Raw genomic sequence first — 57,671 nt, 5'->3', positions numbered from 1 at the left:
CCACGTTATTCAATTGAAGAATGTATGGAGCGTGGTTTAACCTATGCCGTTCCATTAAAAGCTAAACTGCGGTTAAGTTGTAATGATGAAGAACATGTGGATTTTCAAACCATTGTTCAAGATGTGTTTTTAGGAAATATTCCTTATATGACACCTCGCGGCACATTTGTGGTAAATGGTGCTGAACGCGTTGTTGTATCTCAATTACATCGCTCCCCGGGTGTATTCTTTGGCCAGTCTGTACACCCTAACGGTACTAAAATTTATTCTGCCCGTGTAATTCCTTTTAAAGGTGCATGGATGGAATTTGCCACCGATATTAACAATGTAATGTATGCGTATATTGATCGTAAGAAAAAATTCCCGGTAACCACCCTCTTACGTTCCATAGGCTATGAAACAGATAAAGATATTCTTGAATTATTCGGAATGGCCGATGAAGTTAAAACCGATAAGAAGGAATTATCCAAATTCATTGGAAAAAAATTAGCTGCCCGTGTACTAAGAACCTGGGTTGAAGATTTTGTAGATGAAGATTCGGGTGAAGTGGTATCGATTGAGCGTAATGAAATTGTAATGGAACGCGATACCATTTTAGATGAAGATGCCATTGATACAATTATTGAATTAGGCATTAAAAGCGTATTCATTCAAAAAGAAGATGTAGGCGGTGATTACGCAATTATTTACAATACTTTAAATAAAGATACCTCAAACAGTGAATTAGAAGCTGTTCAGCACATTTATCGTCAGTTACGTGGTGCTGATGCCCCTGATAATGAAACAGCACGTGGTATTATCGATAAATTATTTTTCTCAGACAAACGTTACGATTTAGGTGAAGTTGGCCGTTATAAAATTAACCGCAAATTGAACCTTGATTTATCCATCGAGAAAAAAGTATTAACAAGATTAGATATTATTGAAATTATCAAATATCTGGTTCGTTTAACCAATGGTAAAGCCGAAGTAGATGATATTGATCATTTAAGCAATCGCCGTGTTAGAACAGTGGGCGAACAATTGTATGCACAATTTGGCGTAGGTTTAGCTCGTATGGCTCGTACCATTCGTGAAAGAATGAATGTACGCGACAATGAAGTATTTACGCCTGTTGATTTAATCAATGCTCGTACTTTATCTTCCGTTATTAATTCATTTTTTGGTACTTCCCAATTATCTCAATTTTTAGACCAAACCAACCCCTTATCTGAAATTACACATAAACGTAGGATTTCAGCCTTAGGACCCGGTGGTTTAAGCAGAGAAAGAGCCGGATTTGAGGTGCGCGACGTTCACTATTCGCATTACGGTCGTTTATGTACCATTGAAACACCCGAAGGCCCGAATATAGGATTGATTTCTACCCTTTGTGTACATGCAACCATTAATGATATGGGCTTTATAGAAACCCCTTATCGTAAAGTAGAAAATGGGAAAGTTAATTTGAAAGAATTAACCTATTTAAGTGCAGAAGAAGAAGATACCGCAAAAATTGCACAAAGTAATACACCACTTACCTCTAATGGTGAATTCGCTGTTGATCAGGTAATTTCCCGTGAAACAGGCGATTTTCCCATTTTAGATAAAGAGGAAGTTGAATATATGGATGTGGCGCCCAACCAAATTGTAGGATTAAGTGCCTCATTAATTCCTTTCTTAGAGCATGATGATGCCAACCGTGCATTGATGGGTTCTAACATGCAACGTCAGGCCGTACCATTAATCAGATTAGAATCTCCGATTGTAGGTACAGGTTTGGAAGGTAAAGCAGCCCGTGATGCCAGAATTCAAATTCATGCAGAAGGAGATGGTGTGATAGAATTTGTAGATGCCAATGAAATACATGTGCGTTATGAAAGAAGCGAGATTGATAAACTCATTTCATTCGATGATGATTTGCGTGTTTATAAATTAACCAAATTTATCAAAACCAATCAGGCTACCTCTATCAATCTTCGTCCGGCTGTTAAAAAAGGACAAATTGTTAAAAAAGGTGATTTTTTAACCGAAGGTTATGCCACTCAAAATGGAGAATTGGCTTTGGGAAGAAACTTGCAAGTAGCTTTCATGCCATGGAAAGGTTACAATTTTGAAGATGCTATTGTAATTAATGAGAAAGTAGTTCGTGAAGATTTATTTACTTCTATTCACATTGATGAATATGAATTAGAAGTACGCGATACCAAACTGGGTGAAGAAGAATTAACGCCCGATATACCAAATGTTTCTGAAGAAGCCACCAAAGATTTGGATGAAAATGGTATCATCAGAATTGGGGCATCCATTAAAGAGGGTGATATATTAATTGGTAAAATAACGCCCAAAGGTGAATCTGATCCTACACCGGAAGAAAAATTATTAAGAGCCATATTTGGTGATAAAGCCGGTGACGCAAAAGATGCTTCTTTAAAAGCACCTAACGGAACAGAAGGCGTTGTGATTGATAAAAAATTGTTTCAGCGTGCTAAGAAAGATAAGAACAGTAAACAAAAAGAAAAATCACAATTAGAAAAAGTAGAAAAAATACATCAGCAAAATGTTGAAGTTTTAAAAGAACAATTGCATAGTAAACTGCAGGTTTTATTAAAAGATAAAACATCTGCCGGTGTTACCAATACTTTTGGTGAGGTATTAATTGGGAAAGGCGCAAAATTCAATGCCAAAAATATTGCTTCTATTGAGTATCAAAGCGTTAATCCGTTAGGCTGGACAGGTGAAGCCGAAACTGATCATTATATTAATACAATGTTGCATAATTACAGTATTAAATATAATGAAGAACTGGGCAGATACAAAAGAGAGAAATTCAATATTTCAATTGGTGATGAATTGCCAGCAGGTGTTTTAAAATTGGCTAAGGTTTATCTGGCTGTTAAGCGTAAATTGAAAGTTGGTGATAAAATGGCCGGACGACATGGAAATAAAGGTATTGTTGCAAAAATTGTACGTGCAGAAGATATGCCTTTTATGGAAGATGGCACACCGGTGGATATTGTATTAAATCCATTAGGGGTGCCCTCCCGTATGAATCTGGGCCAGATTTATGAAACCATTTTAGGATGGGCCGGAAAAAAATTAGGGTTGAAATTTGCTACGCCAATTTTTGATGGTGCTACTACAACAGAAATTGAAAAATACTGTGAAGAAGCGAATATTCCATTAAACGGTCATACTTATTTGTATGATGGTGAAACCGGTGAACGTTTTGATCAAAAAGCCACTGTGGGTGTTATTTACATGATTAAACTGCACCACATGGTTGATGATAAAATGCATGCTCGTTCAATTGGACCTTACAGCTTAATTACCCAACAACCTTTGGGTGGTAAAGCACAATTTGGTGGTCAGCGTTTTGGTGAAATGGAAGTTTGGGCATTAGAAGCTTATGGCGCAGCTAATATATTACAGGAATTATTAACATTAAAATCTGATGATATTATTGGCCGTGCAAAAACATATGAAGCCATTGTAAAAGGTGAAAACATACCAAAGGCAGGTGTGCCGGAGTCTTTCAATGTATTGGTTCATGAATTAAGAGGTTTAGGGCTCGATTTGAAATTTGAGTAATCTGCCTGAATATTTCTTTCATACAAAGCCGTTTGATTTTTTCAAACGGTTTTTTTATTTTGTACATTCTACTTAACAAAAATCAAATTCTGCTCCTTAGTATTTTTTTAAGTAATGCTTTCATTTTAAAATATTTACCTTGTACTTAAAATTAATTTTTATGCGTTTATTGCTTGCGCTGTGCTGTTCAGTTTTTTCTTTATTAGGAATCAGTCAGCCCCATGAATATTATATGATGGTAGGTAGTTATACCAATCATATTGAAGTGTATAAGTTTAATACGAATACCGGTTCTGCTAATTTGGTGAGTACATTTACTGGAACATCCAATCCTTCTTATCTTACTGTTTCAGATAATGGCAAATTTGTTTATGCTGTGAATGAAAATCACAAAGAAATTCCGGGGGCCGTAAGTGCCTTTTCCTTCAATAAAAAAAATGGAACACTACAATTGTTAAATACCACGCCAAGTGGGGGAGATGATCCCTGCTATATTGATGTAGATGCTACCCATACATGGGCTGCTGTGGCTAATTATAGCAGCGGTAGCTTGTCTATGTTAAAGATTAATGCAGATGGTTCTTTGCAACCACTGGCACAAAATATAGAGCATCACGGATATAGTGTAAATGTTACCCGACAGGAACAGGCACATGTGCATTGTACCATTTTTTCTCCTGGCAATAAATATTTATTTGTGGATGATTTAGGAACAGATAAAGTGTATCAATATCATTTTAATCCTACCAATGAAACAGCGCCTTTATCAGAAACAGATACCGCATTATTTGATGTTCCTGACGGATATGGCCCAAGGCATTTAACATTTAGTCCCAACAAAAAATTTGCATACTTAATTACAGAATTGGCCGGTAAAGTAATTTGTTTTAATTATGATAGCAATACCGGGCGGCTGCAAGCCATACAAACCATTGCATCATGTACTGTTGGTGATCCCAATGAGCGGGGAAGTGCAGACATTCATATTACTCCTGATGGGAAATATTTATATACTTCAAATCGGGGTAAGGCAAACGATATTACCATTTACCGAATTGCTGCCAATGGTACTTTAACGGAATTGGGGCATCAATCAACATTGGGTATACATCCCAGAAATTTTACCATTGATCCTACCGGAAAATTTTTATTGGTGGCCAATAGAGATACCAATAATATTGTGGTATTTACCATATATAAGAGTACCGGTATGTTAGTACCCACCGGTGTACAAATAAAAACGGAAAAGCCGGTTTGTTTAAAAATGTTTCCTGTTCAATAACCATTCTTTCAATGCATTAAAGTTTGCAGGCATATTCATACTTGTTTTTTCTTTAGTGAACAGTTCCTCAATAGCTTCCGGAATGGGTACCTCATAACCTGTGGCAGTTTTAACTACATCAGGAAATTTTACCGGGTGTGCAGTTGCAGCTATATAACCTTGCAAATTTGGAAATTGTTGTAAATAGCGTGATAATGCCGCAAAAGCAACTGCTCCATGCGGGTCTAACAAATAATTATATTGTTGATATACTGTTTGAATGGTTTGTATTGTAGTTGCATCATCAATACTAAAACTGCTTATTTTATTTTTTAATGATTGAAATGAGTGTTGAAATATTTCAAGAATTCTTATGAAATTACTTGGATTGCCCACGTCCATTGCATTGGAAAAGGTTGGAACAGAATGTTGCGCCTGATAAGTGCCGGTACTTAAATAGTTGGTTACTACTTTATTGGCATTACAAGCTGCAATAAAATGCTGAACAGGCAGGCCCGAATGGTGTGCCAGTATTGCTGCACCGATATTACCAAAATTACCGCTTGGTACAGATATAACGGGAGGGGTTTGCTGTTGCCATTGCTGGTATGCAAAAAAATAATACAATTGTTGTGGCAGCCATCTGGCTACATTGATAGAGTTGGCAGAAGTAAGCGTTAATTTCCTGTTTAAATCTTTATCCATAAATGCTTCCTTCACCATTGCCTGGCAATCATCAAAATTACCTTCAATTTCAAGTGCTGTAATATTATTACCCGGTGTTGTTAATTGCAATTCCTGTACTTTACTTACTTTATTTTTGGGATATAAAATAATTACTTCAACACCTTTCACACCTAAAAATCCATGAGCAACAGCACCGCCGGTATCGCCGGAAGTAGCTACCAGCACAGTTACCGGCTGGGTATTATTCCGGTTAAAATAAGCCAGACATCTGCTCATAAATCTTGCGCCTACATCTTTAAAAGCTAAGGTTGGACCATGAAATAACTCCAATGCAGCGATGGAGGGTGTGATGGTTACTAAAGGAAATGGGAAGCCAACCGTTTCCTCAATAATTTTTTCAAGAATGGATAGTGGCATTGCATTACCCACATAAGGTTGCATTACGGTTACCCCAATCTCTGTTTTTGTGTAGTTTTGAATATTTTCAATAAATCCTTTGGGTAAAGCAGGTATGTTTTCCGGAAAATACAACCCTTTATCCGGTGCCTGTCCCTGAATGGCGGCTACTGAAAAATCTACAACAGGAGCTTTATGGTTTAAACTAAAATATTTCATGATTATAAAATAAATGGATGTTGATGTGATGTTTTAAAATGAAATGTGTAGCCAATACTTATTTGTTATAAATAAATTATATATACATATCTTAATTGATGATTTTTACACCTTGCTGATTAATAGTGGTTACATGGGTATAGTAATCTAAACCAATAGCATTGTATACCTCTTTCATAATATTTTCAACTGCAATGGCTATGTCTTTGGTTTTGCTTAGCATAAAAATAGAAGGACCTGAACCTGAAATACCGCCACCTAAAGCACCCACTTCTTTACATTTGTTCTTTATTTCATAAAATCCTGGAATTAATATGCTTCTTACCGGTTCAATGATTACATCTTCTAAGCTTCTTGAAATTAATTCATAATCGTGTTGAATAAAACCTGCTACCAAACCTGCAATGTTACCCCACTGTTTGATAGCATCTTTTAGTAAAACATTTTGTTTTAAAATTTGACGGGCATCGGCTGTTCTCACCTCAATTTGAGGATGAACAACGGTTACATATAAATCGGGAGCTGCTATGGGAATAATATCTAATGGAAAAATAGAACGGATGAGTGTAACGCCACCATAAATTGCCGGTGCAATATTATCGGCATGTTTTACTCCACTGGCCACTTTTTCACCAAACATGGCAAAACGAACCAGGTCTAATTGGTTAAAATAATTATTTAATAAAAAGTTGGCTGCAACCACTACACCTGCTGCACTGGCTGCGCTGGAACCTATTCCACTGCCGGGTTTAATTTGTTTTTTACTGATCAGTGTAAATCCATTTATTTCAGGTACTGCTTCTAAAAATGCTAAAAGTGCAGCTCCGGCAACATTTTCTTCCGCTTTAAGTGGTAGGTTAAAATTATCTTCATTTATTATTGTAACACCTTTGGTATCGCTAATAGTTAAGGTATAGAAATCCTCAGGTTGATTGATTGCAAAACCCAGAATATCAAAACCGCATACTATATTGGCAACAGTTGCAGGACTACTAACGGTAATGCTTTGTTGTTTTATTTGCACAATTTCTTTTTTGCTTTTTAAAAATATTGCTATAAGTGAACAGAAAGCTTATGTACACTTTATAGGTATTCATCATTAATGAGCCACCCGAATAATATCCGCAAAAACTCCTGATGCAGTTACATCGGCACCTGCACCGGCCCCTTTTATTACAAGGGGTTGTTCCGGATATCTCTGTGTATAAAACAATACAATATTATCTTTTCCGTATAAATGATAAAAATCAGAATCAGCAGGTATATGCTTTAATCCTACCTCGGCTTTTCCATTTACATACTCAGCTACAAATTTTAGCTTACAGTTGTTTGCGCTAGCCTTTAAGTATAATTCTTTAAAATGTGCTTCATGTTTTTCTAATTCCACATAAAAATCGTCTACGGTTCCCTGCATACAAGATGGCGGTAAAAAAGAATGATTGGTTACATCTTCCATTTCTATAGCAGTTCCCGCTTCTCTGGCCAATATCATTATTTTACGCATTACATCTGTACCACCTAAATCTAACCTTGGATCGGGTTCAGTATAACCTTCTTTTTGTGCTTGTTTTACAACTGTTGCAAACGTTTCAGTAGCATTATAATTGTTAAAAACATAATTTAAGGTACCTGACAATACAGCCTGAATTTTATGAACACTATCGCCGCTTCTAATTAAATCATTTAATGTTCCTATCACTGGCAATCCTGCACCTACGTTGGTTTCAAAGAAGTAGGGAACATTAAACTCCTTGGCTAATTGTTTCAACTTTATATAATTTTTATAGGCAGAAGAGGCTGCAATTTTATTGCATGCAACAATAGCTATAGAGTGGGATAATAATTCGGCATAGGTATCTGCCACCTGATGATTGGCAGTAACATCTACAACAACACTGTTACGTAAGTTCTTTAACAAAATGGTTTCAATAAACCCACTCAATTTCATGGGTGGCGCTTCTTGTAATAATTGATTCCAATTGTTGAGTTGAAGGCCATCATCATTAAAAAGCATGTGCCTGCTATTGCCAATACCGGTAATTCTGATTTGCAAATTCAAATGATGCAGTAAATATTCTTGTTGTTGTTTAATTTGTTCCAATAATTTACTACCTACATTTCCGGAACCTATAATAAAAAGGTTCAGTTGTTTGTAACTCGATTCGAAAAATGCCTCATGTAAAACATTGACTGCTTTTTTTACATCTTTAAAAGCAACTACAGCAGAAATATTTCTTTCTGATGAGCCTTGCGCAATTGCCCTGATGTTTACACCATTTCTGCCCAGTGCTGCAAACATTTTTCCTGCAATTCCCGGGTGGCTTTTCATTTTATCGCCAACTAAAGCAATAATCGATAATTCATGTTCAACTTTCAAAGGATCTACTTTTCCCGAAGCAATTTCATTGGCAAAATGCTCATCTACAAAGTGTTTAGCCATATTTGCATCTGCGCTGTTTACTGCCACACATATAGAATGTTCAGAAGAACTTTGTGTTATCAGTATAACATTAATTCCTGCTGAAGATAATGCTTCGAACAAGCGTTTTGAAAAACCGGGAATACCTACCATGCCGCTGCCCTCTAAGCTAAGCAGACTAATGGTATTGATACTGGATATTCCTGTAATAATTTCATTTTTTTGTGCTGAAATGTTTTCAATAACGGTACCGGGCTGCTGAGGTTGAAAAGTATTTTTAATCCATATTGGAATAAGTTGTTGCATTGCCGGTTGTATGGTAGGCGGATAAATTACTTTTGCTCCAAAATGCGATAATTCCATGGCCTCTCTGTAAGAAGTGGAAGGAATGGTTTTTGCATTTGAAACCCATCTCGGATCGGCTGTCATCATTCCGGTAACATCGGTCCAAATTTCTAATGCTTCTGATTGTATGGCTGCTGCAAAAATTGCTGCAGTATAATCTGAGCCACCTCGTCCCAGTGTAGTAGTTAAACCCTCCTGATTGGCAGCAATAAAGCCGGGGGAAACAAATTTTTTTGAGGACGATTGTGCAATACAATCCTGTATATTTTTATTGGTTACCGGAAAAATAACCTGTGCAAATCCGAATTGGCTGTTGGTGGTAATTAATTTTCTGCTATCCAGCCATTCGTTGTTAATTTGAATGGCATTCAAATAATGAGAAATGATAGTGGATGAAAGCAATTCTCCATAGCTCACAATTCTATCCATGGTTCTTTTAGATAATTCACCTAATCGGAATACGCCTTCACATATATCTTCTAATTCATTAAATTTTTGTTTTACGTTGCTTAGGCAACTGCTCTGTATAGTTACAGGTAATAAATTTTTAACGGTTTCTAAATGCCGGGTTTCTAAATTTAGTAACAATTGTTTGTAGTTATCATCGCCTTTGGCCGCAGTAGTGCCTGTTTGTATTAATGCATCTGTAACACCACCCAATGCTGAAACTACAATAATGGATTGTTCATATTTTTTATCAGCTACTATCTCAGCTACTTTTTTTATATTCTCTGCATTTGCAACAGAGGAACCGCCAAATTTTAAAACCTTCATAAATTTAAATTATTTTATATAATAATTATTTTTTAAAATATACATTTCAATTTGCCTACTAGTATTAACTTTGTTAAAATAAATTCTTTTTGAAGAAAACAGCGAAAATGCCCAATGTGTAATATAAAATAATGTTACCCTTTACAGGGTAGTAGTAGTGGTGGTAGAAAATATGTAAATGATGGAGTTAATCATTGCTAAATAAAAATCAATTTTTATTGCTGTTTTTTTACTGATTGTAATGCTAAGGTAAATAAAATCTAATTATACTACCAAAATATTTATTAATTTTCAAGCCCAAAACGATGGCCTGTCACTTTTTTAATCTAAAATTTTTATACTATCATGTCTGCGTCAGCTAATTTATCCGTATTTCAAAGCCAGGTGGCTATTAAGTTTCAGTTATACAATAGTTTGTTCACATCATTACCTTTTCACAGAATTGAGAAAACCGGTATTTTGGTTTCATTGCTTTTATTAAATTGTGAAGAAGGATATAAAAAAAAGCAAGGACCGTTAGAAATTATTCAGGAATTTTTTAATAAACAAACCAATTTAAATTCTGAGCAAGAAAAAATTGATTTGCTTTTTAGGTTTGTTCAATATATTGAAAGACAGGTAGTATTGTTTGATGCCTTAGAAGATGCAGCTTTTAAGGAAGTAAATGATATGCAGGGCAAAGGAACTGTAAAACAATTACTGTTAGAAGCAGATCAAAAGCAGGTGATGGATACTTTGAAAAAACGTATCAATGATTTTAGTATTCAGTTAGTGCTCACTGCTCATCCTACTCAATTTTACAGGGGTGCTGTATTGGGCATTATTCATGATCTTTCTTCTGCCATCAATACCAATAATGAAAAACAGATATATACTTATTTGCAACAATTAGGAAGAACTCCTTTTTTTCAACAACAAAAACCTACTCCCTTCGATGAAGCAGTTAGTTTAATATGGTATCTTGAAAATGTATTTTATCATGCTGCAGGCCGCATTATTACTTATATTAAAGAAAATGTACCTGGTTTATTAAGTGAGCATCATGCTATCATTAGAATGGGTTTTTGGCCGGGTGGTGATAGAGATGGTAATCCGTTTGTTACTCGTGATATCAGTTTAAAGGTAGCCAATGTGCTACGTGAAAGTATTATTCGTTCCTATTTCAGTGAAGTTAGAAAGTTAAAGCGGCGTTTAACTTTTAAAGGGGTAGATGTAGCTTTAACTAATTTGGAAAAAAGATTGTACGATAATTTATTTGTTCCAGAGCATGAATTTGATTTAACCAAAAATGAAATTGTACAAGCACTGGAAAAAATAAGGTATCAACTCATTTATGAACACAATCATCTTTTTGTAAATCTGGTTGAATCATTCATTAATAAAGTTGAATTGTTTGGGTTGCATTTTGCAACATTAGATATTAGGCAGGATAGCAGTATTCATGCCAGAATTTTTGACTTTCTTATTCATGATACCAATGTCTTGCCCAAAGATTATGCTGCATCAAGTGATGCTGAAAAATTAAACATGCTGGCTGCTATTGAAACTACAATTGATTCAGGAGTTTTGAAAGATCCCGTACAAAAAGATACATTAGATATTATTGCTGCAATTCGTGATATACAGCATTTAAACGGCGAGGCGGGTTGTAACCGATATATTATTAGCCATTGCTTTAGTGCCATTAATGTAATGGAAGTTTTTGGTATGTTTTTATTAATGGGGTGGAAGAAAGAAGATTTAAACATAGATATTGTTCCACTATTTGAAACCATTGATGATTTAAAAAATGCTGCTGCGATTATGGAAACATTGTATCAGCAAAATACCTATCGTGCACATCTTCAAAAAAGGCATAATAAGCAAACCATCATGCTGGGCTTTTCAGACGGAACAAAAGATGGCGGTTATTTAATGGCTAACTGGAGTATTTATAAAACGAAAGAGGCATTAACCGATATCTCAAAACAATATGGAATTGACGTAGTGTTTTTTGATGGACGTGGCGGCCCTCCTGCCAGAGGCGGTGGTAAAACTCATCAATTCTATGCATCAATGGGCAGCAATATTTCCAACAAAGAAATACAGTTAACCATTCAAGGCCAAACCGTTAGTTCTAATTTTGGTACGATCGATTCAGCACAATACAATATTGAGCAATTAATACATGCCGGCATATCGAATGAAATTTTTTCTAATAATAAAATAACATTAGAAAAAATGGAAGAACAATTAATGGAAGCAATTGCCGAAACCAGTTATCAGGCTTATTTACAATTAAAAAATCATCCTTATTTTATTGATTATCTGGTGCATGTTAGTCCGCTTAAATTATATTCAGAAACCAACATAGGAAGCAGGCCTACCAAAAGAGGTGGTTCCAGTAAATTAACTTTGAATGATTTGCGTGCCATACCTTTTGTAGGCTCGTGGAGTCAAATAAAACAAAATGTTACCGGTTATTATGGAGTTGGAACCGCTTTGCAAGCTGCAGAGCATCAAGGGAAATGGGACGCTATTAAAGCATTATACCAGCATTCATTATTTTTCAAAACTTTAATTGATAATTGTGAGATGGCCATGCAAAAATGTTTCTTTCCATTAACCGCATTTTTAGCAAATGATGAAAAGTATGGTGAAATTTGGAATATGGTTTATAGCGAATATGAACTCACAAAAAAATATATACTGCTTTTAAACAACAAATCTGGCTTAATGGCAGATTATCCTGTTGATCAAATGTCTATTCAAATGCGTGAACGTATTGTTTTACCGTTGGTAACCATTCAACAATATGCTATTACGAAAGTTAGAGAGCTGGAAGCATATTCTTCACAAGAATCATTAAAAAATACTTACGAAAAATTAGCAATGCGTTGTTCCTTTGGTATTATTAATGCCGGACGAAATTCTGCTTAGCCTTGCAAAAAATAGGAGGATGTATCAAAAGCAAAAAGAAGGGGCTGAGATTTGCATAAACGAAAATTTTCTCCATTCCCTTACCGAATAAAAAGAGGCTGCATAGCACTTTTGATACAGCCTCTTTACTTTCTTAAGTGTTTGTAAGAAAGTGCTCACAACAATTTTAAGCAATTAGTTTTGAGAAATAATCCATTCATTTGAAGCGCTGGAATTTAATATTTGTTGTGTACGGGTAAGTTTTATTTTCCTGATATCTAATACAAAAAAGTAAATACTACTGATAATGAACGACAAGCACATAGCCAACATAATAGCAACAGTTGCTTCTTCCTTAAATTCCTGATTTTTAAATGCCAATGTGGTGGTAAAAATTGACATTGTAAACCCTATGCCTGCTAATGTACCCATGCCTATTAATTGTGTCCAATTTGTTTTAGCCGGTAAGTGCGCAATTTTAAAATAAACCAATATTCTGCTAAACAAATAAATGCCCAATGGTTTCCCAATTACTAATCCAACAATAATGCCCATACTTATTGGGCTAATCATATGATTAAATAAGTTATCCGGTAGTATAATTGCCGTGTTGGCTAATGCAAATAATGGGAGAATAAGGTAATTAACCGGGAAATGTATTGCTTTCTCAACTGAAGGTAAAAAATTAACCGGCAAGGCAAATGCTACCAACACACCTGTAATGCCCGCCTCGATACCTGAGCGATACATGCAATACCATAAAGCAATCGGAATAATGATATATAAAAATATATTTTTTATTTTTAAAATATTTAGTATGATTAGTATTGAATATAAAATACCTGCTGCAGCTAAGAAAAATAAATTTATTTTACCGCCATAAAACAGTGTTACAATTACAATGGCACCTAAATCGTCTATAATAGCCAGTGCCATTAAAAATATTTTTAGACCAACAGGAAATCTTTTACCGATGATAGAAGCAATACCTAATGAAAAAGCAATGTCTGTTGCAGTGGGTATACCCCAACCAGATAAATGGCCGGATGCATGGTTAAATACGGCATATAGTATTGCAGGCATAACCATACCACCTAAGGCAGCACCAAAAGGTAATATTGCTTTTTTAAAGGAAGATAATTCGCCATTTAATAATTCTCTTTTAATTTCCATACCAGCCAGTAAAAAGAAAAATGACATCATAGCTGTATTAATCCATTCTAATGGATTAGCGGGCAAAACCGCCGAAGAGGTTTTGAAAAAATTTTTATGCCAGAACAACTGATATGCATGTGTTTGGGTTGCATTAGAAAATAAAACAGATAGTAGCGTGCAAATAATTAATAAAATACCGGTAACCCTGCTATCATTTAATATTAGCCGGATGGGTTGGATGGCTTTTTTTATATGTTTATACATAACAAAAAGTTTTTTTGGTATAGTAAATAGTGTATTTTATCCGTTTTTTTTAAATATAAGGAGGGGTTTTGCAACCCCATCCCCATATGTATCCCTTCCCATGTGCATAGCTATCAATAGTTAAATAAAATTTATCTTAATCAACATAACCTAAAACACCTGTTTCAGGTATATCCAAACCTGCAATTTCATCAGCCTCTTTGCTTCTTAATGGTATTATTTTATTTAATACTTTGAAAAATATATACATGGTAACAAATACAAATACAAAGCAGGTAATTGTTCCAATGCATTGTGCTATAAATTGTTTATAATCTCCATAAAACAAACCTTTAACAGTACCTGGTACTCCGTTCCAGCCATCACCATAAGAACCATCGGCAAATAAGCCCAACGATAAAACACCCCATGCACCATTGGCTCCATGCACCGCAAATGCACCAACTGGATCATCGATCTTTAATTTGGTATCTACAAAATTGTAAACCAGAATTACCAATATGCCTGAAATGGCTCCGATAATAACTGCAGAAATAGCTGTTACAAAAGCACAAGGTGCTGTTATAGCTACTAAACCTGCTAACATGCCATTGGCAATCATTCCGGGGTCAGCCTTGCTGCCTTTTATATACATGTAAAAAAGAGCTGCTATGGCACCTGCAGCGGAGGCCAGCATGGTATTTACCGCAACAATGCTAATACGTAAATCGCCACCGGCTAATGTTGAACCGGGGTTAAATCCAAACCAGCCAAATGCCAAAATAAATGTTCCAATAATAGCCATAGGAATATTATGACCGGGTATGGTTTTTACGCTGCCATCTTTACCATATTTTCCATATCGGGGGCCAATTACAAGTGCACCGGCTAATGCAGCAACACCGCCAACCATATGCACTACAGAAGATCCTGCAAAATCTACATGTCCATGACCTAAACCAAAATTGGTGCCTAAAGCTGATAACCAGCCACCGCCCCAAACCCAGTTACCAAATAAGGGATATACAAACATTGAAATAAAGAAACCATAAACTATAAATGATTTTAATGTCCAACGTTCAGCCATAGCACCTGTTGGTATAGTGGCTGTAGTATCCATAAAAACCATTTGGAATAAGAACAACGTAAATACGCCTACGTCATATACCTTACTGTTTAAAAAATATGCAGCAGATCCTGCTATTCCAAAATCATGTCCGAATAAATGAATTACCACTTCGTGACTGGTTACTCCCGCTGCGCCACCTAATGTTGCCGGGTTTAATGCGCCACCAAACATAATGGCAAAACCTACTATCCAAAACCCTAACATGCCAATGGCATAAATTAAAAAATTCATCAGCATGGTGTGTGCAACATTTTTCTTTTGTGTAAAACCAGTTTCCACCATTGCAAAACCTGCCTGCATAAACATTACCAAAAACCCTGCAATTAATGTCCACATAATATTGATGGCAATTTTATTATGCCCGTCTGCATCACCAATACTATGCACTGTAGCTGCTAATTGGTTGAGATGTTCAGACAATTTTACAGTACTGCTGTCTTTGGCCTTACTTAAAGTATCTAATGTTTTTACTGCTGCTGTATCAATATCAGATAGTGTGCCCGTTTTGGCACCGGTTGGGTCTTGTGTCCATCCCGATTTTGGAAAAATCATTGCTAGGCTGAAAAGCAATAAAAACGATAGTGCAGTAATTCTTTTTCCTAAAAAAATTGATTTCTTTCTTTTCATTGTAATTTTTTTTAATTAGTAGTTAGTTTTGGTTGGTAATTTTTAAAATTTATATACAGCGGCCAATAAGCAGCTTACATCGCTTTTACTAAATGAATTGAGGCTGCTTTTTGAGAAAATGGCAGATTGCGCATTATCTATTCTTACTTCGGGGATGAGTGTAAGATTATTGATGTGAATGTTTCCGGATAATGTGGTTGCAATAATTCCGGCTCCAACGCCCGCTACATTTTTTTTGTCATCAAAATATTCGCCTCTCAAGGTAAAGCCAACCGTTTTTGTGGCATCATAATTAATGTACAGTGCGTTGCTAGACCAGCTGTTACTAATACCGGCAACTTTTACTGTTTTAATGGTACCATCATAATCTAAACTTAGTTTGTCAGTTACATTTGCATTCAATACCAAATCAAATTGATTGAAGCCATTGCCTCCCTGAAAGTTTAAGAATGCTTTGAAGTGGTCATTCTTTGTTCCGGTACTAAATTGTGCTAAGGCTACTTTGTTACCTGAAGTGGTAGTGGAGAAGTCGGTAGGATCGGCAATGCCCACCATAATAGCAGTTTTGCCACCTAATGATATATCGGCTTTAATACCCGTATGAAAGAAAGGAAGGCCCATAAGAGAAGCCATAACTCATGCTATAGTTTCTATTGGCATAAGCATCCAACACTTCATAACCGATAAAAGTACCAAATTTACCTGCGGTTAAGGTAAGCCCTTTAACAGGCGTATAGGTTAAAAATAACTGTTTAATAGCAGCCATGGTACCTGCATCATTGTAAGAGTAATTTTCGGCTCTTTTTCCAAAGCCTAAATCGGCAGTAGCGCCTACTTTTCCAAAGGAGTGGTCAACTCTAACAGAGGCCATCCCTAATTCAAACGAATTTTTTGAATCGGTAAAACTGGTTAAACTGTTCGATTTACCATCGGAGGAGGGGTCAGTGAAATCAGTTCTGTAATAAGCATCAACAGCGTAAGTAAATGTGGTGTTACTTTCTACTTTTTTTGTGGAGTCCGTTTGAGCCTCAATAGAAGTGACCGCTGCAAAACTTATTGCAGTTAGTTGGCAGATTTTCTTTAACATTGTGGTTGGTTTTTTGTTAATAAAAGGGTACAGCAAATAGGCTTGGTCAGAAGCTTTTTACCTGCTGTACCTTTTTTGATTTATGAAGCATGCATAATAATTTCCTTTTGAATGATGGAACCTTCTTCGTTTTCACCAATCTCTTCTAATAAAATTGTTCCCTGAACGTACTTTTCGTCGTGTTGTGATTTGTCTAATCCTACTTCTTCTTCAGCTGAACTTACCCTTAATGGTAAAATGAAATTGATAAATTTGAATATGGCAAACGACATCGTGAAACTATATGCTACCACTATAAGCATGGCTTTGAATTGAATAAAAAACAAACCAGCATTTCCATACAACCATCCATTATTCCCTGCTGCATTCACCGTTTTAGTGGCTAATAAGCCGGTTAATAGCATGCCAACAATACCACCTAAACCATGGCAGGGAAAAACATCTAATGTATCATCGAGTGTAGACTTTGATTTGTAATGAACCGCGATGTTAGAAATGACGGCTGCAATTACTCCTACAAAAATACTTTGAGGTATACCAATGAAGCCGGATGCAGGAGTAATGGCAACAAGTCCAACCACTGCGCCAATGCAAAAGCCGAGTACAGAGGGTTTTTTACCTTTTACAGCATCAAAAAACATCCATGAACATCCTGCGGCAGCGGCTGCAATACTGGTAGTAGCAAAGGCCGATACAGCCAAAGCATTAGCCGCCATTGCAGAGCCGGCATTAAAACCAAACCAGCCAAACCAAAGCAAACCTGTACCAATTAAAACATAAGGTATATTGGCCGGAGGAATTTCTCTTTGCTCTATATGAGCTTTTCTACGTTTTAATACCAGTGCACCGGCTAAGGCAGCGCAGCCTGCTGAAATATGTACTACGGTTCCACCTGCAAAATCCAGAACACCCATTTTTGCCAGAAAGCCATCCGGATGCCATGTCCAGTGTGCAATGGGTGCATATACCAGTAAACTAAACAATGCAATGAACAATATATATGCCGTGAAGCGAATACGTTCTGCTACAGCGCCTACGACCAAACCGGGTGTTATAATGGCAAACATTAATTGAAATAAGGCAAATAAAGTAAGCGGAATGGTAGGAGCACCTACCCAGGGAGCCCCTGAAGCTACACCATTAAAGAAAAAGTGGGTAGCTGGGTTGCCAATAAATCCTCCAATGGAATCACCAAATGCTAAGCTATACCCTACAACCACCCAAAGAATGCTAACAATACCTGCGGCTACTACACTTTTTATCATAGTAGAAAGTACATTTTTTCTATGCACCATACCGCCGTAAAAGAAGGCTAATCCGGGTGTCATTAAAAATACCAATGCCGTTGCCACCAATATCCAGGCAATATCTGCGGTATTGTATTGGCCTTTGGTATCTACAAAATCTGGTAATGAATGGATAGATAAAGCTGCGATTGCAACAATGCCAAGTAAAGTAAAAGGTGCAATTGCTTTAAAAGATACTTTTTTTACCATGATACAGATTTAAATTTAAATTTAATAAAAATATGAAATTTATTTTGCTAAAATAGCAAAAAATTTACAAAAACAAATAAAAATATCAAATGTAATTTATTATAATTTGAATATATTATTTTGGCAAAATAGTATGAGTTTGTATAAATAACTGATTTTCAAATTTTTATGATAATATAAACAAAAAAGTCACCCAAATGGGTGACTAATTGCAAGGTATTAAAATTTAATTAATTTAAATTACAGCCAATAAAGATTCATCTTTTGTTTCTAAAATTGAACTGCCCATCAAAAATTCATCTACTTTTCTGGCGCATTCTCTGCCTTCACTAATGGCCCATACTACCAGCGATTGGCCTCTTCGCATATCGCCGGCTGTAAATATTTTGGCAATATTGGTTTGATAGTTTTTTTCAGTGGCTTTTACATTGCCCCTTTCATCTAATTCAACGCCAAGTTCTTCTATTAACCCACTGTGTTCAGGATGAACAAAACCCATGGCCAATAATGCCAATTCGCAAGGCATATCTCTTTCACTACCTTCTTTTTCAATAAACCTTGCCGGCTTTCCATCATTCGTAATGGTCCATTCCAAATCCACCACTTTAATGGCTTTCAGGTTGCCGTTTTCATCACCTAAAAAAGCTTTAGTTGCAATTGCCCATTTTCTGTCAGCTCCTTCTTCATGTGAAGTAGTGGTTTTTAATACCATTGGATATGTAGGCCAAGGCATATAAGGGGTTCTGCTTTCCGGTGGTTTGGGTAATAATTCAAATTGTGTAACTGATTTAGCTTTGTGCCGGTTAGAGGTACCTACACAATCACTTCCAGTATCACCACCGCCTATGATGACAACATTTTTGCTTGTGGCCATTAATTCATGCGATAGCATATTACTTTCTATACAGAAGTTTTCATCGGCAGTTGGTTTTTTACCGGCCACTCGTTTATTGTTTTGTTTTAAAAATTGCATGGCAAAATATACGCCATTTAATTCCCTGCCGGGTATGTTCAAATCTCTTGGAAAAGTTGATCCGCCCGCCAATACAATAGCATTGAATTCGCGCAGTAAATCATTAATGCTAACATTTACGCCAACATTGGCATTGCATTTAAATACAACACCTTCTTGTTCCATTAATTGAATTCTTCTATCCACCACAGATTTCTCTAATTTAAAATCGGGTATTCCATAACGCAGCAATCCACCTGGCGCATCATCTCTTTCAAATATGGTTACTGCATGGCCTGCATAGTTTAATTGTGTAGCAGCAGCTAAACCTGCTGGTCCCGAGCCAATTACAGCCACTTTTTTACCGGTGTATACATTGGGTTTTTTGGGTTGAACAAAGCCTTTATCAAAGGCAATTTCAATGATATGTTTTTCAATTTCTTCAATGGTAACTGCAGGCTGATTAATACCTAAAACGCAGGCACTTTCACAAGGAGCGGGGCAAATGCGACCTGTAAATTCCGGAAAATTATTGGTAGAGATGAGGATGTCATAGGCCTCCTTCCAATTACCATCATACACTGCATCATTGAATTCAGGAATAACATTACCCAAGGGGCAGCCATTGTGGCAAAAAGGTACGCCACAATTCATGCAACGGGCTGACTGATGATTGAGTTGTTCCTCTGTAAAGGGAAGTACAAATTCTTTAAAATCTTTTAACCGCTCTTCAACCGGTCTTTTTTTGGGAGTTTCTCTTTGAAATTCTATAAATCCTGTTGGTTTACCCATAATCATTTCTTTTAAAAATAATTGTTATTGCTCTTGTACAATGTTCAAATGCTTACTTAGATTGTTTAACAGTTTTTGTGCTTTTTTCTTTCAGCACTTTTTTATAATCTTTCGGAAATACCTTGATGAAATTTTTCAACTGGTTATCAAAATCATCCATTACAAAACGGGCCACCGCGCTGCCGGTATAATTGTAATGCGCCTGTATTAATTGCTGTAAATCCTTACTGTCTGCTTCATCAAGCGGGTCTAAATCAACCATTTCGGTATTGCAATTCTGTTTAAAATTGTTGTTTACATCATATATGTATGCAATGCCACCACTCATACCCGCAGCAAAGTTTCTTCCGGTATTTCCTAAAATAACCACTTTACCGCCGGTCATATATTCGCAGCCATGATCGCCCACGCCTTCTGTAACGGCTACAACACCCGAATTACGTACGGCAAAACGTTCGCCGGCTTTCCCCCTAATGTAGGCTTCGCCTGAAGTAGCACCATAGAAGGCAACATTGCCAATAATGATATTGTTTTCAGGAATATAAGAAGCGTTTTTGGGTGGATATACAATGAGTTTGGCACCACTTAAACCTTTGCCAAAATAATCATTGGCATCGCCTTCTAACTCAAGCGTAATGCCGTTGGTATTGAAGGCTCCAAAACTTTGGCCTGCTGTGCCGGTAAAATTGAAATGAATGGTATCTGTTGGCAGTCCTTTTGAACGATAAATTTTTGTAATCTCATTGGAAAGTATTGCCCCAACTGTTCTATCGGTATTTTTAATGGGGAAATCGGCTTTTACTTTTTTGCCGCTTTCAATGGCAGGTTTTGCTGCTTCCAATAATTTCCAGTCTAATACACCTTCTAATCCATGATCCTGCTCTTCCTGATGATATAATCCTACATAAGGAGATGCTTCTTCTTTATACAAAATAGGTGAAAGGTCTAGTTTACTGTATTTCCAATGTTTTACATTTTCACGTAGGGTTAAGTTATCTACTTTTCCTACCATTTCATTGATGGTTCTAAAACCAAGTTCTGCCATAATTTCTCTGAGCTCCTGTACTACAAATTGAAAAAAATGTATTACATGTTCAGGATCGCCGGTAAAGCGTTTTCTTAATTCAGGATCTTGTGTGGCAACACCTACCGGGCAGGTGTTTAAATGGCATTTACGCATCATTATACAACCTTCTACAACCAATGCTGCAGTAGCGGCGCCCCATTCTTCAGCACCCATTAAAGTAGCAATAGCAATATCTCTTCCGGTTTTCATTTGTCCATCTGCCTGTAATACAACCCTACTGCGTAATTTATTTTTTACCAAGGTTTGGTGCGCTTCTGCTAAACCAAGTTCCCAAGGTAATCCGGCATGTTTAATTGAACTTAACGGAGAAGCGCCGGTTCCGCCATCATATCCTGAAATTAAAATAACATCGGCTTTTGCTTTTGCTACACCGGCGGCAATGGTTCCAACACCTGCTTTAGCAACTAGTTTTACACTAATTCTGGCTTTTCTATTGGCATTTTTTAAATCGTAAATTAATTGCGCCAAATCTTCAATGGAATAAATATCATGATGGGGTGGAGGAGAAATTAACCCTACACCCGGTGTAGCGTGCCGAACCTTGCCTATCCATTCATCAACCTTATGTCCGGGTAGTTGACCGCCTTCACCGGGTTTAGCACCCTGTGCCATTTTAATTTGCAATTCATCGGCTTCTGAAAGGTACAAACTGGTAACTCCAAAACGGGCAGAAGCCACTTGTTTAATGGCACTGCGCATACTATCGCCATTGGGCAATTTTTCATACCGTAATTCATCTTCACCACCTTCGCCCGTATTACTTTTTCCGCCCAGTCTGTTCATGGCAATGGCCAATGTGCTATGTGCTTCATGTGAAATAGAACCAAAACTCATGGCACCAGTAGCAAAGCGTTTATAGATATTTTCTGCGGGTTCTACTTCATCAATTGAAATTGGTTCACGTGTTCTTTTAAAATCTAACAAACTGCGGATGGTGCAAGCTTTTAAGCCTTGTTCGTTAATTAGTTTTGCATATTTTTTATAGGTATTGTAGTCATTCATTCTGGTAGCATATTGCAACAAATGAATGGTTTGTGGGTTAAATAAATGTTCTTCTCCCTTTCTTTTCCATTGGTATTGTCCACCAACGGCTAATCGTTGTACCGGAATATCTTTTTTACTGAAAGCGAGGTTGTGTTTGGCCAAGGCTTCACGGGCAATTTCATCGAGCCCCATACCCTGAATACGCGAAGTGGCTCCGGTAAAATATTTATCTACTACTGATTTGTTTAAGCCTACTATTTCAAATATTTGTGCCCCCTGATAAGATTGCAGGGTAGAAATACCCATTTTGGAGAAAACTTTTAACAACCCATCGCACACAGCTTTGATATAATTTTTTTTGAGTTGATCAACATCTAATTCGGTTTGCAAATAACCATCAATTTTCATATCCCGAATGGTAGAAAGTGCCAGATAAGGATTAATGGCTGTGGCACCAAATCCAATTAAGCAGGCAAAATGATGCACTTCCCATACATCACCGGCTTCAACAATAATACCTACCTGTCCGCGATAACCTTTTCTAATTAAATGGTGGTGTACTGCTGCAGTGGCTAATAAAGAGGGTATGGGTGCGTGTTCGCTATCAATAGCACGATCTGAAAGAATTAATACTTCAAAGCCATCTTCCACAGCATCAACTGCATAGCGGCAAAGGCGGTCGATGCCTTTTTGCAATGAACCCGGTTTGCCATCGGCACGAAAATAAGTTTGTAAGGTTTTAGCTTGAAAGATACCGGTATCGATACTTCTGATTTTTTCTAATTCGTGGTTGTTGAGTATAGGATGTTTTAAAGCTACACTATGGCAATCTAACGGATCTTCAACTAAAATATTCCCATTGTTACCTGCAAAAGTTGCCAGGCTCATTACCATTTTTTCGCGAATGGGATCAATGGGCGGATTGGTAACTTGTGCAAATAATTGTTTAAAGTAATGGCTTAAGTGTTGTGGTTGATTGCTTAATACAGCTAAAGGTGTATCTGTACCCATTGAACCGATTGGCTCTTTTCCATCTAAAGCCATAGGCGCAATAATGGTTTCCAAATCTTCGGTTGAATAACCAAATGCTTTTTGGTATTTAAAAACCTGATCGTGATGCAAATGGCTAAACGTTACTCTTGGTTCCGGTAATTCTTCTAATCTGATTTTATATTTGTTTAACCACTCTGCATAAGGTTTTTTAGAACATATTTCGTTCTTTAATTCTTCATCACTAATAATTCTACCCTGTTCCATATCAACCACAAACATTTTACCGGGTTGCAGGCGGCCTTTTTCAATTATTAAATCGGGGGCTACGGGTAATACGCCTGTTTCAGAAGCCATGATAACACGATCATCTTTGGTAACGCAATACCTGGACGGACGCAGTCCGTTTCTATCTAAAGTGGCCCCAATAATTTTACCATCTGTAAAAGAAATAGAGGCTGGTCCATCCCATGGTTCCTGAAAAGCTGCATGAAATTCATAGAATGCCTTTTTTACAGCATCCATCTGATCATTGCCATCCCATGCTTCCGGAATCAGCATCATCATTACATGTGGCAATGAACGACCGGAAAGTGTCAGTAATTCAATCATATTGTCTAAGCAAGCGGAGTCTGATTGATTTTCGGTTACAATAGGCAACAGCATATCCATTTCTTCTTTGGTAAAATAAGGCGTAGTAAAGCCTTTTTCACTGGTTTTTAGCCAGTTTAAATTACCCTGGAGGGTATTAATTTCTCCATTGTGTGCAATGTAGCGAAAGGGTTGTGCTAATTTCCAGGAAGGAAAAGTATTGGTAGCAAAACGGGAGTGAACCAAACCGAAAGCACTGACTACTTTTTTGTTTACTAAATCGGGGAAATAATTCCGAACCTGCATACTGGTTAACTGGCCTTTATATACAATGGTTTTGTAAGATAAGGAAGCGATATAAAAACCAATGGCATCTTTTTTTACTGTATCTTGAATAGTATGCGAAGCATAATTTCTTAAAACAAATAATTTTCTTTCAAAGGCATCGGGATGATTGATATGATCGGGGCAGGCAATAAATACCTGTTCCATTTCGGGTTCAACTGAAAGTGCAGTAGGCCCAATATTAGCGGGATTAACCGGTACTTTTCGATAAGCCAATACTTCTAAACCCAATGTTTCGGCTGCACGATTAAAAATATCTCTGCATTCTTCTTTTAAACGAATATCTTTTGGAAACAAAATCATGCCTACACCATATTTACCAAAAGATGGAAGATGTACGCCCAGTTTTACACATTCTTCAAAGAAAAACTCATGGGGTAATTGTATCATAATACCGGCACCGTCACCCGTATTGTTTTCACAACCACAGGCACCCCGGTGCTCCATATTTTCCAAAATGGTTAAGGCATCTAATACATTTTGATGCGATTTGTTTCCCTTAATATTGGCAACGAAGCCAATACCACATGCATCATGCTCAAAAGCGGGGTTGTATAAACCGGTAGTTTCAGCCATTTTTTTGTTATAATTTACCATTGTTATTTAAATTGTTTTTATATAATGGCAGCAATCGTTCAAATATATTCAATTTTTAGAAAAATTTGTATAAAAAATTTAAGTTTTTATGCAAAAATTTAGATAAGATAACTATAAAGTGTATCCTGTTTATTAATTTCAGTAAAATCAATCCCGTTTACGTGCATTCTGTTTAAAAGGGCATTATAATCTTTAGGATTGTTTAATTCAATGCCCACTAAAGCGGGGCCGGTTTCTTTATTGGTTTTTTGCATGTATTCGAAGCGGGTAATATCATCACTTGGCCCTAATACTTTGTTTAAAAATTCTCTAAGGGCACCAGGCCTTTGTGCAAATTGAATGAGGAAATAATGTTTAATGCCTTCATATTGTAATGAGCGTTCTTTAATTTCAGGCATTCTGTCAATATCATTATTACCGCCACTTACAATACAAACTACTTTTTTACCTGCAATTTGTTCTGCATACCGATCTAATGCGGCAATGCTTAATGCACCTGCAGGTTCAGCAACAATGGCATTTTGATTATAGAGGTTTAAGATGGTGGTACATACTTTTCCTTCTGGTACCAAACAAATGGTTGCGAGTGTTTCTTTGCAGATAGGATAGGTGAGGCTACCCACTTTTTTAACGGCAGCACCATCTACAAAGCGGTCAATTTGTTCCAGCATTACAGGCTGGCCGGCCTCAAAAGCTTTTAGCATAGAAGGCGCTCCTTCGGGTTCAACACCAATTAATTGCGTATTGGGGGCATATTGTTTAAAATAACTACCCACTCCGGCTGCTAATCCGCCACCGCCAACCGGTATGAATAAATAATCAATATTTGATAAGGATTCCAAGATTTCAATACCAACAGTGGCCTGTCCTTCAATTACTTTCCGGTCATCAAATGGTGGTATAAATGTCATTTCATTTTTGAGGGTGAATTGTTGTGCTGTATGGGAACAATCATCAAAAGTATCGCCTGTTAATTTTATTTCAATAGCACCTTCACCAAACATTTTTGTTTGATGAATTTTTTGTTTTGGTGTTATAATGGGCATAAATACAATGCCCTTGATGCCTAAGTATTTACAACTATACGCAAAGCCCTGTGCGTGGTTGCCTGCACTGGCGCAAACCACTCCTTTCTTTAATTGTTCAGATGATAGGCTGCTTAACAAATTAAATGCACCGCGTAATTTATACGAGCGAACTATTTGTAAATCTTCCCGTTTTAAATATACCTGGCAGTTGTATTGGTTAGATAAAATTTGATTGTATTGCAAGGGCGTATGCGCTACCACCTGCTTTAGTTTTTGGTAAGCTTCATTATAATTGAATTGATATGTATTTTCTGCTACATGCATGCACTGATCATTAAAAGAAGATGATGGTGTGTATGTTACACCACCATCTTTTTCATTCACTTTATTTTTGATTTTCGGGTCTTAAACTGCGCACTGTTTTTCCTGCCTGCCACATTTCACTTTCTCTTAATTCTTTCAATTCAACTTCTAATTTTTCGCGGTAATCGGGTTGGCTATTCAGGTCAATAGAACGCTGAGATTCTTTTCCGCTTGCAACACTTTCATATAATTCTTTAAATACAGGAGCTGTGGCATCTCTGAATTTCTTCCACCAGTCTAATGCACCTCTTTGCGCTGTAGTAGAGCAATTGGCATACATCCAATCCATGCCATTTTCAGCAACCAACGGCATAAGGCTTTGTGTAAGTTCTTCTACAGTTTCGTTAAAAGCTTCACTGGGTGAATGGCCTTTATCACGCAGTACCTGGTATTGGGCGGCAAATATTCCCTGTATAGCACCCATTAATGTACCCCGTTCGCCGGTTAAATCGCTGAATACTTCTTTTCTGAAATCTGTTTCGAACAGATAGCCGCTTCCTACGGCAATGCCTAATGCAATTACTCTGTCTTTCGCTTTACCGGTAGCATCCTGATAAATAGCATAGCTGCTGTTTAAGCCACGGCCTTGTAAAAACATTCTTCTTAATGAAGTACCGGAACCTTTTGGTGCAACTAAAAATACATCTACATCTTTTGGAGGGATGATGCCGGTTTGTTCATTGAATGTAATGCCAAAGCCATGCGAAAAATAAAGTGCTTTACCGGGTGTGAGGTGTTTTTTTACGGTTGGCCACAATGCTATTTGCGCAGCATCGCTTAACAGGTAACAAATAATGGTACCTCTTTGTAATGCTTCTTCAATTTCAAATAAAGTTTCGCCGGGTACAAAGCCATCGGCAATAGCTTTATCCCATGTTTTAGAACTTTTACGTTGCCCTACAATAACATTAATACCATTGTCTCTTTGGTTTAAAGCTTGTCCGGGTCCTTGAACGCCATAACCAATTACAGCAACAGTTTCATTTTTTAATACTTCCTGTGCTTTTGATAATGGAAATTCTTCACGGGTTACTACGTTTTCTTCAACGCCGCCGAAATTCAATTTTGCCATTTTGCTAATTTTTAATTTTTAAAGTTGGTTGTTTATGATTCTGTATTACATGGTAAATACTTCTGCCTGTTTACTGAGGTATTCATTTTCTATTACTTCCTCGCCAGGTTCAGTTTGTTCAAATTCTTTTAATTTTTCATGAAAGCCATGGCTTGATTTGATGATGGCTACTCTTGCACTTCTTACAAATTCTATTAAACCGTAGGGTTCTAAAAATTTTACTAACCGATCGGTTTCTTCGCGATGGCCGGAAGTTTCAAAAACGGTATAATCTTTTCTAATTACAACGGCTCTGGCGCCATATTCTCTTAATAACCTTTCTACTTTTACTTTTTCTGCAATGGCTTCTGTAGATACTTTGTACATGGCCAATTCCTGCCATACTATTTCATCTTCTGTATTGTAATAAGCTTTTAAAACTTCTACCTGTTTCTCTATTTGGCGGCATAGTTTTCTTACTACATCTTCGGTTTCATTAATAACAATCGTAAACCGGTGTATGCCTTCTGATTCGGAAGGAGAAGTATTCAGGCTTTCAATATTTATTTTTCTACGCGAAAAAATGATGGCAATTCTGTTTAAAAGCCCGATTTGATTTTCGGTATATACGGTAATGGTAAATTCCTGTTTCATGTTGTTGATGTTATAATTTGAATCAATTGCATTTATTGTAACCTGATTTCTGCAACGCTGCAACCTTGCGGTACCATTGGGAAAACATTATTTTCTTTTCCAACCATCACTTCTAATAAATAACTACCGTTATGGTTCAACATGGTTTGTAATGCATTTTTTAAATCTGTTCTTTTATCAATACTGTTGGCCTCAATGCTATATGCTTTTGCTAATTGAACAAAATTGGGACTGGTAATATCAACAAATGAGTAGCGTTTGTCATTGAATAATTGTTGCCATTGGCGAACCATTCCTAAAAACCGGTTATTCAGTATGAGTATTTTTACATTTACATTAAATTGCATGATTGTCCCTAATTCCTGTAAGGTCATTTGAAAGCCGCCATCACCAATAATTGCCACAACTGTTCGGTTGGGTGCGCCAAATTTTGCACCAATGGCAGCGGGTAATCCAAATCCCATAGTGCCGGCTCCTCCGGAAGTGATATTGCTTTTTGACTGATTGAATTTTGCATAACGGCATGCTACCATTTGGTGTTGGCCTACATCGGTAACAATAATGGCATCACCGTTGGTTAACTCATTCAATGTTTTAATTACTTCACCCATGGTCATAATTTCGGTACTTGGGTTCAGTTCTTCATGTATTACTATGTCGTATTCTTTTTGGGCAAAAGCACTAAACTTTTCAATCCACTCTTTATTTTGATTGGGTTGCAATAATTTAGTGAGCATGGGTAGCGTTTCTTTGCAATCGCCCCAAACCGGTACCGTTGTTTGCACGTTTTTGTCTATTTCTGCGGGGTCAATATCTAAGTGTATTATTTTGGCTTGTTTGGCATATTTGTCTAAACGTCCGGTTACCCTGTCATCGAATCGCATACCCACGGCAATGAGTACATCGCATTCATTGGTTAATACATTGGGGCCATAATTACCGTGCATGCCAAGCATTCCAACATTTAACGGATGGTCTGTTGGCAGCGCACTCAACCCTAAAAGCGTCCATGCAGCGGGCAGATTGGCTTTTTCTATAAATGCTTTGAATTCATTTTCTGCTCTGCCTAAAATAACGCCTTGCCCAAATAGTACAAAAGGTTTTTTGGCTTCGTTAATGAGTTGTGCAGCTTGTTCAATGTATTCTTTTCTAACAATGGGTTTAGGCCTATAGCTTCTAATATGTTCGCACTTTTTGTAGCCTTCATAATCAAATTTTTGCAACTGCGCATTTTTGGTTATGTCTATCAATACCGGACCGGGTCTTCCTGTTCTGGCAATATAAAATGCTTTTGCTAAAACATGCGGTATTTCAGTAGCATCGGTAATTTGGTAATTCCATTTTGTAATGGGTGTTGTAATGTTAATTACATCTACTTCCTGAAATGCATCGGTACCTAACAAGTGTGCAAAAACTTGTCCGGTTACACAAACCAACGGTGTACTATCTATCATTGCATCAGCCAATCCTGTTACCAGATTTGTAGCACCCGGTCCGCTGGTTGCAAACACTACGCCTGTTTTACCAGAACTGCGTGCATAGCCTTGTGCAGCATGAATGGCTCCTTGTTCGTGCCTTACGAGTATGTGTGTTAGTTCATTATTATAATCATACAATGCATCATAAATTGGCATAATTGCGCCACCAGGGTAACCAAATATGGTATCAACGCCTTCTGCCATAAAGGCTTCTAATACTGCTTGTGATCCGGATATATTAGTGGTATTACCAGGAGTGGATGCGGCAATATTTTTAGGTGCTGTAAGTGTTGTTTCCATAAAATAATTTTAATTATGATTGATATGGTTTTTCGTCGGTAACGCAGCCTTCAGATGCGGAGGTTACCAACTGAGCGTACTTATATAAAACGCCATTGGTTGCTTTTAAAGCAGGGCGTTTCCATTTTAATTTTCTGGCTTCAATAATGCTGTTATCTACCAAAAGATTGATGGTATTTTTTATTGCATCAATTTCAATAATATCATCATTTTCAACCAGTGCTAATAGGCCTCCTGTAAATGCTTCCGGGGTAATATGGCCTACTACAAAGCCATGTGTACCGCCACTGAAACGCCCGTCAGTAATTAATGCCACACTTTTACCTAAGCCTGCACCAATGATGGCACTGGTTGGTTTTAGCATTTCGGGCATGCCGGGTGCACCTTTCGGGCCTATATAGCGTATAACGACGACATCACCGGGTTTAATTAAATTATTTTCAATGCCTTTTATAAAGTCATGTTCACCATCAAATACTCTTGCGGTACCTTTGAAATGTGTTCCTTCTTTACCACTTATTTTTGCAACGGCACCTTCAGTGGCCAAATTGCCAAATAAAATTTGTAAATGTCCGGTTGCTTTAATGGGTTGTTCAACAGGTTTAATAACCTGTTGTTGGTTAAAATCAAGATCAGGAGCTGTTACAACATTTTCGGCAACAGTTTTGCCGGTAACGGTAAGGCATTGACCGTTCAGTAATCCTTTTTTCAATAAATATTTCATTACTGCAGGAAGGCCACCATATTGATGTAAATCTTCCATTAAATATTTACCGCTGGGCTTAAAGTCGGCAAGTACCGGAACTTTATTGCTAATTTTTTGAAAGTCATTAATGTTCAATGCTATGCCTACACTTTTGGCCATGGCAATTAAATGTAATACTGCATTGGTACTGCCTCCCATAATCATAACAACGGTGATGGCATTTTCGAAAGCCTCACGTGTCATAATATCTCTTGGTTTAATATCTTTTTCCAGTAATAATTTGATGGCTTTACCTGCTTCTTCACATTCTTTTTGTTTCTCTTTACTTAATGCAGGATTGGAAGAGGAATAAGGAAGGCTCATACCCAGTGCTTCAATGGCAGTTGCCATGGTATTGGCGGTGTACATACCACCACAAGCACCTGCACCCGGGCAAGCATGTTGAATAATACCTTTAAAATCACCTTCACTTAATTTACCGGCAATTTTTTGTCCCAATGCTTCAAAAGCAGAAACAATATTTAAATCTTCTCCTTTGTAATGTCCGGGGGCAATGGTGCCACCATAAATCATAATACCGGGTCTGTTTAAACGGCCCATAGCCATGATAGAGCCTGGCATATTTTTATCGCATCCCGGAATGGTAATCAAACCGTCATAATATTGGGCACCTGCATTCGTTTCAATACTGTCTGCAATTAAATCTCTGCTAACCAGAGAATAACGCATACCGTCAGTTCCCATACTAATACCATCACTTACACCAATGGTATAAAATCGCAGTCCTAATAAACCTTCTGTATGATCAACACTTTTTTTAACTGCTGTAGCCAGATCATTTAAATGCATGTTGCAGGGGTTTCCGTCCCATCCCATACTTGCTATGCCAATTTGTGCTTTATTAAAATCTTCTTCTTTAAAACCAATAGCATAATACATGGCCTGCGCTGCAGGTTGTGTTTCATCTTTTGTAAGTGTTTTACTGTACTTATTTAATTCGTTCGGCATAAAATTAAAATTGTGTAATGATAGTGGTGAATCAATTATTCGGTTCCTAACACTTCGTTTAAAAGTGTTCTTTTGTTTTCAGTAATTAAGTTTTTATAAGAAGTTTGAATGAGTTTGCTGATTGTTTCGGCCCAGGGTTTTACAAAGGGCTTATCATCTAATGATGCAATACCAATCACTTCGGCAGCAGTTCCGCAGAAAAAAGCCGCATCTGCATGGTACATATCTTCAATTTTAAATTGTATTTCTTTCACCGGAATGTTTAATTCGTTGCACAATTCCAATACGGTTGCACGGGTTATACCGGGTAAAATATTTCCCAATTTTGGTGTAAAGAGGGTGCCGTTCTTTTCAAAAAAAACATTTGCGCCAGGCGCTTCTGCAACATAACCATGTATATCTAATAACAAGGCTTCATCGTATCCTTTTTGCTTTGCCTCCTGACTGGCTAAGATGGAATTTACATAATGGCCGGTTGCTTTGGCATGAATGTGAAAGGCTTTAGGATTAGGTCTTTCAAAAGAAGATGTTACCACCCGTAACATTTTATCACCTAAAAATGGTTCCATTTTCCAAGCTTCAATAACAATATATGAAGTAGTATTTTGTACAAAGCTCATATTGGCAGGTGCATATACTAACGGACGTATATATGCGTCTTGCAATTCATTTAGTGCCAACACTTTATATGTGGCTTCAATTAATTCTTCAACAGTATAATGATAAGGCAGATTTAGTGCTTTTGCAGATTGTTGTAACCGATGAAAATGGGCTTCGGGCTTAAATATTTTTGTTGTGCCTGCAATTGTTTTATAAGAGCGTATTCCCTCAAAAACACCATAACCATAATGCAATGTCTGGCCATATAAATCTGTAGTTGCATCGGCTGCTTTTACATAGCTGCCATTTAAATAAATAAAAGTATTTTCGTTGTAATACATGTGTTTGTTTTTGTTGTATGAAATAAAAAACCCGCCATTTTTAGAGACGGGTCAAATTTGTTTATAGGTTAGAACAAATCAACTTACCCCCCTCTAAAGACAGGCAGAATAATGACAATAACTATCGCTGCTGTTAATACAAACAGACGAAAAAAAATTGCATTATAAAATTTGTTCTTCAACGTTTTTGTGTTTAGAACAAATATACCTGTTGTATGCTTAAGAACAAAGAACTTTTTTTGAGTTGAACAAGTTGGCATTAAATAATGGTAGACTTGCGCAACTCAATATTTTTATGATTGATGTCTTCAAAATTGTTATTGCTTGCAATAAAATCGCATATTAATTCTCCTATCGTTGATGTGAAATAAAAATTAATTGGATCTATATCTTTTGTAACAAATTTGTTATTGAGTGTCCAACTAACACCAGCGCGAATGATGGCTGCTTCATTGGGTAAATCAAAATAGTCTAACATCATTGCAGCAGAAAGAATAGCACCGAGTGGATTGGCTATATCTTTTCCTGCAGCCTGAGGATAGGAGCCATGAATCGGTTCAAATAATGCAATACTTAGCCCGAACGAAGCTGAGGGTAATAAACCTAAAGAACCACTTAACACACTTGCTTCATCACTTAAAATATCGCCAAACATATTTTCTGTAAGTATTACATCAAACTGCGAAGGATTAAGGATGATCTGCATAGCAGCGTTATCTACAAATAAATAGTTCACCTCTACTTCCGGATAATTTTTAGCAACATCTTGCACTACTTTTCTCCAAAGCCTTGATGTTTCCAGCACATTTGCTTTGTCAACCAATGTTAATTTTTTTCTTCTTTGTTCTGCAGCTTTAAATGCAATGTGGGCAATGCGTTCTATTTCATTTGTTGTATAAATACATTCGTCAATAGCCTGAGTTTTTTCCTCGTTTAATTCTTTTTTTCCAAAATAAATACCACCTGTTAATTCGCGGTAAATTACAAAGTCAACGTTTTGTAATTGTTTTTCTTTTAAGGGTGACAGATAATGTAAAGACGGGTACGTTGTAACAGGGCGCACATTTGCAAACAACTGTAATGCTTTTCTTAATTTCAATAAACCCTGTTCAGGACGAACGGTTGCTGAGGGATTATTATCATACTTAGGATCACCAATTGCACCAAATAAAATTCCATCACTGTTTAAACAGGCTTCAATCGTTGCATCGGGTAAAGGATCCCCTGTTTTATCGATGGCTATTGCTCCCATTAAACATTCGGTAAAATGCCATTCATGGTTAAATTTTTCTGCAATAGCTTGTAATACACGAACAGCCTGTGCAGTTACTTCAGGGCCAATTCCGTCTCCATTTATAATAACTATATTTTTTTTCATACATTCCGTTTTAATTGTTTTCACCGATGATGGATTCAAGCGTTTCTGGTTGCTTTGTTGAAGTTGATACTTTGCCAGCTATATGTTGATGAATGAATTGTTTGCCTTGCTGTAGCTGTAACACAAAATCAATTCCTTCAGGAATTTCATTTTCAACATGTGTAACATAGATTAAAGTGGTGTGATTGGTTGCTACAATTTGTTGTATGGTTGACAGGAAATGTTGAATGTGTGCTTCATCCAATCCCTGACAGGGTTCATCTAAAATCAATAAAGGCGGATTTTTTACCAATGCTCTTGCCAATAATACCCAGCGTTGTAAACCCAATGACAATGCACCCAGTTTTTGTTGGCTGTATTCGTTCAGATGAAACTGTTGCATAATTGCGCTTATTGCAATTTGCTGATCATCCGTTAGCTTTTTATATACACCCATTGTATCAAAAAAGCCCGATGCTATGGTTTTTTCAACGGATATATCTGTGTCAAAATATTTATGTAATTCCGGAGAGATGTAGCCAATTCTTTTTTTAATATCCCAAATGCTTTCACCCTTGCCTCTTTGTTTTCCAAATATTTTAATTTGATTGGCATAGGCCTGTGGATTATCTCCTGTTATTAGGCTTAATAAAGTTGATTTGCCGGCACCATTATGTCCTTGAATCAGCCATTTTTCGCCACTATGAACCTGCCAGTTAATATTATCCAATATTTTTTTTGAACCATATTGAATGGTGGTATTTTTTATTTCAATCATTGAATGCGCCAAAGCTGTCTGTTTTTCAATTGGCTTTGTTGCATTCATAAATCTGGGTAACGGTGTAGTATATGTATTTTTAATTTGGTATTCAGATTTTTTTAAAAACGCATAAATTCCGTTCAATTCAAGTGTTAATACATGCGTAATAACATCGGGCCAAAGTGTTCCGGAAGTAATAAAAATCAGTGTAGTTCCATTTCTGCTCAGGTGTTGCAATATTTGTAACAGGGTTTCTTTGGCTGCAACATCTAATCCGGTCATAATATTATCTGCAATCAATAACTGCGGTTGCTGCAGCAGTGCTTTAATAATTTGCAGTTTTTTTTGTTCACCATTCGATAATTGAATAAGTGGTGTTTGTAAGCGGTGCAGTAAATTAAATTGTTGGCAATAATTTAAATACAGTGCTTCTGTATCTGAAATACCAAATTGTTGCAAATGTTGCAGTAAATCGGCTTCAACAGTAATGCTGTCTGTTGCATCGCAACTATTGAAGCGTTGCTGGTAATAAAATTGTGATTGGTTGGTTAAATTTTTCCACCGATGCGTATCTTCAATCATTACAATTTGTGCCTGTTCAGGTGTATGATTGCTATTGTTAATGTCAATGCTTCCTTTGTAAAAAATTTTTCCTGCAATGGCTTTTCCCAATGTCGTTTTTCCTGCACCTGCAGCACCGGTAATCAACAAATGCTCACCACTATTTAAAGTAAAAAACACATCCTGCAAAATGGTTTTACCATATTGTTTTATTTGTAAATGTTGAACCTGTATTGCGGGTGCTACATTCATACTATGCTACTATGCTTTGATGTTGTTTGGCCATTGCATGCAAATCATCATCGCCAACTTCTTTTTTCTGATCAGCTATTTGTAAAAATTTTTCATATAAAGCATCAATATCATTACGGGTGCATTCATAACCTAAATTTTTTAACCGATAAGCCAAAGCACTTCGTCCGCTTCTGGCTGTTAACACAATTTTAGAAATATCTGCACCCACATCTTTTGGGTTGATGATTTCATAAGTAATAGCGCTCTTTAAAAATCCATCCTGATGAATACCGGACGAATGTGAAAATGCATTGGCACCTACTATTGCTTTATTGGGCTGTACCGGCATACGCATGGTATCGCTCACCAATCGGCTAATGGGATTTAATTGCTGGCTTTGTATGTTGGTATAAAAACCTAAATCTTTGTGTTGTTGTATAATCATCACTACTTCTTCTAATGAAGTATTTCCTGCTCTTTCGCCTAAACCATTAATAGTACATTCTATTTGTCGGGCGCCATTTATAACACCTTCAATCGAATTGGCGGTAGCCAAACCCAGATCGTTATGGCAGTGGCAGGAGAGAATGGCCTTATCAATATTGGGAACATTATTTTTCAGGAATGCAATTTTGGCGCCGTACTGGCTGGGTAGGCAATAGCCGGTGGTATCAGGGATATTAATAACGGTGGCGCCTGCTTTAATTACTGCTTCCACTACACGGGCTAAATATTCATTATCTGTTCTGCCTGCATCTTCAGCATAAAATTCAACATCATCTACAAAGTTTTTTGCCCACTTCACGCATTGTACTGCTCTTTCTAAAATATCTTCTCTGGTTGAGTTGAATTTTCCTTTAATGTGGTAATCAGATGTGCCAATACCGGTGTGGATGCGGGGCATTTTGGCATGTTTTAATGCTTCTGCCGCTATTTCAATATCTTTTTTAACTGCTCTGCTTAAACCACAAACGGTAGCGCGGGTAATTATTTTGGCAATTTCCTGCACTGAAAAAAAATCGCCGGGCGAAGAAATGGGGAAACCCGCTTCAATAACATCAACACCCAATTGTTCAATGGCCAGAGCCAGTTCAATTTTTTCGGTAGTATTCAGTTTACAACCGGGTACCTGCTCGCCATCTCTTAGAGTAGTATCAAATATATTTACTTTTTGGCTCATGTAAAATTTGTTATTCGGTTATTGCTTTTAATACGAAAAACCAGCCGTATTTTTACGTAACATCGAATGTACTCAATATAAAAAGGTGTTGGGCAACAAAATGAAGTGTATTTTACGCTGCTTAAATTGTGCTAATTTTGCCCAAACCCTTTACCGGTAAACATTTTCAATTCATATAATTACGATGCCTAACCGAAGTACCGACATGCTGTTCCAGCTTATTAAGTCGCTTGAAAAAGGCGAAAAACGTAATTTTAAATTATATGTAAAACGGAATGCATCGGGCGAAGATTTGAAAATAGTGCAGTTATTTGATGCTTTGGATAAGATGAAAGATTATGATGAAGGGCAGTTACTGCAAAAAAATCCCGGTATCAAAAAACAACAACTTTCCAATATTAAGGCACATTTATACCGCGAACTATTATCAAGCCTGCGGTTGATTCAACAGGCGGATAATATTGATATGTACGCTCATGAACAGTTAGATTTTGCCCGGATATTATACAACAAAGGGCTTTACCTGCAAAGTTTAAAACTGCTTGAAAAATTAAAAGAAACGGCAGCCACTCAACAGCAACATGCCTATCAGTTGCTGGCCATTCAATTCGAGAAGAAAATTGAATCAATGCACATTACCCGAAGTATGGAAAACCGGGCAGAAGCATTGAGTGCAGAATCTGATGCGGTTCATCAACAACTTTATTTAACCGGCAAACTATCCAACCTGGCATTGGAGTTGTATAGTTGGTATATTCAAAATGGCCATGCCAGAGATAAAAGAGATGTGCATGCGGTTAAAGTTTTTTTTGAATCCAATTTACCTGCCTGTAATGCAGCGCAACTTGGGTTTTATGAAAAATTATACCTCTATCAATCGTATTGCTGGTATGGATTTATTCTGCAAGATTTGCTGATGTACTATCGCTACACCCAAAAATGGGTATCATTATTCGAAGAAAATGAATATATGAAGCGTATAGAAACCGGCCAGTATATTCGCGGTATGCATAATTTACTGGGCGCCCAGTTTAATTTAAATAATTTTGAAAAATTTAATGAGTATCTGACCCGGTTTGAAGCTTTTGCGACATCAACTTTAGGAAATATTAATGATAATGTTCGCATACAGACTTTTGTGTATTTAAATACGGCTCGCATCAACAAACATTTTTTAGAAGGTACTTTTACAGAAGGGTTACTACTGGTACCGGAAATTATTCAGCATTTAGAAGAATATCGCCTGCATTTAGACCGCCACCGCACATTGGTGTTTTATTATAAAATTGCCTGTTTATATTTTGGCAGCGGCGATAATGAGCAGGCTATTGATTATTTGAATAAAATTATTAATTGGAAAGTTGATTTACGAACCGACTTGCAATGCTATGCCCGCCTGCTGCACCTGATTGCACACTACGAATTAGGCAATGATAGTTTGTTGGAATATCTGATAAAATCGGTATACCGGTTCATGGCAAAAATGAAAAATTTAAGTACGGTTGAAGAAGAGATATTTAAATTTATCCGAAAATCTTTTTCACTTTCGCCACAAAAATTATTACCGGCATTTAAAAGTTTAAAAGAAAAATTAGAACAATTAGAAGGCCATCCGTTAGAAAGTCGCTCATTTATGTATTTGGATATTATAGGTTGGCTCGAAAGCAAAATTGAAGGGGTTCCGGTGCAGGAGGTTAGGCGCAAAAAATTTCTGCAGGGCAGAAAAACTCCTGCCTCATTAAAACACAAAAATAATTCTGTTTATAAAACCAATAACGATGCCCAATAAGGAAGAATTTAGTGCGCTTTTTACTTATGCTACCGAAGGAATTATTGTAGTAAATGAGCAAGGTAAATTAACCATGGCCAATCCTGCTGCTGAGCGTTTGTTTGGTTATGAACCCGGCACTTTATTGCACACGCAGTTGGAGCAACTGATTCCCAAAAGGTATGAACACACGCATCACGATTACCGAACCAAGTATTCTCAAAAGCCACATGCCCGTAGTATGGGTATTGGTATGGATTTATATGCATTACGAAAAGATGGTTCTGAGTTTCCGGTAGAAGTGAGTTTAAGCCCCTTTAAAACAGCAGAAGGCAATTTTGTAATTGCATTTATTATTGACAATACTTTACGCAAACAAACGGAGGCCACTTTGCGTAAACAAAAAGAGGAGTTAGAAAAATTAACTGCTGAATTAGAAAAAAGGGTACGCCACCGAACGTTAATTTTAGAAGAAGCGTTACATGAATTAGAGCATTCCAGAGCGGAACTGAGCCAGTTACTAGAAAAAGAAAAAGAAGTGAATGAATTAAAATCACGCTTTGTTTCTATGGCATCGCATGAATTCAGAACTCCATTGGCGACCATTTTATCCTCACTCAATTTAGTTGAAAAATATGGCACTTTAAACGACAGGGAAAATCAGCAAAGACATATCATGCGCATTAAAACGGCCATCAATCACATGACAGACATTTTAAATGATATGCTCTCCATCAGTAAAATTGAAGAAGGAAAAATTATCATTCAAAAAGACTGGATTAACTTGACCCAGTGTTCTCAACACATTATTCAGGAAATTCGGCCCATTCTGAAAACCGGACAACAAATACATTTTCAGCATCAGGGGCAGGAGCTGGGATATATTGATCAAAACATTTTTACTACCATCATCATGAATTTGCTTTCCAATGCCATTAAATTTTCACCTGCAAAAACAAATATTTATTTGTCATTATCCATTACCGATTCAGCCATGACAATTGTTGTAAAAGATGAAGGCATGGGTATACCCGAAGAAGATCAACCCAATTTATTTGGCCGTTTTTTCAGGGCTCAAAATGCCACCAATATTCAGGGTACGGGTTTAGGTTTGAATATCATTGCCAGATATGTAGAATTAATGCAAGGTAATATTACCTTTGAGAGCCAAATAGAACATGGAACCACATTTACCATTGTTATACCAAATACTATAGAAAATGAGTAAAAAAATTTTATTGATTGAAGATAACCCCGATATGCGGGAAAATACAGCTGAAATTTTGCAATTGGCTAATTATACAGTTAAAACTGCAAAAAATGGAAAAGAAGGTGTTGCTTTGGCGGAGGAAGAACATTTTGATTTAATAATATGTGATATTATGATGCCGGTTTTAGATGGGTATGGCGTTTTACACCTGCTTTCTAAAAATAAAAAAACCAGTGCCATACCCTTCATTTTTTTAACAGCCAAGGCCGAGCGAACTGATTTTAGAAAAGGCATGGAAATGGGAGCCGATGATTATTTAACCAAACCCTTCGATGATATTGAATTGTTAAATGCCATTGAAAGTCGGTTAAAAAAATCTGATTTAATTAAACAGGAATATGCCAATAATGTAGAGGGGTTAAACAATTTTATTCAAACAGCAAGGGGGTTTGATAGTTTAAAAAGGTTATCGGAAGAGAATGAATTACGCTCTTATAAAAGGAAAGAAGAAATTTATAAAGAAGGAAGTTTTCCAAAAGGGCTTTACTTATTGGTAAGCGGTAAAATAAAAACCTGTAAAACCAACGATGATGGAAAAGAATTAATTACCGGCCTGTATAAAGATGGTGATTATTTTGGGTATATAGCTTTGTTGGAGGATGCAAAGCACGCAGATAGTGCAGTAGTGCTGGAAGATGCACAGGTTTGTATGGTACCTAAGGCAGATTTTTATGAACTGGTGTATAAAAATGCGGAGGTTTCCAGAAAATTCATTCAAATGCTTTCTAATCAGGTACAACAACGGGAAGAGCAGTTGTTGAAATTGGCTTACAATTCAGCCCGTAAAAAAGTAGCCGATGCATTATTAACATTACAGGAAAAATATCAACAAAAACCCGGCGAGAACTTTAGTATGCAAATTTCAAGAGAAGATTTGGCAAACATAGCCGGCATTGCTACTGAAAGCACCATCAGAACCCTCAGCGATTTAAAAGATGAAAAATTGATCGAAATTCAATCCAGTAAAATTACCATTTTAAATTATCCCAAATTATTGGCTTTGCGAAATTAAGCGGTTTATGAGGGTTTGTTTCGCTCATTCATTTGTCTGGTAATTAATTCACCCTGGGTGTTTTGTTCTTCCAAGGTCCAATCATCTGTAATAGAGGTTTCAATCCAAACTTTACCAGATTTTCGCAGAATAATGGGTTCAAGTCCATATTGCTGTACAAATTGGTGTTCCAGTTCGGCAACAGTCATTTCAGGATAAATGGTGATTGGGGCAGCATCCGAAGCAATTTTATACGCAAGCAGGGTTGTATGTTCATCAAAAGGTTGTTTCACTGATATATTTCTGGATGTTTCTCCTTCAGTTTGTGCTTTTGTAAGCATTAAACGTAAAAAGGGGAACATTGCATTAAACTCCGACTGCAGGGTTTGAATATTTTTGTTATCGTTAATGGTTAGGTTCATGCTAAATGGGCTCAAAAACAAAAATATCCTGATGAATTGGCTTAAATACTGATTTTCATCATGTTTACGCTTTTATACTTCATAATCCCGATAAAAAGTGTAGAAAAAATTGTGGATACTAAATTTTCTAATAAAAAATGTGGTACCCATGCAAACAGCAATTTAAAAAAGGAGATTTTTGCCACATTTAATTGTCAAAATCTTTCAAAACCAAATTTTTAAGGGTTTCTTTTTTCTATTTAAAAAGCAGTCCTTACCTTTGCCCCCTTAATGATTTTGAAGTATTCCAATTCTTTTTACATAAAAAATTAACGCCGTAGTGGGTAAATGCAGTCTGCATGGCTGTTTTGTCCGCTTTTTTTATTGTAGAATGGGGTATTTCAACGTCTGGAATTAAATAAATTGCAAATAGTACTATGGCCATCAAAAGAGACAATCGTCCGAAATCAACCTTTTCAACCATTACCATTAGTCTTGCTTCTCCGGATTCAATTTTGGAAAAAAGTTTTGGTGAAGTGTTAAAGCCCGAAACCATTAACTATCGTACCTATAAACCTGAAAGAGATGGTTTATTTTGCGAAAGAATTTTTGGACCGGTAAAGGATTATGAGTGCGCTTGTGGAAAATACAAGCGTATTCGATATAAAGGTATTGTATGCGACAGATGTGGGGTAGAAGTAACCGAGAAAAAAGTACGCCGCGAACGTATGGGCCACATTAAATTAGTGGTACCTGTAGTGCATATCTGGTATTTTAAAAGTTTACCCAATAAAATTGGTTATTTGTTGGGGATGAGCTCTAAAAAGTTAGAAAGCATTGTTTATTATGAAAGATATGTGGTAATTCAGGGAGGTATTAAAGAAAGTCTTTCTGCAGGCGATTTATTATCTGAGGAAGAATATTTAGATATTATTGATGCATTGCCCAAAGAAAATCAAATGCTGCCTGATGAAGATCCCAATAAATTCATTGCTAAAATGGGCGCTGAGGCAGTAAGTGATTTATTGGCGCGCTTAGATTTAGATGAATTAAGTTTTTCGCTCCGCAATGCTGCCGCCAATGAAACATCGCAACAAAGAAAAGCCGATGCTTTAAAAAGATTGAGTGTTGTAGAAGCATTCAGAGATGCCAATTCAAGAATTAATAACCGCCCCGAGTGGATGGTGATGCAATATATACCTGTCATACCTCCCGAATTAAGGCCATTGGTGCCTTTGGATGGTGGTCGTTTTGCATCTTCCGATTTAAATGATTTATATCGTCGTGTTATTATCCGTAACAACCGGTTAAAAAGATTATTGGAAATTAAAGCACCTGAAGTAATTCTTCGTAATGAAAAAAGAATGCTGCAGGAAGCCATTGACTCACTTTTTGATAATAGCCGAAAATCTAATGCCGTTAAAGCAGAAGGAGGCCGTGCTTTAAAATCATTGAGTGATGTTTTAAAAGGAAAACAAGGCCGTTTCCGTCAAAACTTATTAGGTAAGCGTGTTGACTATTCCGGACGTTCTGTAATTGTAGTAGGTCCTGAATTAAAAATGCACGAATGTGGTTTGCCAAAAGATATGGCTGCTGAATTATTTAAACCGTTTATTATTCGTAAACTCATTGAAAGAGGTATTGTTAAAACGGTAAAATCGGCCAAAAAATTAGTTGATAAAAAAGAAGCTATTATTTGGGATATTCTTGAGAATATACTGAAAGGGCACCCTGTTTTGTTGAACAGGGCCCCAACATTGCACCGTTTATCCATTCAGGCCTTCCAGCCTCGTTTAGTTGAAGGAAAAGCCATACAGTTGCATCCGTTGGTAACATCTGCTTTCAACGCCGACTTTGATGGTGACCAAATGGCTGTGCACGTTCCATTAAGTAGCGCTGCTATTCTGGAAGCACAATTATTAATGCTCTCATCTCACAATATTTTAAACCCTCAAAATGGTACTGCCATTACCCTTCCATCTCAGGACATGGTGCTTGGTTTGTACTACATCACAAAAGGTAAAAAGAGCACAGAAACTGAAATTGTAAAAGGTGAAGGAAAAACTTTTTACAACATGGATGAAGTAATTATTGCATACAACGAAAAACGTGTTGACTTGCATGCCAATATTAAACTACGAACCCATGTTCGCAATCCAGATGGTAAATTAGAAAAGAAAATTATCGATACTACCGTTGGTCGTGTTTTATTCAATCAGTTTGTACCGGAAGAGGTAGGTTACATTAATGCGTTATTAACCAAAAAAAGCCTGCGGGAAATTATTGGTAATATCATTAAAATAACAAATATTCCAAAAACAGCTAAGTTCTTGGATGATATTAAAACACTTGGTTTCCGCATGGCCTTTAAAGGAGGTTTAAGCTTTAGTGTAAACGACCTGATTGTACCTGAAATAAGAGACCAGTTGTTGGAAAGTGCCAAAGCCGAAGTAGATGAGGTGCGTGAAAGTTATAATATGGGTTTAATTACCAATAACGAACGCTATAACCAGGTAATTGATATTTGTGGCCGTGTAGATATGCGGATTACTGAAACCCTTATTCGTGAAATGGCTACTGATAAGCAAGGGTTTAATTCTGTTTTCATGATGCTTGATTCCGGTGCCCGTGGTTCAAAAACACAGGTAAAACAGTTGGTGGGTATTCGTGGATTGATGGCAAAACCCCGTAAAAGTGGCAGCTCAGGTAGTGAAGTTATTGAAAACCCCATTCTGTCTAACTTTAAAGGAGGTTTGAACGTATTAGACTACTTCATTTCTACCCATGGTGCCCGTAAAGGTTTAGCCGATACCGCTCTTAAAACTGCTGATGCCGGTTACTTGACCCGCAGATTGGTTGACGTGGCGCAGGATGTGGTAATAGCTGAAGATGATTGCGGAACTTTAAGAGGTATATCAATCAGTGCATTAAAAGATAATGAAGATATTATTGAACCATTATCAGATAGAATTGAAGGTAGAACTTCGTTACACGATGTGTTGCATCCTGTTACTGAAGAATTGATTATAAAAGCAGGCGAAGAAATTAGCCATGATGTGGCCAAACAAATTGAAGATTCCGGAATAGACAGCGTAGAAATTCGCTCCGTATTAACCTGCGAGGCTAAGAAAGGCGTATGTGTAAGATGCTACGGTAAAAACCTGGCAACAGGTTACATTGCACAACGTGGCGATTCTGTAGGTATCATTGCTGCCCAGTCAATTGGTGAACCCGGTACACAGTTAACCCTTCGTACGTTCCACGTAGGTGGTGTTGCGGGTAGCTCATCCATTGAATCTTCTTTATTGGCAAAATTTGATGGTACCGTTCGTTTTGATGGTTTAAGAACAGTAAGCACTTTAAACAATGAAGGAAATAAAGTGAATATTGTAATTGGACGTACCGGCGAAATGCGTTTAATGGATGAAAAAAATGATCGTTTACTCATTACCAACAATATACCTTATGGTTCTACTTTAATAGTAAAAGATGGTCAGCAGGTGAAAAAAGGTGAAATTATTTGTACCTGGGATCCATTTAACAACGTAATTGTTGCCGAACAAAATGGGGTAATTAAATTCGAAAATATTATTGATGGTTACACTTATCGGGATGAAGCCGACGAACAAACCGGCCACCGCGAAAAAGTGGTTATTGAATCGAAAGATAAAACCAAAATTCCTACCATTATTGTAGAAGGTAAAGATACGCGTCAATACAATTTACCTGTTGGTAGCCATATTTCCATAGAAGAAGGTGAAGAGGTAAAAGCAGGTCAGGTACTGGTAAAAATACCACGTGTATTAGGAAAATTAAGAGATATTACCGGTGGTTTGCCAAGGGTAACAGAATTATTCGAAGCAAGAAATCCGGGTAATCCTGCAATTGTTTGTGAAATAGATGGAGTGGTAGCATTTGGTAACGTAAAACGCGGTAACCGTGAAATCATTGTAGAAGCAAAAGATGGTATTGTGAAGAAATATCTGGTACCATTAACCCGCCAGATTTTAGTACAGGATGGCGACTTTGTAAAAGCAGGCGCACCCCTTTCTGACGGACAAATTGCACCTTATGATATTTTAACCATCAAAGGACCATTTGCAGTTCAGGAATACATTGTAAATGAAATTCAGGAAGTGTACCGTTTACAAGGTGTGGATATTAATGATAAACACATTGAAGTAATCGTTCGCCAAATGATGAAGAAAGTAGAAATTGTAGATGCAGGTGATACAAAGTTCTTAGAAGAAGATTTAGAAGACAGGTTTGAATTTATAGAAGAAAATGACCGCATCTTCGATAAGAAAGTAGTTACAGACCCGGGTGAAAGTACCAAATTAAGAGCCGGACAAATTGTTACACTGCGTGAATTGAGAGAGGAAAACTCTATCCTTCGCCGTGCAGATAAAAAGTTGGTGGAGGTTCGCGATGCAAAACCAGCCACTGCTACACCGGTATTATTAGGTATTACCAAAGCTTCTCTGGGCGTGAAAAGCTGGATTTCAGCTGCTTCATTCCAGGAAACCACCAAAGTTTTAAGTCAGGCTGCCATTCAGGGTAAAACCGATTTAATGATTGGGTTGAAAGAAAACGTAATTACCGGTCATTTAATACCTGCCGGTACCGGACAGCGCGAATTTGAAAATTTAATTGTGGGCAGTAAAGAAGACTTTGATGTATTAACTACCGCAAGAGAAGCTATGAATTTTGATGAGGATGAATAAACTTTATCTAATTCATTATCGGTTTCTGTAATTTATATATAATAAGCCTGTAATTTTTGAGATGATTCAATATTGCAGGCTTTTTTGTTCGTTAAATCCTAATTAATTTTTAAAAGTAACTGCTAATTTTCTTAAATATTTTAATTGCCTGTATATTCGTTGCAATTTCTGTAGAAATGCATTTATGGAATGCCCCTACAATTATTTTCCGGCATTATTATGCACATTTGATGAAAAAATTAATTTAATTAAAATTGTAATATGAAGAATGTTCTACTTATCATTAATGCTATCTTAGTACTTGCAGTTGCTTATTTATTGTATGCACATTTTACTGAAAAAAATCATCTTATAACAACTGTTTCAAATTCATATACAGCCGTGCCCGCCAATGGTTTTAAAATAGCTTATTTTGAAATGGATTCATTGCAAAATCAATATGTTCTATTGAAAGAAGTAAGAAGTGCATTAATGGCCAAAGATCAGGAAATGGGCAAAGAATTATCGGGTTTAGAGAATTCATTACGCAATAAATACCAGGATTTACAAAAAAATGGGAACGCATTAAGCCAGGCCGAGATAGCAAGCAGGCAACAGGAAATTATGGATTTAGATAAAAATCTTAAAAACAAGCGGCAGGTAATGGAACAGGAAATGCAGGATGAAAGTTTCAAGAAGTTACAGGATGTAAAAAAACGAATTGAAGATTACCTGAAAGAGTATAATCAAAGTAAAGGTTATGCATATATTTTTTCAAATGTACCTGATATGATGTATTATAAAGATACAGCTTATAATATAACTGCTGATATTGTAAAAGGATTGAATGAACAATATCGTCAGAAAAAATAATTTTTACCATCAAATCATTATCTTCAAGTCCCAAATGCAATAAGGGACTTTTTTTATGAGTACAACCTCCTTTAAACCCTCTTTAGGCTTATTAGATGCTACCATGATTGTAGCCGGTAGTATGATTGGTTCCGGTATTTTTATTGTGAGTGCAGATATTACCCGAAATGTAGGTTCTGCCGGATGGTTAATTGTTGTTTGGTTACTGACCGGGTTAATGACTTTAATTGCTGCAGTAAGTTATGGTGAATTAAGTGGTATGTTCCCAAAGGCGGGCGGGCAATATGTTTATCTAAAAGAAGCCTACAACCCTTTAATTGGATTCCTGTACGGATGGAGTTTTTTTGCCATTATTCAAACAGGTACCATTGCAGCCGTTGGGGTGGCATTTGCCAAATTCACGGCTTATCTTATTCCGCAGGTAGGTGATGATATAGTGTTATTTAGCATCGGTTCATTACACATTTCTCCCGCACAAATTTTATCAATTGCCATCATTGTACTTTTAACTTATATCAATACCCGTGGCATTAAAAGCGGCAAATTCATTCAAACAACTTTTACCTTAACCAAATTACTGAGTTTGTTTGGTTTAATTGTTTTTGGATGGATGGCCTTACAACCTGAAGTTTGGCACAAGAACTGGACTGAAAATGCATGGTATTTGCAACGCCTCAACAAAGATGGTTCATACCAATCTTACGGAATGGCCGCTGCAATGGGTGCCATAGCCGCAGCCATGGTAGGCTCCATTTTTAGTAGTGATGCCTGGAACAATGTAACCTTTATTGCGGGGGAAATTAAAAACCCTAAACGGAACATAGGTTTAAGCCTATTTCTTGGAACTTTGTTGGTAACCATCGTTTATGTGTCTACCAATATTGTTTACACCGGATTATTGCCCATGCAAAGCATTGCCTCAGCAGCAAACGATCGGGTTGCTGTAGCTGTCTCTCATGTTATTTTCGGTAATATAGGAACTATCATTATTGCAGTGATGATTATGATTTCAACTTTTGGTTGTAATAACGGATTAATTTTGGCAGGTGCAAGAGTTTATTATACAATGGCCAATGATGGTTTGTTTTTTAAACAAACAGCACAGCTAAACAAAAAAGCCGTTCCCGAATTTGCATTATGGATACAATGTGCTATGGCTTCTATACTATGCTTAAGCGGAAAGTATGGCGATTTATTAGATATGGTTTCTTTTGTTGTTGTAATTTTTTATGTGTTAACCATTATCGGCATTTTCATTCTCAGAAAAAAAATGCCTGCGGCAGAAAGGCCTTACCGTGCATTTGGGTACCCGGTTTTACCTGCATTATATATCATAATGGGATTAACTTTTTGTACACTATTAATTATTTATAAACCAGAATATACCTGGCCGGGATTAATTTTTGCACTCTTAGGTATTCCTTTGTATTATCTTGCACTCGCAACAAAGTCAAAGCATCAATAAATGAATTTCGAAGCACTATTTCATCGTTTTACAGAAATTAAAGTAGCCGTAATTGGCGATATAATGTTAGATAGTTATTGGTGGGGTCATGTAGATCGTATTTCTCCTGAAGCACCGGTACCTGTTGTAGCATTAGATAAAAGAGAATTGCGTATTGGTGGTGCTGGTAATGTAGCTTTAAATACCATTTCTCTGGGTGCACCCACCACAATTTTATCTGTAATTGGCAATGATGATGATGGCAAACTGTTAACCGGTTTGCTCAGTCAAAATGGGATTGATACCGGCTTTATTATAACAGCACCTAATCGGGTTACCACCAATAAAACCAGGATTATGAGCCGTAATCAGCAAATGCTGCGGTTAGATTGCGAGGTAGCTACTGATATTGATGAAACAACTGAAAATGCTTTATTGCATAATGTAGAGCAATACTTTATGCAGCATCAACCCAATGTGCTCATTTTTGAAGATTACAACAAAGGAGTACTTACTCCAAAAATTATTCAAAAAACAATTGCACTTTGTAAGCAGTATAATGTGCTTACAGCAGTAGATCCTAAAAAGAAAAACTTCTTATCCTTCAAAGGGGTAGATATTTTTAAACCTAATTTAAAAGAGGTAAAAGAAGGGCTTAACCTATTGTTGGAAGAAGTGAACCAATCTGTTTTGGAGAAAATACATGCCGAATTAGCCAATATTTTAGCACACAAAATTTCACTGATTACACTTTCCGAAAAAGGGGTTTTTTATCAATATGGGAATGAATCTAAAATTATTCCTACACATGTGCGAAACATTGCAGATGTTAGCGGTGCCGGCGATACCGTAATTGCTGTAGCCTCGCTGGTATATGCAGCAACCTATCAAATTGCACTGGCAGCTGACATGGCAAATATTGCCGGTGGGTTGGTTTGTGAAGAAGTGGGTACCGCTGCTATTCAAAAAGAAAAATTATTGAAAGAATGCAACATCCTGCTTTCATAGCTTTGTTCAACAAACTGGCAAATACATTGCATGTTCTTCATCATTCTGTAAATATATTTCAAAATTCTACTTCGTTGATTTGTATAATTTCGGGTTGAAATTCTACAAGTATGTCAATTTACGCATTGGTAATACATGGGGGTGCCGGCACTATTCTAAAAGAAGATATGACCCCCGAATTAGAACAGGCATATGAAGATGGACTGGCTGCAGCATTGGAGGCTGGTTATGCAGTACTTGAAAATGGCGGCAGTGCCATTAATGCGGTTAAAGCCGCCATTGTTTTATTAGAAGACAATGTTTTGTTTAATGCAGGAAGAGGTGCGGTTTTTACAAAGAAAGGCGTTCAGGAAATGGATGCAGCCATCATGGATGGCACTACTTTAAATGCCGGTGCTGTTGCGGGTGTACGTAATGTAAGAAATCCGATAGTACTTGCCACTGAAGTAATGCAGCATAGCAATCACGTTTTTTTAAGTGGAAAGGGCGCTAACGATTTTGCGATTAAACAAGGCGTTAAATTAGAACCCGATGAATATTTTTTCTCCCCCTTTCGGTATGAACAATGGAAGGCCATTCGAGATAGTGATAACTACTCTTTAGATCATACCAACCATCATTTAGAAGAATTGTTAAGAGATAAGAAATTTGGTACCGTTGGTGCAGTAGCTTGTGATGCCAATGGCAATATTGCTGCTGCTACCAGTACAGGTGGAATGACTAATAAAAAATATGGTCGTATTGGCGATAGTCCTGTTATTGGTGCAGGAACTTACGCCAATAATGCAACTTGTGGTATTAGTTGCACTGGGCATGGAGAATTGTTTATTCGTGCAGTTGCTGCACATGATGTAAGTTGTTTAATCGAATACAAAGGCTTTTCGCTTCAGGAAGCCATGCATGAAGTGGTGCATAAAAAATTAGTAGCCATGAAAGGAGAGGGAGGGATGATTGGTGTGGATGCTCACGGCAATATAGCCATGGAATTTAACAGTGCAGGTATGTACAGGGCAGCTAAAAACAGTAAAGGATTTTATGAGTTAGCTATTTATGCTTAAAATAGCAATACTTTTTCTAATCACTGCTACATTTGTATTTTAATGATCAATATTTCATGGAAAAAATTGCAGTGATTGTAGCCGGTGGTTCAGGTGTTAGAATGGGATCCCATTTACCCAAACAGTTTTTATTGCTCGATAACCAGCCAATTCTGTTGTATACCCTGCAAACTTTTTTTGCCGCTTTTGAAGATATGCAGGTGATTTTGGTTTTACCGGCTGCTTATTTTGAAGCAGGGGAAACAATGATCCGTTCCTTGCCTCAATACCAACGGATACAAATTGTTGCAGGTGGCGATACCAGGTTTCATTCTGTACAATCAGGCTTAGCAGCAATTTCATCGAAAACAGATGCGGTTATTTTTGTACATGATGGAGTGCGCTGCTTATTGAGTACAAAACTTATTCAGCAATGTTATCATCAGGCCATAGAAAAAGGAAGCGCCATTCCTGCCATAAAAGCTACTGATAGCATAAGGCAACTCAAAGACCAAACTTCTATCCCCATTAATAGAGATGAAATATATTTAATGCAAACACCTCAAACTTTTAAAAGCAGTATTTTATTGCCGGCATTTCAAATGCCTTACCAAGCTTCGTTTACTGATGAGGCAACTGTTGTAGAGCACTCCGGCGTTTCCATACATTTAATTGAAGGGGAATACCAAAACATAAAAATTACAAGGCCCATTGATTTATTAATTGCGCAGAAATTTTTAGAAGATCCATCATTGTTTTAAATACCTGAAAGGCAGGGGTAGTTGGTTGATGTGTAATTGTAAATAGGGGTGATGGTCGGGATGAAAATTTTTATAGAATGCCTGAATGCCCTTTTGAGAAGAGCCTTCAAAATCAAATAACATTGCTTTTCCGGCAAACTCCTGAATACATTGATCTAATAAATAATGATTGGCACTCAGTTTACGGCCGGCTTCGGTTGTAAAATTCACGATATTATAAATTCTGTTGCAATCTTTCAGAAAAATGGCTCCCGTAACTAATACTCCATTAGCATCATTCACACCTCGTACAAAAAAATATGGCTGCATTTCGTTTTGCATTAAAAGTGTTGCGAAAGCAGTAATATTTTGTTGCTTCAAATGCATGGCAGGGTGATAAAGCTGGTAGAAATGATTTAATATCAATTGCGCATGGGTTTTGTCGTGGTACACCAACTGATTGCTGTAAGCTTTCATCAGATTCCTTTTCAAATCCCCTGAGTAGTTGGTTGCAATTTGGCAGTAATCAGCCTTTAAGTTTAGCACAAAATTATCTCGAACCTGAATAGTGCAATTTTGAATGTTGGGCAGCGGGTGATAAAAAGGAATAAATAAATCGCCATATTTAAATTCTTTCAGAACCCATTTTAAAAGTTCATGAATAGGATAGGTGTTGTAATTTTTTTCAAATAAACCCAATTGTTGAATAAAGTTTGGTTGATAACAGTAAGCAATACCGCATTTTTTTTTGAAGGGCACCGGCATTACGGCTTCATAATTATTGAGTACAAAACCCACCCATTGCGGGCAAAGTGCATTTAAGTACCGGGTATAAGCATAAATAAGCGGGGTGTGCGATTGGGCTATGCATGCATCCCATTTTTTAGTATTAATTGCATGAGCGGGTATTATTTGAAATTCATTGTTCATGCATAAAATTTCGTTGCTTATTTTCCTTTGCCCAAAATAATAATGAGCAATGTTTTTAGAATAATTCCTGCATCCAATAAAAAGGATTTTTTTTGTACATATATTAAATCATATTGGGCACGTTCTACCATTTCATGGATGTTAGATGCATATCCAAATTCAATCATACCCAAAGAAGTAAGACCGGGTTCTACCAAAAATAAAGCGGCATAATCCGGTACAATTTCTATCAGTTGGCTGGTATAAAATTGCCTTTCGGGTCTTGGTCCTACCAACGACATATCTCCCTTAATGATATTCCATAACTGCGGAATTTCATCTAAGCGCCATTTGCGCATAATTTTTCCCCATGGGGTAATGCGTTTGTCATCATCTGAAGAAAGCTGCGGGCCGTTTTTTTCAGCATCTGCATACATACTTCTAAACTTATAAATAGTAAATGGAATGCCTTTGTAACCAATTCTTTCCTGCAAATAAAAAATGTTTCCGGGTGAAGAAAGTTTGGTTCTGATAATAATAAAAATAATGAGAGGGGCCAATACAACTAATGCGGACAAAGAAAGTACGATATCAGTAAATCTTTTAACAGCATTGTACAACAAACTTTTGGTTTGTCGTCTTTGTACATTTTCTTTAGTTCGTGCAAGCTTTATTTCCAAAGTCTTATAAAACATTGGCGCACATTTAAGATATGGCAATATTATTACTATTAATTTTTGTAAGTATCTGGTGTGCAACTTCCAGCGCCAGTAAACCATCAATTTCACTCACTAAAGTAGGTGTATTGTTTTTAATTGCATCAACAAAACTTTGTAATTCAAGTAGAATGGCGTTGGCAGGCTCAATTTCCGGATTCGATACAGCGATTGTTTTGGTACCATTGGGGGTTTCTATATCAAATGAAAAGCTATTGTTGTCTTCCGGTTGTTTCAAGGTTATAATTTCGGTTTTCTTTTCCAGAAAGTCGATACCATAATAGGCATCTTTTTGAAACAAGCGTATTTTTCGCATTTTTTTCATGCTAATGCGGCTGCTGGTTAAATTGGCAACACATCCATTGTTAAATTCAATGCGTACATTGGCAATATCGGGTGTATCAGTCATAACGGTCACACCACTGGCATAAATATTTTTCACACCACTTTTCACTAAGCTTAAAATAATATCTATATCATGAATCATTAAATCCAGAATAACACTCACCTCTGTTCCTCTGGGGTTAAATTGTGCCAGCCGATGCACTTCAATGAACATTGGGTTCAGCTTTAAATCTTTGATTGCCAGAAATGCGGGGTTAAATCTTTCAACATGGCCTACCTGTAATTTAATGTTGGCTTCTTTCACCATGTTTACCAAACTTTTTGCTTCCTGAATGGTATGGGTAAAAGGTTTTTCTACAAATACATGTTTCCCTTTTCTAATGGCCGACATACAAATTTCAAAATGTTTATCGGTGGGTACTACTACATCAATAATATCACAGGTATCCATTAATTTCTCTTCATCTAAAAAACGTTTTAAGCCATAATGATTGGCAACTTCTTTGGCTGCATCGTTATTGGGATCAAAAAAGCCAACCAATTTAACATCCTTTATTTCTTTCCAGTTATTTAAATGGTATTTACCTAAATGGCCAACGCCAAATACACCTACTTTCAACATGCTTTTCAGGTTTTAGCGGATAAAGATAATTAATATGAATATTTTTTAGTGTTATTGTGCAAATAAAAATAAATGAATGGTAAAATAGGTTGTAATTGAAGATATTACCTTTTGGAACAATGTAAAACAATAAAATAAAAGAGGATGTATCAAAAGCAAAATGAAGGGGCTGAGATTTGCATAAACGAAAATTTTCTCCATACCCTACCGAATAAAAAGAGGCTGCATAGCACTTTTGAGACAGCCTCTTTTTCCGGTGAAGTGCCCAGAACAGGAATCGAACCTGCACTACCTTGCGATAACCAGATTTTGAGTCTGGCGCGTCTACCAGTTCCGCCATCTGGGCTTGGGGCTGCAATATTAAGGCATCCTGTTTAATACACCAAAATGCAGCAGGGTAATTTTCGGGTTTAAATAAAAATTTTAAAGCGTTCGTAACAACTTTTGGTTAATGCCTCTCTATCATCGGGATGTGCAATATCCACCAGTAATTTTGCCCGCTGCCTTAAATTTTTACCATATAAGTAAGCCACACCGTACTCTGTTACTACATAATGAATATGGCCCCTGGTAGTAACAACACCTGCACTTTCTCTTAAATGAGGGGTAATTCTGGAAATACCTTTTTTAGTACGGCTGGTTAAAGCAATAATGGGTTTACCTCCTTCACTTAAAGCGGCTCCACGCATAAAATCCATTTGCCCGCCAATACCACTGTACTGGAATGGCCCAATACTATCGGCACAAACTTGTCCGGTAATATCTACTTCAATGGCACTGTTAATGGCAATTACTTTATTATTTCTTCTAATAACATGTGGGTCATTCACATAATCAATATCTAAAAAAGCAAAAGCAGGGTTATCATTTACATAATCATACAATCTTTTGGTACCAATGGCAAAACTGGTTACGTTTTTATTGGGATGTATTTTTTTAAATTTGTTATTGATAATATCTTTTTCCATTAAATCAATTACCCCATCACTGCACATTTCTGTGTGCAGGCCCAAATTTTTATGATTGTGTAAAGCTTTTAAAACAGCATCGGGTATGGTACCAATACCTAATTGTAACGTACTGCCATCGTCTATCATTTCGGCAATATATTTACCTATCTGCAATTCTTCTTTACCCGATTTGCTGCCATAATCTAATTCAGGCAATTGTTCTTCATGATATACCATTTTGGTAATATGGCTTACATGCAGCAATCCATCACCGTGTGTGCGTGGCATATTAGGGTTTACCTGTGCAATAATGTATTTGGCCGTATTTACAGCAGTACGTGCTATATCAACCGATAATCCTAAAGTACAGTAACCGTGTTCGTCGGGTGGCGATACCTGTACAATGGCTACATCAATGGGCAATACATTCTTTTTAAATAAATCCGGAATGTCACTTAAAAATGCAGGAACAAAATCAGCACGTCCGCTGTTTACGGCTTCGCGAACAGAGGCAGATACAAACAAACAGTTGATATGAAATGCTTTTTGATATTCGGGCTTGTCAATTTCAATACTACCCTGAACAGTAATAAATACCGTTTCTACATTTTCTAATCGTGGTGCTTCTTTTGCCAGCTCTCTCAATAAAAATAAGGGTGTACATGCACTGCCCTGAATAAAAACACGCTGGTTGCTCTGTATAACCGATAAAGCTTCTGTTGCACTTACATATTGAATAGGATACATGTTTTTCAGCAAAGTAACATTTGTTTTACTGCCTGAAAAATGATTTTTGTTAGGTTAGCTGTACATTTAACATACTTAATTGAACAGGATGGTATGGTTTGCTTATTGATAGAATTGCTATAATAATTGTGTTTTGCCCTATTAGATTTTTCCTCTAAAACCAATCATGTATTCTTTTTTATTTACAAGTATAGAAAATTTGTGGTTTGGAAATTGGAAGAATATAGTATGCATTATTTGTAGTGAATAAAATACCTTTATGTTTCAAATAGTAGCCGTATGATCAAGATTGGACTTATTAAAGAAGGAAAAATTCCTGCTGATAGTCGCGTGGCTTTAATACCCGCTCAATGCAAATGGATGATGCAACATTTCCCTGATATTGCTATTGTTGTTCAGTCTTCTTTCAATCGTTGTTTTTCAGATGATGAATATAGAAGAGCCGGAATAAAAGTTACAGCGGATGTTACAGATTGTGATATTTTGCTGGGTATAAAAGAAGTACCTAAAACTGATCTTATTCCCGATAAGGTATATCTTTTTTTCTCACATACGCGAAAGAAACAACCTTATAACCGTGCTTTGTTTCATGAAATGATAGATAAAAAAATCACATTAATTGATTATGAATGTTTGGAGCATGAAGATGGGCAGCGAATTATAGGTTTTGGATTTTTTGCCGGTATTGTTGGAGCACACAATGGTATGATGTGTTATGGAAACAGAACCGGACTCTTTCATTTAGGCCGGGTATATGAAGTAAAAGATTACCGCTCTCTCATTCATCATTATTTTGGATTAAAATTACCTAATATTAAAATTGCTGTAACAGGAAGTGGAAGAGTGGCGCATGGTATTATTGAAGTGATGAATTTATTGGGTGTTACCGAGGTAGAACCCGACGAGTATTTAGAAAAAAAATTTACCTATCCTGTTTATGTACAACTAAAAGGTCCCGATTTATTTACGCATAAATATTTAAAAACCTATCAGCGTGAACATTTTCATACCAATTCAAAAGATTACAGAAGCAGGTTTTTGCCTTATGCTCACTGTACCGATATATTGATGAATGGTATCTTTTGGACAGCGGAAATGCCAAGGTTATTTGAATTAACTGATATTGATGAACATTTTACTATACAAATTATTTCTGATATAACCGACGATGCACATGGCTCTGTACCCATCAATCTGGGCGATCAAACTATTGAAGATCCTGTTTATGGAGTTGACAGAGTGAACTTTACCAAAACAAAGCCTTACTTACCCGGCAGTATTGACGTAATTGCTGTTGGAAATTTACCCAATGAGTTACCCCGCGATGCCAGCCGTTATTTTGGCGAACAGCTCATGAAGCATGTATTACCCGATTTATTAACTTCCGGAAGTGATATGATTGAAAGGGCTACAATTTTAAAGAAAGGGCAACTTACCCAGGCCTTCTCTTATTTAGCTGATTATGCCGCCAAATAATTTTGATTTAAAGAAACTGATAATAATCTTTTAATAACGCTTTGAAAGGCTCGCTGTAGGCATTGCTTAGCTCTTTTATCGTTAAGTTTTCTTCCAATAATGTAGGTGTTGGCTGCTTAGAAAAAATACAGATGGTTCTAAAAAAATGATGTTTAGGGCTGGGTTTTACATCTAATTTATATTCTAAATAAAAATGATTTTGATGTGCCATCGCTATAAATGATGTGGTTTGGTTATAGGGCAAAAGCAATGCAAATCTTCCTTTTTGGGTTAAATATTGATGGCATAATGGAAGCAAATCTGGTAGCCGAAGTTGTTCACTGTGCATTGCTATGTTTTTGCTGGAATTTGGGCTTTTCAGGCTTTTTTCATAAAAAGGCGGGTTACAAACAATCCATTCATAAGTAGTAGCAGGCTTTAGTAGCAATACATTTCCTTTGATTACTGTTAATCGTTGATGCCATTTTGAGGCTGAAAAATTTTCGTTTGCCTGCATTGCGGCTTGTTCATCTATTTCATAGGCATGAATGATGGATGCATTTTTTTGTGCCATCATTAAACTCAACAGTCCTGTTCCTGTTCCAATATCAGCAATAGCGTTAGCCGAATGGTTCGATATATATTGCGCTATAAAAGCCCCAAACAGGCAGGCATCGGTACATACTTTCATGGCACATTTATCTTGCGCAACATGAAATTGTTTGAATGAAAAATAGGAATTTGACATAGTTTGAATAGCAAATAGCAATCATTAAAGATGGGAGTGTATTGGTATCATTTCGTGTTAGGCTTTTTGAACAAAATGCCTGGCAGGGTTGCAGGCACAAATGGGTTATGTGGATTGAAATAATACATCATGAATAGCATTTTAATTCAATATACGATAAATTTTAAGATTTGGCCAAATTGCATAAAAAAAATCTCATTGCTTAAGGTAAAATGAGATTTTTTCTAAGAAAATTGTTATGTAATTTATTTTTCTGCAACCAGGCTTGCTTTCAAATATTCATTGTTGAGGCGTGCAATATTGGTGAGCGAAATTTCTTTCGGGCAGGCAGCTTCGCAGGCACCGGTATTGGTGCAGGAACCAAAACCCTCTTTATCCATTTGTGCAATCATATTAATTACGCGATGATGGCGTTCAGGATCTCCTTGTGGTAAAAGCGCCAAATGCGATATTTTGGCTGAAACAAACAGCATGGCACTGCTGTTTTTGCAAGCTGCTACACAGGCACCACAGCCAATACACATGGCTGCAGCAAAGGAATTGTCAGCATTGTCTTTATCAACCAATATAGCATTACCATCTACTGCATTACCGGTATTTACAGAAATGTATCCGCCGGCTTGTATAATTCTGTCGAAAGCAGAACGGTCAACCATTAAATCTTTAATTACCGGGAAAG

The 57,671-nt window shown here is 36.9% G+C and carries 39 protein-coding genes and 1 tRNA gene (2 of these 40 running past the window's edge); 13 read left to right on the top strand and 27 right to left on the bottom strand.

The genetic code is table 11. From position 1 onward, the window contains the following. Together rpoB and A0F92_RS12795 are read left to right on the top strand one after the other, a co-directional pair. Positions 1 to 3,570 carry the 3' portion of a DNA-directed RNA polymerase subunit beta gene (gene rpoB, locus A0F92_RS12800; protein ID WP_068246808.1) on the top strand. 234 nt of this gene lie to the left of the window's left edge, so 3,570 of the gene's 3,804 nt are visible here — the last part of the coding sequence; its start codon lies beyond the left edge, outside the window; it ends in the stop codon at positions 3,568 to 3,570. Between the two features lie 160 nt (positions 3,571 to 3,730). Beyond that, positions 3,731 to 4,852: a lactonase family protein gene (locus A0F92_RS12795; RefSeq protein WP_068246806.1), complete on the top strand. Its 1,122-nt coding sequence runs from the start codon at positions 3,731 to 3,733 to the stop codon at positions 4,850 to 4,852. Here A0F92_RS12795 and thrC read toward each other — a convergent pair. The 3 genes from thrC to thrA all read right to left on the bottom strand — a co-directional run bounded on the left by thrC (position 4,829) and on the right by thrA (position 9,671). Then, positions 4,829 to 6,133, bottom strand: coding sequence for a threonine synthase (thrC, locus tag A0F92_RS12790; protein WP_068246803.1), 1,305 nt, complete (start codon positions 6,131 to 6,133; stop codon positions 4,829 to 4,831). The two genes, A0F92_RS12795 and thrC, sit on opposite strands and share 24 nt — an antisense overlap. 91 nt (positions 6,134 to 6,224) lie before the next feature. Next, entirely contained in the window at positions 6,225 to 7,157 is a 933-nt protein-coding gene (locus A0F92_RS12785) for a homoserine kinase (RefSeq protein ID WP_253810448.1), read from the bottom strand. Positions 7,158 to 7,232: 75 nt separating this feature from the next. Then, positions 7,233 to 9,671, bottom strand: coding sequence for a bifunctional aspartate kinase/homoserine dehydrogenase I (gene thrA, locus A0F92_RS12780; protein ID WP_068246800.1), 2,439 nt, complete (start codon positions 9,669 to 9,671; stop codon positions 7,233 to 7,235). A 345-nt stretch (positions 9,672 to 10,016) separates the two neighbouring features. On the opposite strand from thrA, the gene A0F92_RS12775 reads away from it, so the two are divergent. Continuing rightward, complete coding sequence (locus tag A0F92_RS12775; protein ID WP_068246797.1) at positions 10,017 to 12,590, top strand: phosphoenolpyruvate carboxylase; 2,574 nt, start codon at positions 10,017 to 10,019, stop codon at positions 12,588 to 12,590. A 174-nt stretch (positions 12,591 to 12,764) separates the two neighbouring features. Here A0F92_RS12775 and nhaA read toward each other — a convergent pair whose 3' ends face one another. The 16 genes from nhaA to A0F92_RS12695 all read right to left on the bottom strand — a co-directional run bounded on the left by nhaA (position 12,765) and on the right by A0F92_RS12695 (position 36,265). Beyond that, positions 12,765 to 13,988 carry a Na+/H+ antiporter NhaA gene (gene nhaA / locus A0F92_RS12770; protein ID WP_068246793.1) on the bottom strand — a complete coding sequence of 408 codons (1,224 nt, stop codon included), beginning with the start codon at positions 13,986 to 13,988 and terminating at the stop codon, positions 12,765 to 12,767. Between the two features lie 136 nt (positions 13,989 to 14,124). Beyond that, on the bottom strand, positions 14,125 to 15,723 hold the full coding sequence (locus tag A0F92_RS12765) for an ammonium transporter (RefSeq protein WP_068246790.1): 1,599 nt from the start codon (positions 15,721 to 15,723) through the stop codon (positions 14,125 to 14,127). Positions 15,724 to 15,765: 42 nt separating this feature from the next. Beyond that, positions 15,766 to 16,356, bottom strand: a complete 591-nt coding sequence (locus A0F92_RS15885; protein ID WP_253810446.1) for an outer membrane beta-barrel protein — start codon at positions 16,354 to 16,356, stop codon at positions 15,766 to 15,768. Further along, positions 16,313 to 16,810 carry an outer membrane beta-barrel protein gene (locus A0F92_RS15880; RefSeq protein ID WP_068246785.1) on the bottom strand — a complete coding sequence of 166 codons (498 nt, stop codon included), beginning with the start codon at positions 16,808 to 16,810 and terminating at the stop codon, positions 16,313 to 16,315. Before A0F92_RS15880 ends, A0F92_RS15885 begins: the two co-directional genes overlap by 44 nt. 80 nt (positions 16,811 to 16,890) lie before the next feature. Further along, the gene (locus A0F92_RS12750) at positions 16,891 to 18,306 is read right to left on the bottom strand and encodes an ammonium transporter (protein ID WP_068246782.1); all 1,416 of its coding nucleotides are present in this window, start codon (positions 18,304 to 18,306) and stop codon (positions 16,891 to 16,893) included. A gap of 235 nt (positions 18,307 to 18,541) precedes the next feature. Next, positions 18,542 to 20,050: a glutamate synthase subunit beta gene (locus tag A0F92_RS12745; protein ID WP_068247116.1), complete on the bottom strand. Its 1,509-nt coding sequence runs from the start codon at positions 20,048 to 20,050 to the stop codon at positions 18,542 to 18,544. 52 nt (positions 20,051 to 20,102) lie between these two features. After that, on the bottom strand, positions 20,103 to 24,644 hold the full coding sequence (gene gltB, locus A0F92_RS12740) for a glutamate synthase large subunit (protein ID WP_449404423.1): 4,542 nt from the start codon (positions 24,642 to 24,644) through the stop codon (positions 20,103 to 20,105). 98 nt (positions 24,645 to 24,742) lie between these two features. After that, on the bottom strand, positions 24,743 to 26,056 hold the full coding sequence (gene ilvA, locus A0F92_RS12735) for a threonine ammonia-lyase (protein WP_253810444.1): 1,314 nt from the start codon (positions 26,054 to 26,056) through the stop codon (positions 24,743 to 24,745). Between the two features lies 1 nt (position 26,057). Continuing rightward, positions 26,058 to 27,107, bottom strand: coding sequence for a ketol-acid reductoisomerase (gene ilvC, locus A0F92_RS12730; RefSeq protein WP_068246779.1), 1,050 nt, complete (start codon positions 27,105 to 27,107; stop codon positions 26,058 to 26,060). A gap of 45 nt (positions 27,108 to 27,152) precedes the next feature. After that, on the bottom strand, positions 27,153 to 27,740 hold the full coding sequence (gene ilvN, locus A0F92_RS12725; protein WP_068246776.1) for an acetolactate synthase small subunit: 588 nt from the start codon (positions 27,738 to 27,740) through the stop codon (positions 27,153 to 27,155). Between the two features lie 32 nt (positions 27,741 to 27,772). Then, positions 27,773 to 29,518 (bottom strand): biosynthetic-type acetolactate synthase large subunit, encoded by a 1,746-nt coding sequence (ilvB, locus tag A0F92_RS12720; RefSeq protein WP_068246773.1) that lies wholly within the window; start codon positions 29,516 to 29,518, stop codon positions 27,773 to 27,775. 13 nt (positions 29,519 to 29,531) lie between these two features. Further along, positions 29,532 to 31,232, bottom strand: a complete 1,701-nt coding sequence (gene ilvD / locus A0F92_RS12715; RefSeq protein WP_068246770.1) for a dihydroxy-acid dehydratase — start codon at positions 31,230 to 31,232, stop codon at positions 29,532 to 29,534. 35 nt (positions 31,233 to 31,267) lie between these two features. Next, complete coding sequence (locus A0F92_RS12710; RefSeq protein WP_068246767.1) at positions 31,268 to 32,173, bottom strand: branched-chain amino acid transaminase; 906 nt, start codon at positions 32,171 to 32,173, stop codon at positions 31,268 to 31,270. Positions 32,174 to 32,432: 259 nt separating this feature from the next. Continuing rightward, a complete protein-coding gene (leuB, locus tag A0F92_RS12705) occupies positions 32,433 to 33,551 on the bottom strand; it encodes a 3-isopropylmalate dehydrogenase (protein ID WP_068247107.1) in 1,119 nt (372 codons plus the stop codon). Between the two features lie 10 nt (positions 33,552 to 33,561). After that, a complete protein-coding gene (locus tag A0F92_RS12700) occupies positions 33,562 to 35,103 on the bottom strand; it encodes an ATP-binding cassette domain-containing protein (protein ID WP_068246763.1) in 1,542 nt (513 codons plus the stop codon). A 1-nt stretch (position 35,104) separates the two neighbouring features. Further along, positions 35,105 to 36,265 (bottom strand): 2-isopropylmalate synthase, encoded by a 1,161-nt coding sequence (locus A0F92_RS12695; RefSeq protein WP_167517082.1) that lies wholly within the window; start codon positions 36,263 to 36,265, stop codon positions 35,105 to 35,107. Between the two features lie 184 nt (positions 36,266 to 36,449). On the opposite strand from A0F92_RS12695, the gene A0F92_RS12690 reads away from it, so the two are divergent. From A0F92_RS12690 to A0F92_RS12680, 3 genes are read left to right on the top strand one after another with little or no spacing between them, the layout of a single operon-like run. After that, positions 36,450 to 38,054 (top strand): hypothetical protein, encoded by a 1,605-nt coding sequence (locus A0F92_RS12690; RefSeq protein ID WP_068246760.1) that lies wholly within the window; start codon positions 36,450 to 36,452, stop codon positions 38,052 to 38,054. After that, positions 38,044 to 39,261 carry a PAS domain-containing sensor histidine kinase gene (locus A0F92_RS12685; protein WP_068246758.1) on the top strand — a complete coding sequence of 406 codons (1,218 nt, stop codon included), beginning with the start codon at positions 38,044 to 38,046 and terminating at the stop codon, positions 39,259 to 39,261. The genes A0F92_RS12690 and A0F92_RS12685 overlap by 11 nt, the downstream gene beginning before the upstream one ends. Continuing rightward, on the top strand, positions 39,254 to 40,315 hold the full coding sequence (locus A0F92_RS12680) for a response regulator (protein ID WP_068246755.1): 1,062 nt from the start codon (positions 39,254 to 39,256) through the stop codon (positions 40,313 to 40,315). Before A0F92_RS12685 ends, A0F92_RS12680 begins: the two co-directional genes overlap by 8 nt. Before the next feature lie 5 nt (positions 40,316 to 40,320). Here A0F92_RS12680 and A0F92_RS12675 read toward each other — a convergent pair whose 3' ends face one another. Beyond that, complete coding sequence (locus A0F92_RS12675) at positions 40,321 to 40,716, bottom strand: hypothetical protein (RefSeq protein WP_068246752.1); 396 nt, start codon at positions 40,714 to 40,716, stop codon at positions 40,321 to 40,323. A 416-nt stretch (positions 40,717 to 41,132) separates the two neighbouring features. Here A0F92_RS12675 and rpoC point away from each other — a divergent pair, with 416 nt between their 5' ends. The 6 genes from rpoC to A0F92_RS12645 all read left to right on the top strand — a co-directional run bounded on the left by rpoC (position 41,133) and on the right by A0F92_RS12645 (position 50,521). Continuing rightward, complete coding sequence (gene rpoC / locus A0F92_RS12670) at positions 41,133 to 45,419, top strand: DNA-directed RNA polymerase subunit beta' (RefSeq protein WP_068246749.1); 4,287 nt, start codon at positions 41,133 to 41,135, stop codon at positions 45,417 to 45,419. Positions 45,420 to 45,680: 261 nt separating this feature from the next. Then, complete coding sequence (locus A0F92_RS12665) at positions 45,681 to 46,271, top strand: OmpH family outer membrane protein (protein WP_068246746.1); 591 nt, start codon at positions 45,681 to 45,683, stop codon at positions 46,269 to 46,271. 55 nt (positions 46,272 to 46,326) lie between these two features. Then, entirely contained in the window at positions 46,327 to 47,736 is a 1,410-nt protein-coding gene (locus tag A0F92_RS12660) for an APC family permease (protein WP_068246744.1), read from the top strand. After that, positions 47,737 to 48,723 carry a bifunctional heptose 7-phosphate kinase/heptose 1-phosphate adenyltransferase gene (locus A0F92_RS12655; RefSeq protein ID WP_068246741.1) on the top strand — a complete coding sequence of 329 codons (987 nt, stop codon included), beginning with the start codon at positions 47,737 to 47,739 and terminating at the stop codon, positions 48,721 to 48,723. A gap of 110 nt (positions 48,724 to 48,833) precedes the next feature. After that, entirely contained in the window at positions 48,834 to 49,781 is a 948-nt protein-coding gene (locus tag A0F92_RS12650; RefSeq protein WP_068246739.1) for an isoaspartyl peptidase/L-asparaginase family protein, read from the top strand. Positions 49,782 to 49,837: 56 nt separating this feature from the next. After that, positions 49,838 to 50,521: a 2-C-methyl-D-erythritol 4-phosphate cytidylyltransferase gene (locus A0F92_RS12645; RefSeq protein WP_068246737.1), complete on the top strand. Its 684-nt coding sequence runs from the start codon at positions 49,838 to 49,840 to the stop codon at positions 50,519 to 50,521. Here the strand turns inward: A0F92_RS12645 and A0F92_RS12640 are convergent. From A0F92_RS12640 to A0F92_RS12620, 5 genes are all read right to left on the bottom strand, one after another. After that, positions 50,510 to 51,430 (bottom strand): hypothetical protein, encoded by a 921-nt coding sequence (locus A0F92_RS12640; protein WP_068246735.1) that lies wholly within the window; start codon positions 51,428 to 51,430, stop codon positions 50,510 to 50,512. The two genes, A0F92_RS12645 and A0F92_RS12640, sit on opposite strands and share 12 nt — an antisense overlap. Positions 51,431 to 51,447: 17 nt before the next feature. Continuing rightward, a complete protein-coding gene (locus A0F92_RS12635) occupies positions 51,448 to 52,104 on the bottom strand; it encodes a sugar transferase (RefSeq protein WP_068246732.1) in 657 nt (218 codons plus the stop codon). A 10-nt stretch (positions 52,105 to 52,114) separates the two neighbouring features. After that, the gene (locus A0F92_RS12630) at positions 52,115 to 53,092 is read right to left on the bottom strand and encodes a Gfo/Idh/MocA family protein (protein WP_068246728.1); all 978 of its coding nucleotides are present in this window, start codon (positions 53,090 to 53,092) and stop codon (positions 52,115 to 52,117) included. Positions 53,093 to 53,354: 262 nt separating this feature from the next. Further along, positions 53,355 to 53,438, bottom strand: a tRNA-Leu gene (locus A0F92_RS12625). A gap of 64 nt (positions 53,439 to 53,502) precedes the next feature. After that, entirely contained in the window at positions 53,503 to 54,801 is a 1,299-nt protein-coding gene (locus A0F92_RS12620) for an acetyl-CoA hydrolase/transferase family protein (RefSeq protein ID WP_253810442.1), read from the bottom strand. Positions 54,802 to 55,068: 267 nt separating this feature from the next. On the opposite strand from A0F92_RS12620, the gene A0F92_RS12615 reads away from it, so the two are divergent. Then, complete coding sequence (locus A0F92_RS12615) at positions 55,069 to 56,265, top strand: NAD(P)-dependent oxidoreductase (protein ID WP_068246722.1); 1,197 nt, start codon at positions 55,069 to 55,071, stop codon at positions 56,263 to 56,265. A gap of 7 nt (positions 56,266 to 56,272) precedes the next feature. Here A0F92_RS12615 and A0F92_RS12610 read toward each other — a convergent pair whose 3' ends face one another. Both A0F92_RS12610 and A0F92_RS12605 read right to left on the bottom strand, forming a co-directional pair. After that, complete coding sequence (locus tag A0F92_RS12610) at positions 56,273 to 56,992, bottom strand: tRNA1(Val) (adenine(37)-N6)-methyltransferase (RefSeq protein ID WP_068246718.1); 720 nt, start codon at positions 56,990 to 56,992, stop codon at positions 56,273 to 56,275. Between the two features lie 245 nt (positions 56,993 to 57,237). Then, positions 57,238 to 57,671, bottom strand: partial view of a succinate dehydrogenase/fumarate reductase iron-sulfur subunit gene (locus A0F92_RS12605; RefSeq protein WP_068246715.1) — the 3' portion only. The gene runs 331 nt beyond the window's last position; the window shows 434 of its 765 coding nt (coding positions 332-765); the start codon falls outside the window, past its right edge; its stop codon occupies positions 57,238 to 57,240.

Origin of the sequence: Hydrotalea flava, assembly GCF_001623405.1 — a bacterium.
Classification (GTDB): Bacteria; Bacteroidota; Bacteroidia; order Chitinophagales; family Chitinophagaceae; genus Hydrotalea; species Hydrotalea flava.
Note: the sequence above shows the minus strand (reverse complement) of the source record. Positions and strands in the feature narration are given on the sequence as shown.

Coding starts and splice junctions, on each gene's coding strand:
- A0F92_RS12795 (WP_068246806.1), top strand. CDS start 3,731: ATGCGTTTATTGCTTGCGCTGTGCTGTTCAGTTTTTTCTTTATTAGGA.
- thrC (WP_068246803.1), bottom strand. CDS start 6,133: ATGAAATATTTTAGTTTAAACCATAAAGCTCCTGTTGTAGATTTTTCA.
- thrA (WP_068246800.1), bottom strand. CDS start 9,671: ATGAAGGTTTTAAAATTTGGCGGTTCCTCTGTTGCAAATGCAGAGAAT.
- A0F92_RS12775 (WP_068246797.1), top strand. CDS start 10,017: ATGTCTGCGTCAGCTAATTTATCCGTATTTCAAAGCCAGGTGGCTATT.
- nhaA (WP_068246793.1), bottom strand. CDS start 13,988: ATGTATAAACATATAAAAAAAGCCATCCAACCCATCCGGCTAATATTA.
- A0F92_RS12765 (WP_068246790.1), bottom strand. CDS start 15,723: ATGAAAAGAAAGAAATCAATTTTTTTAGGAAAAAGAATTACTGCACTA.
- A0F92_RS15885 (WP_253810446.1), bottom strand. CDS start 16,356: ATGGCTTCTCTTATGGGCCTTCCTTTCTTTCATACGGGTATTAAAGCC.
- A0F92_RS15880 (WP_068246785.1), bottom strand. CDS start 16,810: ATGTTAAAGAAAATCTGCCAACTAACTGCAATAAGTTTTGCAGCGGTC.
- A0F92_RS12750 (WP_068246782.1), bottom strand. CDS start 18,306: ATGGTAAAAAAAGTATCTTTTAAAGCAATTGCACCTTTTACTTTACTT.
- A0F92_RS12745 (WP_068247116.1), bottom strand. CDS start 20,050: ATGGGTAAACCAACAGGATTTATAGAATTTCAAAGAGAAACTCCCAAA.
- gltB (WP_449404423.1), bottom strand. CDS start 24,644: ATGGTAAATTATAACAAAAAAATGGCTGAAACTACCGGTTTATACAAC.
- ilvC (WP_068246779.1), bottom strand. CDS start 27,107: ATGGCAAAATTGAATTTCGGCGGCGTTGAAGAAAACGTAGTAACCCGT.
- ilvN (WP_068246776.1), bottom strand. CDS start 27,740: ATGAAACAGGAATTTACCATTACCGTATATACCGAAAATCAAATCGGG.
- ilvB (WP_068246773.1), bottom strand. CDS start 29,518: ATGGAAACAACACTTACAGCACCTAAAAATATTGCCGCATCCACTCCT.
- ilvD (WP_068246770.1), bottom strand. CDS start 31,232: ATGCCGAACGAATTAAATAAGTACAGTAAAACACTTACAAAAGATGAA.
- A0F92_RS12710 (WP_068246767.1), bottom strand. CDS start 32,173: ATGTATTACAACGAAAATACTTTTATTTATTTAAATGGCAGCTATGTA.
- leuB (WP_068247107.1), bottom strand. CDS start 33,551: ATGAAAAAAAATATAGTTATTATAAATGGAGACGGAATTGGCCCTGAA.
- A0F92_RS12700 (WP_068246763.1), bottom strand. CDS start 35,103: ATGAATGTAGCACCCGCAATACAGGTTCAACATTTACAAATAAAACAA.
- A0F92_RS12695 (WP_167517082.1), bottom strand. CDS start 36,265: ATGAGCCAAAAAGTAAATATATTTGATACTACTCTAAGAGATGGCGAG.
- A0F92_RS12690 (WP_068246760.1), top strand. CDS start 36,450: ATGCCTAACCGAAGTACCGACATGCTGTTCCAGCTTATTAAGTCGCTT.
- A0F92_RS12685 (WP_068246758.1), top strand. CDS start 38,044: ATGCCCAATAAGGAAGAATTTAGTGCGCTTTTTACTTATGCTACCGAA.
- A0F92_RS12680 (WP_068246755.1), top strand. CDS start 39,254: ATGAGTAAAAAAATTTTATTGATTGAAGATAACCCCGATATGCGGGAA.
- A0F92_RS12675 (WP_068246752.1), bottom strand. CDS start 40,716: ATGAACCTAACCATTAACGATAACAAAAATATTCAAACCCTGCAGTCG.
- rpoC (WP_068246749.1), top strand. CDS start 41,133: ATGGCCATCAAAAGAGACAATCGTCCGAAATCAACCTTTTCAACCATT.
- A0F92_RS12665 (WP_068246746.1), top strand. CDS start 45,681: ATGAAGAATGTTCTACTTATCATTAATGCTATCTTAGTACTTGCAGTT.
- A0F92_RS12660 (WP_068246744.1), top strand. CDS start 46,327: ATGAGTACAACCTCCTTTAAACCCTCTTTAGGCTTATTAGATGCTACC.
- A0F92_RS12655 (WP_068246741.1), top strand. CDS start 47,737: ATGAATTTCGAAGCACTATTTCATCGTTTTACAGAAATTAAAGTAGCC.
- A0F92_RS12650 (WP_068246739.1), top strand. CDS start 48,834: ATGTCAATTTACGCATTGGTAATACATGGGGGTGCCGGCACTATTCTA.
- A0F92_RS12645 (WP_068246737.1), top strand. CDS start 49,838: ATGGAAAAAATTGCAGTGATTGTAGCCGGTGGTTCAGGTGTTAGAATG.
- A0F92_RS12640 (WP_068246735.1), bottom strand. CDS start 51,430: ATGAACAATGAATTTCAAATAATACCCGCTCATGCAATTAATACTAAA.
- A0F92_RS12635 (WP_068246732.1), bottom strand. CDS start 52,104: ATGTTTTATAAGACTTTGGAAATAAAGCTTGCACGAACTAAAGAAAAT.
- A0F92_RS12630 (WP_068246728.1), bottom strand. CDS start 53,092: ATGTTGAAAGTAGGTGTATTTGGCGTTGGCCATTTAGGTAAATACCAT.
- A0F92_RS12615 (WP_068246722.1), top strand. CDS start 55,069: ATGATCAAGATTGGACTTATTAAAGAAGGAAAAATTCCTGCTGATAGT.
- A0F92_RS12610 (WP_068246718.1), bottom strand. CDS start 56,992: ATGTCAAATTCCTATTTTTCATTCAAACAATTTCATGTTGCGCAAGAT.